Origin of the sequence: Thioalkalivibrio sp. XN279 (genome assembly GCF_011089885.1) — a bacterium.
In the GTDB taxonomy this organism is placed as follows: domain Bacteria; phylum Pseudomonadota; class Gammaproteobacteria; order Steroidobacterales; family XN24; genus XN24.
On record NZ_JAANBD010000029.1, the window covers coordinates 57,433 to 114,097 of the forward strand.

50 protein-coding genes (2 of these 50 running past the window's edge) are annotated in these 56,665 nt (G+C 69.3%); 17 read left to right on the forward strand and 33 right to left on the reverse strand.

All coding sequences use genetic code 11. The annotated features are described in order from the left end of the window. The 4 genes in view from G8346_RS13105 to gpmA are tightly spaced (at most 48 nt apart) and all read left to right on the forward strand, a layout consistent with a single transcriptional unit that may run on beyond the window. On the forward strand, positions 1-595 hold the final stretch of the coding sequence (locus tag G8346_RS13105; RefSeq protein WP_166052056.1) for a dihydrolipoamide acetyltransferase family protein. The gene continues 659 nt to the left of window position 1, outside the view; only the last 595 of its 1,254 coding nucleotides appear in the window; its start codon lies beyond the left edge, outside the window; its stop codon occupies positions 593-595. Positions 596-607: 12 nt separating this feature from the next. Then, positions 608-5,461, forward strand: a complete 4,854-nt coding sequence (locus G8346_RS13110; protein WP_166052058.1) for an NAD-glutamate dehydrogenase — start codon at positions 608-610, stop codon at positions 5,459-5,461. A 30-nt stretch (positions 5,462-5,491) separates the two neighbouring features. Continuing rightward, the gene (locus G8346_RS13115; RefSeq protein WP_166052060.1) at positions 5,492-6,247 is read left to right on the forward strand and encodes an NYN domain-containing protein; all 756 of its coding nucleotides are present in this window, start codon (positions 5,492-5,494) and stop codon (positions 6,245-6,247) included. A 48-nt stretch (positions 6,248-6,295) separates the two neighbouring features. Next, on the forward strand, positions 6,296-7,030 hold the full coding sequence (gpmA, locus tag G8346_RS13120) for a 2,3-diphosphoglycerate-dependent phosphoglycerate mutase (protein WP_240901526.1): 735 nt from the start codon (positions 6,296-6,298) through the stop codon (positions 7,028-7,030). Position 7,031: 1 nt separating this feature from the next. Here gpmA and G8346_RS13125 read toward each other — a convergent pair whose 3' ends face one another. The 8 genes from G8346_RS13125 to G8346_RS13160 are packed head-to-tail and all read right to left on the reverse strand — an operon-like array spanning position 7,032 to position 16,166. Beyond that, on the reverse strand, positions 7,032-7,961 hold the full coding sequence (locus G8346_RS13125) for a patatin-like phospholipase family protein (RefSeq protein ID WP_166052065.1): 930 nt from the start codon (positions 7,959-7,961) through the stop codon (positions 7,032-7,034). Next, positions 7,958-8,758, reverse strand: a complete 801-nt coding sequence (locus G8346_RS13130; RefSeq protein ID WP_166052067.1) for a crotonase/enoyl-CoA hydratase family protein — start codon at positions 8,756-8,758, stop codon at positions 7,958-7,960. Before G8346_RS13130 ends, G8346_RS13125 begins: the two co-directional genes overlap by 4 nt. 3 nt (positions 8,759-8,761) lie before the next feature. Further along, positions 8,762-9,919, reverse strand: a complete 1,158-nt coding sequence (locus tag G8346_RS13135) for a CaiB/BaiF CoA-transferase family protein (protein WP_166052069.1) — start codon at positions 9,917-9,919, stop codon at positions 8,762-8,764. After that, positions 9,919-10,869, reverse strand: coding sequence for a nitronate monooxygenase family protein (locus G8346_RS13140; protein ID WP_206202765.1), 951 nt, complete (start codon positions 10,867-10,869; stop codon positions 9,919-9,921). Before G8346_RS13140 ends, G8346_RS13135 begins: the two co-directional genes overlap by 1 nt. Continuing rightward, a complete protein-coding gene (locus tag G8346_RS13145) occupies positions 10,856-12,016 on the reverse strand; it encodes an acyl-CoA dehydrogenase family protein (RefSeq protein WP_166052071.1) in 1,161 nt (386 codons plus the stop codon). The genes G8346_RS13140 and G8346_RS13145 overlap by 14 nt, the downstream gene beginning before the upstream one ends. 2 nt (positions 12,017-12,018) lie before the next feature. Further along, complete coding sequence (locus tag G8346_RS13150) at positions 12,019-12,813, reverse strand: enoyl-CoA hydratase/isomerase family protein (protein WP_166052073.1); 795 nt, start codon at positions 12,811-12,813, stop codon at positions 12,019-12,021. Next, on the reverse strand, positions 12,813-14,945 hold the full coding sequence (locus G8346_RS15030; RefSeq protein ID WP_166052075.1) for a 3-hydroxyacyl-CoA dehydrogenase NAD-binding domain-containing protein: 2,133 nt from the start codon (positions 14,943-14,945) through the stop codon (positions 12,813-12,815). Before G8346_RS15030 ends, G8346_RS13150 begins: the two co-directional genes overlap by 1 nt. A gap of 12 nt (positions 14,946-14,957) precedes the next feature. Next, positions 14,958-16,166 (reverse strand): acetyl-CoA C-acetyltransferase, encoded by a 1,209-nt coding sequence (locus G8346_RS13160; RefSeq protein ID WP_166052077.1) that lies wholly within the window; start codon positions 16,164-16,166, stop codon positions 14,958-14,960. Positions 16,167-16,395: 229 nt separating this feature from the next. On the opposite strand from G8346_RS13160, the gene murI reads away from it, so the two are divergent. Next, entirely contained in the window at positions 16,396-17,193 is a 798-nt protein-coding gene (murI, locus tag G8346_RS13165; protein WP_166052079.1) for a glutamate racemase, read from the forward strand. A 9-nt stretch (positions 17,194-17,202) separates the two neighbouring features. On the opposite strand, the gene G8346_RS13170 is transcribed toward murI, so the two are convergent. The 3 genes from G8346_RS13170 to G8346_RS13180 are packed head-to-tail and all read right to left on the reverse strand — an operon-like array spanning position 17,203 to position 21,137. Then, a complete protein-coding gene (locus tag G8346_RS13170) occupies positions 17,203-18,702 on the reverse strand; it encodes a helicase HerA-like domain-containing protein (RefSeq protein ID WP_370520653.1) in 1,500 nt (499 codons plus the stop codon). 18 nt (positions 18,703-18,720) lie between these two features. After that, complete coding sequence (locus G8346_RS13175; RefSeq protein ID WP_166052082.1) at positions 18,721-20,034, reverse strand: MFS transporter; 1,314 nt, start codon at positions 20,032-20,034, stop codon at positions 18,721-18,723. After that, on the reverse strand, positions 20,031-21,137 hold the full coding sequence (locus G8346_RS13180) for a prephenate dehydrogenase/arogenate dehydrogenase family protein (RefSeq protein ID WP_166052084.1): 1,107 nt from the start codon (positions 21,135-21,137) through the stop codon (positions 20,031-20,033). The genes G8346_RS13175 and G8346_RS13180 overlap by 4 nt, the downstream gene beginning before the upstream one ends. A gap of 73 nt (positions 21,138-21,210) precedes the next feature. On the opposite strand from G8346_RS13180, the gene G8346_RS13185 reads away from it, so the two are divergent. Together G8346_RS13185 and G8346_RS13190 are read left to right on the forward strand one after the other, a co-directional pair. Beyond that, the gene (locus G8346_RS13185) at positions 21,211-22,920 is read left to right on the forward strand and encodes a CoA-transferase (RefSeq protein WP_166052086.1); all 1,710 of its coding nucleotides are present in this window, start codon (positions 21,211-21,213) and stop codon (positions 22,918-22,920) included. Between the two features lie 10 nt (positions 22,921-22,930). Then, complete coding sequence (locus tag G8346_RS13190; RefSeq protein ID WP_166052088.1) at positions 22,931-24,658, forward strand: thiamine pyrophosphate-binding protein; 1,728 nt, start codon at positions 22,931-22,933, stop codon at positions 24,656-24,658. A gap of 370 nt (positions 24,659-25,028) precedes the next feature. Here G8346_RS13190 and thrC read toward each other — a convergent pair whose 3' ends face one another. Then, the gene (gene thrC / locus G8346_RS13195; RefSeq protein ID WP_166052090.1) at positions 25,029-26,324 is read right to left on the reverse strand and encodes a threonine synthase; all 1,296 of its coding nucleotides are present in this window, start codon (positions 26,322-26,324) and stop codon (positions 25,029-25,031) included. Then, positions 26,324-28,786 carry a bifunctional aspartate kinase/homoserine dehydrogenase I gene (gene thrA / locus G8346_RS13200; protein ID WP_166052092.1) on the reverse strand — a complete coding sequence of 821 codons (2,463 nt, stop codon included), beginning with the start codon at positions 28,784-28,786 and terminating at the stop codon, positions 26,324-26,326. Before thrA ends, thrC begins: the two co-directional genes overlap by 1 nt. Before the next feature lie 87 nt (positions 28,787-28,873). Here thrA and G8346_RS13205 point away from each other — a divergent pair, with 87 nt between their 5' ends. After that, on the forward strand, positions 28,874-29,923 hold the full coding sequence (locus tag G8346_RS13205; RefSeq protein WP_206202766.1) for a phosphotransferase: 1,050 nt from the start codon (positions 28,874-28,876) through the stop codon (positions 29,921-29,923). A 105-nt stretch (positions 29,924-30,028) separates the two neighbouring features. Next, positions 30,029-30,217 (forward strand): hemin uptake protein HemP, encoded by a 189-nt coding sequence (hemP, locus tag G8346_RS13210; protein WP_206202767.1) that lies wholly within the window; start codon positions 30,029-30,031, stop codon positions 30,215-30,217. 17 nt (positions 30,218-30,234) lie between these two features. Here hemP and G8346_RS13215 read toward each other — a convergent pair whose 3' ends face one another. The 3 genes from G8346_RS13215 to G8346_RS13225 are packed head-to-tail and all read right to left on the reverse strand — an operon-like array spanning position 30,235 to position 32,876. Further along, positions 30,235-30,888 (reverse strand): bifunctional 2-polyprenyl-6-hydroxyphenol methylase/3-demethylubiquinol 3-O-methyltransferase UbiG, encoded by a 654-nt coding sequence (locus G8346_RS13215; protein WP_166052096.1) that lies wholly within the window; start codon positions 30,886-30,888, stop codon positions 30,235-30,237. 7 nt (positions 30,889-30,895) lie between these two features. After that, positions 30,896-31,759, reverse strand: coding sequence for an S-formylglutathione hydrolase (fghA, locus tag G8346_RS13220; RefSeq protein WP_166052098.1), 864 nt, complete (start codon positions 31,757-31,759; stop codon positions 30,896-30,898). A gap of 10 nt (positions 31,760-31,769) precedes the next feature. After that, positions 31,770-32,876, reverse strand: coding sequence for an S-(hydroxymethyl)glutathione dehydrogenase/class III alcohol dehydrogenase (locus G8346_RS13225; RefSeq protein ID WP_166052100.1), 1,107 nt, complete (start codon positions 32,874-32,876; stop codon positions 31,770-31,772). 137 nt (positions 32,877-33,013) lie between these two features. Here G8346_RS13225 and G8346_RS13230 point away from each other — a divergent pair, with 137 nt between their 5' ends. From G8346_RS13230 to G8346_RS13245, 4 genes are all read left to right on the forward strand, one after another. After that, positions 33,014-34,246: a trans-acting enoyl reductase family protein gene (locus G8346_RS13230; RefSeq protein WP_166052102.1), complete on the forward strand. Its 1,233-nt coding sequence runs from the start codon at positions 33,014-33,016 to the stop codon at positions 34,244-34,246. A gap of 61 nt (positions 34,247-34,307) precedes the next feature. After that, the gene (locus tag G8346_RS13235; protein ID WP_166052104.1) at positions 34,308-35,759 is read left to right on the forward strand and encodes a circularly permuted type 2 ATP-grasp protein; all 1,452 of its coding nucleotides are present in this window, start codon (positions 34,308-34,310) and stop codon (positions 35,757-35,759) included. Between the two features lies 1 nt (position 35,760). Then, the gene (locus tag G8346_RS13240) at positions 35,761-36,696 is read left to right on the forward strand and encodes an alpha-E domain-containing protein (protein WP_166052106.1); all 936 of its coding nucleotides are present in this window, start codon (positions 35,761-35,763) and stop codon (positions 36,694-36,696) included. Continuing rightward, a complete protein-coding gene (locus tag G8346_RS13245; protein WP_166052109.1) occupies positions 36,693-37,727 on the forward strand; it encodes a putative zinc-binding metallopeptidase in 1,035 nt (344 codons plus the stop codon). The genes G8346_RS13240 and G8346_RS13245 overlap by 4 nt, the downstream gene beginning before the upstream one ends. On the opposite strand, the gene G8346_RS13250 is transcribed toward G8346_RS13245, so the two are convergent. From G8346_RS13250 to G8346_RS13280, 7 genes are all read right to left on the reverse strand, one after another. Then, the gene (locus G8346_RS13250) at positions 37,666-38,421 is read right to left on the reverse strand and encodes a peptidase (RefSeq protein ID WP_166052110.1); all 756 of its coding nucleotides are present in this window, start codon (positions 38,419-38,421) and stop codon (positions 37,666-37,668) included. The two genes, G8346_RS13245 and G8346_RS13250, sit on opposite strands and share 62 nt — an antisense overlap. 10 nt (positions 38,422-38,431) lie before the next feature. Beyond that, the gene (locus tag G8346_RS13255; RefSeq protein WP_166052112.1) at positions 38,432-38,830 is read right to left on the reverse strand and encodes a hypothetical protein; all 399 of its coding nucleotides are present in this window, start codon (positions 38,828-38,830) and stop codon (positions 38,432-38,434) included. Between the two features lie 147 nt (positions 38,831-38,977). Then, positions 38,978-39,265, reverse strand: coding sequence for an RNA-binding protein (locus tag G8346_RS13260; protein ID WP_166052614.1), 288 nt, complete (start codon positions 39,263-39,265; stop codon positions 38,978-38,980). Between the two features lie 91 nt (positions 39,266-39,356). After that, complete coding sequence (locus tag G8346_RS13265; protein WP_166052114.1) at positions 39,357-40,628, reverse strand: DEAD/DEAH box helicase; 1,272 nt, start codon at positions 40,626-40,628, stop codon at positions 39,357-39,359. A gap of 238 nt (positions 40,629-40,866) precedes the next feature. Next, positions 40,867-41,313 carry a RidA family protein gene (locus G8346_RS13270; protein WP_206202768.1) on the reverse strand — a complete coding sequence of 149 codons (447 nt, stop codon included), beginning with the start codon at positions 41,311-41,313 and terminating at the stop codon, positions 40,867-40,869. Between the two features lie 23 nt (positions 41,314-41,336). Then, entirely contained in the window at positions 41,337-42,998 is a 1,662-nt protein-coding gene (locus tag G8346_RS13275; protein WP_166052116.1) for a GMC family oxidoreductase, read from the reverse strand. Next, a complete protein-coding gene (locus G8346_RS13280) occupies positions 42,991-43,629 on the reverse strand; it encodes a gluconate 2-dehydrogenase subunit 3 family protein (protein WP_166052118.1) in 639 nt (212 codons plus the stop codon). Before G8346_RS13280 ends, G8346_RS13275 begins: the two co-directional genes overlap by 8 nt. Positions 43,630-43,761: 132 nt before the next feature. Between G8346_RS13280 and G8346_RS13285 the strand changes: the two genes are divergently transcribed. The 3 genes from G8346_RS13285 to G8346_RS13295 all read left to right on the forward strand — a co-directional run bounded on the left by G8346_RS13285 (position 43,762) and on the right by G8346_RS13295 (position 46,047). Beyond that, entirely contained in the window at positions 43,762-44,781 is a 1,020-nt protein-coding gene (locus G8346_RS13285) for a serine/threonine protein kinase (RefSeq protein WP_166052120.1), read from the forward strand. 32 nt (positions 44,782-44,813) lie between these two features. Then, positions 44,814-45,218: a nitrous oxide-stimulated promoter family protein gene (locus G8346_RS13290; protein WP_166052122.1), complete on the forward strand. Its 405-nt coding sequence runs from the start codon at positions 44,814-44,816 to the stop codon at positions 45,216-45,218. Between the two features lie 85 nt (positions 45,219-45,303). Next, positions 45,304-46,047 carry a twin-arginine translocation signal domain-containing protein gene (locus G8346_RS13295; RefSeq protein ID WP_166052124.1) on the forward strand — a complete coding sequence of 248 codons (744 nt, stop codon included), beginning with the start codon at positions 45,304-45,306 and terminating at the stop codon, positions 46,045-46,047. A 48-nt stretch (positions 46,048-46,095) separates the two neighbouring features. Here the strand turns inward: G8346_RS13295 and G8346_RS13300 are convergent, their stop codons facing one another. The 10 genes from G8346_RS13300 to G8346_RS13345 form a co-directional block, all read right to left on the reverse strand. Further along, the gene (locus G8346_RS13300; protein WP_166052126.1) at positions 46,096-46,851 is read right to left on the reverse strand and encodes an ankyrin repeat domain-containing protein; all 756 of its coding nucleotides are present in this window, start codon (positions 46,849-46,851) and stop codon (positions 46,096-46,098) included. Between the two features lie 95 nt (positions 46,852-46,946). Continuing rightward, the gene (locus G8346_RS13305; RefSeq protein ID WP_240901530.1) at positions 46,947-48,044 is read right to left on the reverse strand and encodes a formate dehydrogenase subunit gamma; all 1,098 of its coding nucleotides are present in this window, start codon (positions 48,042-48,044) and stop codon (positions 46,947-46,949) included. A 34-nt stretch (positions 48,045-48,078) separates the two neighbouring features. Next, positions 48,079-48,261: a hypothetical protein gene (locus tag G8346_RS13310; RefSeq protein ID WP_166052130.1), complete on the reverse strand. Its 183-nt coding sequence runs from the start codon at positions 48,259-48,261 to the stop codon at positions 48,079-48,081. Between the two features lie 62 nt (positions 48,262-48,323). Continuing rightward, the gene (fdh3B, locus tag G8346_RS13315; protein WP_166052132.1) at positions 48,324-48,911 is read right to left on the reverse strand and encodes a formate dehydrogenase FDH3 subunit beta; all 588 of its coding nucleotides are present in this window, start codon (positions 48,909-48,911) and stop codon (positions 48,324-48,326) included. Between the two features lie 14 nt (positions 48,912-48,925). Continuing rightward, on the reverse strand, positions 48,926-51,820 hold the full coding sequence (locus tag G8346_RS13320) for a formate dehydrogenase subunit alpha (protein WP_166052134.1): 2,895 nt from the start codon (positions 51,818-51,820) through the stop codon (positions 48,926-48,928). Positions 51,821-51,872: 52 nt separating this feature from the next. Beyond that, entirely contained in the window at positions 51,873-52,082 is a 210-nt protein-coding gene (locus G8346_RS13325; protein WP_166052136.1) for a hypothetical protein, read from the reverse strand. Between the two features lie 43 nt (positions 52,083-52,125). Beyond that, a complete protein-coding gene (locus G8346_RS13330; protein ID WP_206202769.1) occupies positions 52,126-52,833 on the reverse strand; it encodes a molecular chaperone in 708 nt (235 codons plus the stop codon). 135 nt (positions 52,834-52,968) lie between these two features. Further along, positions 52,969-54,639, reverse strand: a complete 1,671-nt coding sequence (locus G8346_RS13335; protein ID WP_166052138.1) for a 4Fe-4S binding protein — start codon at positions 54,637-54,639, stop codon at positions 52,969-52,971. Beyond that, on the reverse strand, positions 54,629-55,300 hold the full coding sequence (locus G8346_RS13340; protein WP_166052140.1) for a DUF3306 domain-containing protein: 672 nt from the start codon (positions 55,298-55,300) through the stop codon (positions 54,629-54,631). The genes G8346_RS13335 and G8346_RS13340 overlap by 11 nt, the downstream gene beginning before the upstream one ends. Before the next feature lie 4 nt (positions 55,301-55,304). Beyond that, complete coding sequence (locus G8346_RS13345) at positions 55,305-55,790, reverse strand: DUF3305 domain-containing protein (RefSeq protein ID WP_166052142.1); 486 nt, start codon at positions 55,788-55,790, stop codon at positions 55,305-55,307. A 194-nt stretch (positions 55,791-55,984) separates the two neighbouring features. Between G8346_RS13345 and G8346_RS13350 the strand changes: the two genes are divergently transcribed. Next, positions 55,985-56,665, forward strand: partial view of a helix-turn-helix transcriptional regulator gene (locus tag G8346_RS13350; protein ID WP_206202770.1) — the 5' portion only. The gene runs 267 nt beyond the window's last position; the window shows 681 of its 948 coding nt (coding positions 1-681); it begins with the start codon at positions 55,985-55,987; the stop codon falls past the right edge of the window.

The window sequence follows — 56,665 nt, forward strand, 5'->3', positions numbered from 1 at the left end:
GCAGAGCATGAGCGCCTCGCGCGACCATGTCGCGCAGTGCACGCTGTTCGACGATGCCGACATCCACTACTGGGTGCCCGGCCAGGACATCACCGCCCGCCTGTTGCGAGCCATCGCGGCCGGCTGCCAGGCTGAGCCGGCGCTGAACGGCTTCTTCGACGGCGCCAGCATGAGCCGCCAGCTCGAAGAGCGCGTCGACGTGGCCATCGCCGTCGATACGCCGGAGGGCCTGATCGTGCCGGTGATCCGCGACGTCGCGCGCAAGTCGCCGCGCGAGCTGCGCGACGACCTCAACGCCATCAAGCAGGCCACGCGCGAGCGCAGCGTCAAGCCGGAGGACATGCGCGACTTCACCTTCACGCTGTCCAACTTCGGCATGATGGCCGGACGCTACGCCACGCCGGTGATCGTGCCGCCGACCATCGCCATCCTCGGGGCCGGCGGCCTGCGCCACGACGTGGTGCCGGTGCTCGGCGGCATCGAGACCCATCGACGCATTCCCCTGTCGCTCACTTTCGACCATCGCTGCACGACGGGCGGCGAGGCCTGCCGCTTCCTCGCGGCGGTCATAAAGGACCTGCAAAAGCACGACTGACGGACCTGCTGCATGCATCCACGCACTGCCGACGCACGTGAACGCTTCCTGGCCAGGGTGGCCGAGAGCGCCATGGCGTCGGCCGGCGACCGCTTCGGCATCGACCTCGAGGCCTACGTCCGCCAGTACTACCGCAACACCGCGCTCGACGACCTGAAAGACCGCACCGTCGAGGACCTCGCCGGCGCCGCGCTGTCGCACCTCGAGCTGGGACGGCGCCGCACGCCGGGCCGTCCCGGCATCCGCGTCTACAACCCCGACGCCGGCCGCGACGGCTGGCACTCGCCACACACCATCGTGCAGGTGGTGAACGACGACATGCCCTTCCTGGTCGACTCCACCAGCATGTCGCTCAACCGGCACGGGAACTACATTCACCTCACGGTGCACCCGGTGCTGCAGGTGGTACGCGACGACGCAGGCCAGGTGCTGGACGTGCCGCCGCCGGACCACGCCGGTCCCGAGGCGCGCCTCGAGTCGTTCATGCACCTGGAGATCGACCGCGTCACAGCGCCCGAGGCGCTGCAGGCACTCACCGCGGGGCTGGAACGCGCGCTGGGTGACGTGCGCGCGGCCTGCGCGGACTGGGGCACCATGCGCGCCCGGGCGCGCGAGATCTGCGCCGAGCTGGAACAAAGCCCGCCGCCGCTCGATGCCGAGGTGGTCAAGGAGAGCCGGGAGCTGCTGGAATGGATGGCGGAAGACCATTTCACTTTCCTTGGCTACCGTGAGTACGACCTGGTGCCCGGCGAGGACGAGGACGAGCTGCGCCCGGTGCCGGACACTGCACTCGGCATCCTGCGCCGCCCGCCGCCGAGCGAAGCACGTGAAAGCACGCGCCTCGCCGGCCGGGAGATCCGTCGCCAGGCCCGCTCCCGGGACCTGCTCATCATCACCAAGGCGAACTCGCGCGCCACGGTGCATCGCAACAGCTACCTCGACTACGTCGGCGTGAAGCGCTTCGACGACGCCGGGCACGTCGTCGGCGAGCGTCGCTTCCTCGGCCTGTGGACCTCCGCGGCCTACAGCCGCAACCCGCGCGAGATCCCGCTGCTGCGCGACAAGCTGCGTCGCGTGGTGGCGAATTCCGGGCTGCGCCCGGACAGCCACGGCGGCAAGGCGCTGGTGCACATCCTCGACACCTATCCGCGGGACGAGCTGTTCCAGAGCTCGCTGGAGGAGTTGATTCGCATCAGCACCGGCATCTATTCCCTGCAGGAACGCCAGCGCACCAAGCTGTTCGTGCGGCGCGACGCCTTCCGCCGTTTCTTCTCCTGCCTGGTGTTCGTGCCGCGTGACCGCTACAACACGCAGGTGCGCGAGCGCATCCAGGACATCCTGCTCGAGGCGCTCGACGGCGTCGGCATCGAGTCCTCGGTGGAAATGTCGGAGTCCAACCTCGCGCGGGTGCATTTCATCGTGCGCACGCCGCAGGGCACCGCCCCGCGCGTGCAGGTGGGTGCAATCGAGCGGCGCATCGCGGACTCGGTACGCACCTGGGCGGACCTGTTGCGCGCCGAGCTCGTCGATCGTTTCGGCGAGGAGGAAGGACTCGCCCTGCTGCAGGAGTACACCGACGCCTTTCCCGCCGCCTACCTCGAGGACGTCAGCCCGCGCGAGGCGACTTTCGACATCGAGCGACTGGAAGCGATCAAGGCCGAGCCGCGCCGGCTGCGCATGAGCCTCTACCGGCCGGAAGGCTTCGACGCGGACCAGGTGCGCTTCAAGCTGTTCCGCGCCGATGAGCCGCTGCCGCTCTCCGAAGTGCTGCCGATGCTCGAGAACATGGGGCTCAAGGTCATAAGCGAACGGCCCTACCGGGTCCGTGGGGCGACCGAAGCGGGAGACTCCGGCAGCCATTGGGTATGGGTGCAGGATTTCGAGATGCGCACCGCGGACGGCCAGGCCATCAGCCCCGGCAAGGTCAGCGAGCTGTTCCAGCAGGCCTTTGAGCAGGTCTGGCTGCAGCGGGTCGAGAACGACGGCTTCAACCGTCTCATCCTCAAGGCCGGCCTGAACTGGCGCCAGGCCATGCTTCTGCGGGCCCTGTGTCGCTACCTGTTGCAGACGGGCCTGCCCTACTCCCAGGCCTACATGGAACAGGTGCTGTCGGACCACGCGCTGGTGGCACAGATGCTGGTGGAATTCTTCGAGGGCCGCTTCAACCCCGAACTGCCCGAGAAGCGTCGGGAACGCATCGAGCTGACGGTCAACCAGGCCATCTCGCACGCACTGGACGAGGTCTCCAGCCTGGACGCGGACCGCATGCTGAACGCCTTCCGCGCGCTCATCGCCGCCACGCTGCGCAGCAACTACTTCCAGCCTGACGATCACGGGCGCCCGAAGCCTTACCTGTCGCTGAAGTTCGACCCGCGGCGGATTCCCGACCTGCCGCTGCCGCGACCCATGTTCGAGATCTTCGTCTACTCGCCGCGGGTCGAAGGCGTGCACCTGCGCGGCGGCCTGGTCGCGCGCGGCGGGCTGCGCTGGTCGGACCGGCGCGAGGACTTCCGCACCGAGATCCTCGGCCTGATGAAGGCGCAGGCGGTGAAGAACGTGCTCATCGTGCCCGTCGGCGCCAAGGGCGGCTTCGTGCCGAAGAAGCTCCCTGCCGGCGACCGCGACGCCGTCATGAAGGAAGTCGTGTACTGCTACCGTACCTTCATCAACGGACTGCTCGACCTGACGGACAACCTCCACGACGGCGTGCTGCTTCCGCCGCGCGACGTGGTGCGGCACGACGGCGACGACAGTTACCTCGTGGTCGCCGCCGACAAGGGCACGGCCACCTTCTCCGATATCGCCAATGCCGTCGCTGCCGAGCACGACTTCTGGTTGGGGGACGCCTTCGCCTCGGGCGGCTCGATGGGCTACGACCACAAGAAAATGGGCATCACCGCGCGCGGCGGCTGGGAGGCGGTGAAGCGCCACTTCCGCGAAATGGGCATCGACACCCAGGCCGACCCCTTCACCGCCGCCGGCATCGGCGACATGAGCGGCGACGTGTTCGGCAACGGCATGCTGCTGTCGCGCTCCATGCGGCTGGTCGCCGCCTTCAACCACCAGCACATCTTTCTCGACCCCGAGCCGGACGCCGGCAAGGCTTACGCCGAGCGCCAGCGCCTGTTCGAGCTGCCGCGTTCGAGCTGGAGCGACTACGACCCGGCGCTGATCTCCGCCGGGGGCGGCGTCTGGTCCCGCAGCGAGAAGCTGATCAACTTGTCGCCACAGGCCCGCGCGCTCCTCGGGCTCGAGCGCGAGGGCGTCACGCCCGACGAGCTGATCCAGGCCATCCTGCGCATGCGCGTGGACCTGCTCTGGAACGGCGGTATCGGCACCTATGTCAAGGCGAGCTCGGAAACGCATGCCGACGTCGGCGACCGCGCCAACGACGCGGTACGGATCAACGGCGCCGAGCTGCGCTGCCGCGTGGTCGGCGAGGGCGGCAACCTCGGCTGCACGCAGCTCGGCCGGGTCGAGTACGCGCTCAACGGCGGTCGCATCAACACCGACTTCATCGACAACTCCGGCGGCGTGGACTGCTCCGACCACGAGGTCAACATCAAGATCCTCATCAACGTCGCCAACCGGCACCGCGCGCTCACCCCCGCACGGCGTGAGAAGCTGCTGGTCGGCATGACCGAAGAGGTGGCCGCGCTGGTGCTGCGCAACAATTACCTGCAGACCCAGGCCATCAGCATCGCCGAATCCTCTGCCGCGGAGCGCATCAACGAGCACGCCTGGTTCATCCGCCAGCTGGAGAAACGCGCCGGGCTCAACCGCGCCCTGGAATTCCTGCCCGACGAGGAAGGCATCGAGGCGCGCCGCAAGGCCGGACGCGGCCTGACCCGCCCCGAGCTCGCCGTGGTGATGAGCTACGCCAAGATGGCGCTGTACGCGGAAATGGTGGAATCGAACGTCCCGGAGGACGAATACCTTTCCAAGGAGCTGGGACGCTATTTCCCGGCGCCGCTGCAGAAACGCTACACCAGCTACCTGCGCGAGCACCCGCTGGCACGCGCCATCATCGCCACCATGATCACCAACAGCCTGGTGAACCGCATGGGCTCGGTGTTCGCCTTCCGCATGCAGGACGAGACCGGCGCCGACGTCGCTGCAGTGGCGCGCGCCTTCACCATTGCGCGCGAGGTGTTCGAAATCCGCGCCACCTGGGAGGCCATCGAGGCGCTCGACAACCAGGTCGCAGCCTCCGTCCAGCACGCCATGCTGCGTTCGACCCAGGCGCTGCTGAAACAGGCCACGCGCTGGCTGCTGGACCGCCGCGACGAGCTGCCGGACATCGCCGCCGCCGTGGCGCGCCTCAACCCCGGCATTCGCGAGCTCGCCGAGTGCCTGCCGGAGGTGCTCCAGGGCAGTCGCCTGGAGCGCTACGAGGGCGCCATGCAGCTGTACGCCGAGACCGGCCTGCCGGCGGCCCTGGCGCGGCGGATCGCAGCGCTGGCGCCGCTGCACACGGCGCTCGACATCATCGCCCTGGCCGAGAACTGCAAGGTCGGGGTGCGCCACGCCGCGGCGGTCTATTTCCGCGTCGGCGACGCGCTGCACCTGGACTGGATCGCCGACCAGGTCGATAACCTGCACGTCGAGGGCATGTGGCAGGCCAAGGCACGCGGCAGCCTGCGCGACAACCTGTTCGGGCTGCACCGCGCGCTGTGCGCGAACATCATCCGCTGCGGCGAGTCCGGGACGGACGCAGGCGCCGCCGTGGCGGCATGGATGCGGTCCGCCGAGGAGCGCACGGCGCACTTCAGCCAGACGCTGGAAGAAATGCGTGACGCGGCGCAGCTGGATTTTGCTACCCTGTCTGTTGCACTGCAGGAAATACGTCGCCTGGCGCAGGACTGAGCCTGTGCCCGCGGCCGGAGGAACGCACCCATGGCCACCGAACCGCTGATCGCGGTATTCATCGATTTCGAGAACCTCGCGCTCGGCGTACGCGACATGAAGGGCGACAGCAAGTTTCGCGTCGAGCTCGTCATCAAGCGCCTGCTGGAAAAAGGCCGCCTGGTGTTCAAGCGCGCCTACTGCGACTGGAGTGGCTACCGCGATTACACGCGCGAGTTCCACGCCCACGGCATCGAGATGATCGACATCCCGCAAAGCCGCCACAGTGGCAAGAACAGCGCCGACATCCACATGGTCGTGGACGCGCTCGACCTGTGCTACGCCAAGCAGCACATCGACGTCTTCGCCCTGCTTTCGGGCGACAGCGACTTCTCGCCGCTGGTCTCCAAGCTGAAGGAGAACGACAAGCGGGTCATCGGCTGCGGCGTGAAAAGCTCCACCTCGGACCTGCTGATCCACGGCTGCGACGAGTTCATCTACTACGACGACCTGGCGCGCACCGCGGCCAAGCCGAAGCGCACGCGCAGCAAGGCCGAGAAGCCGGACAAAAAGACCGAGGCCATGGACAAGCTGGTGGAAATCGTCGATTCGCTGGACACCGACTACGACCAGCTGTGGGGCTCGATGGTGAAGCAGACCATCAAGCGCGTGCACCCGGGCTTCAGCGAGAGCTACTACGGCTACAAGAGCTTCTCGGACCTGCTCAAGGACGCGGAGTCACGCGGCCTGATCCGGCTCGAGTTCGACGAAAACCGCGGCAATTACCTGGTGAGCGCGGCCGGCTGAGCCGTCGCCAGGGCCCTTCCATCCGGAGCCTGAGACATGGGACATACGCTGATCCTCCTGCGCCACGGCCAGAGCGAGTGGAACCTGAAGAACCTGTTCACCGGCTGGGTGGACGTGGACCTGACCGACCAGGGCCTGGCCGAGGCCAGGGAAGCCGCCCGACTGATCAAGGCCGAGGGCCTCGACTTCGATCTCGCCTTCACCTCCACCCTGAAGCGCGCCATTCGCACGCTGTGGATCGTCATGGACGAGATGGACCGCATGTGGGTGCCGGTGACTCGCGCCTGGGAGCTGAACGAGCGCCACTACGGCGCCCTGCAGGGCCTCGATAAGGCGGAGACGGTAAGGCGCCACGGCGAGGAACAGGTGCTGACCTGGCGCCGCAGCTACGACGTGCCGCCGCCCCCCATGCCCGCAGACGACCCGGGGCACCCGAGCCATGATCCCCGCTACGCCGGCGTCGACCCGGCCCGGCTGCCGGTGGCGGAATCGCTCAAGGACACCCTCGCGCGCGTTCAGCCCTACTGGGAACAGCATATCGCCCCGGCCATCCGGGCCGGCCGGCAGGTCGTCATCGCCGCGCACGGCAACAGCCTGCGCGCGCTGGTGAAAATGCTCGACGGCCTCAGCGAGGAGGAGATCCTCAAGCTCAACATCCCCACCGGCATCCCGCTGGTGTATGAGCTGGACGACGACCTGCGCGCCACCTCCAGGCGCTACCTGGGCGATCCCGAGGCCGCCAAGCGGGCCGCGGAGGCGGTGGCCAACCAGGCCAAGGGCTGAGTCAGTCCTGCTGCCGGCTGAGCGTTTCCTGCGCGCGCTCCCGCCCGAGGGCGATCATTTCCTCGGCGCGATAGAACTCGTAGAACAGGCAGGCGTCGCGCGGCACGTCGATCACCAGGTCGGGCGTGTACGACGCCAGCTTCATGCGCGCGATGGAGTTCTGCATCAGGTCGAGAGACACCGTGACCACATCGAGGATGCCGGGCACCTTGGGGCCGCCTTGCTCCTCCTCCCCCGCGGCATCCGCGGCCGTGGCGCCGCCGTCGCCCGGCGCTGGCTCGCCGTCCTGGTGCATCAGCTCCGTGACCCGCTCGCGCGAGCGCTTCGAGTGGGCGTTGAGGTTGACGGCAATGATCATGTCGGCGTTCTGGTTGAGCGCGGGGGCGATGGGGATCGGGTTGAGCAGCCCGCCGTCCACCAGCACGCGACCCAGGTAGGGGTGCGGCGTAAACACCGTGGGGATGGCGATGGACGCGCGGATGGCGTCGAACAGCGGGCCCTTGTTGAGCCAGATCTCGCGCTGCTCCAGCAGGTCGGTGGCGACGGCCGTGAACCCGATCGGCAGGTCCTCGATGACGTGCTCGCCGACCAGTTCTTTCAGCACGCCCATGAGGCGATCGCCCTTGAACAGGCCCTTCCAGCCGAAGGCCAGGTCCAGCAGGCTGAACATGTCGCGCTTCTCCAGCTTGCGCGCCCACTCCGCGTAGGCCTCGAGCTGGCCGGCGGCATAGATGCCCCCCACCAGCGCGCCCATGGAGCAGCCGGAGATGTAGACGATCTCGTGCCCCAGTTCCTCCAGGTGCTGGATCACGCCGATGTGCGCCAGTCCGCGGGCGCCGCCGCTGCCCAGCACCAGGGCGATGCGCTTGCCCTTGCCGTCCCGCCGCCGCGTGCCCGCATGCCCGGTGGTCGGCGCCTGTTCCACGCTCATGTCCGCGCCGGCCCGAAGCGCGGCGTTTCGCCCGCCATGCCGGCGCGCACCGCCTCCACCTGGTTCGGCCGCCCGATGATCTGCAGCTGCAACTGCTCCTCCAGCCGCAGCGCCTCCGCGGCACTGCAGGCCCAGGCCTCGTTGAACAGTCGTTTCACGCCGCGCACCGCGTCGGGCGAGTGGCCGGCGATGGTCTCCGCGAGGGCCAGCGCCGCGGCCAGTGGATCGTCCGCCAGGCGGGTCACCAGGCCCAGCGCGGCCGCCTCCTCGCCCGGCACGATGCGCCCGGTCCAGGCGAGTTCGAGCGCGACGTCGCGCCGCACCAGGTTGCGCAGCGTCTGGCTCCCCGCCATGTCGGGGATCAGGCCCCAGCGTACCTCCATCACGGAGAGCTTCGCGTCGGGACGGGCGATGCGGATGTCGGCGCCCAGCGCCACCTGCAGCCCGCCGCCGAACACCTCGCCGTGCAGCGCGGCGATCACCGGCACCGGGCAGCGGCGCCAGGCCCAGCCGACCCGCTGCGCCAGGTTGGCCTCCTCGCCCTCGGGCCGGTCGAGCAGCTTGCGCATCTCAGCGGCGCCGCTGGCGAAAGACACCAGGTCCAGCCCGGCACAGAAGCTCTTGCCCTCGCCGGCCAGCACCACGGCGCGCAGCTCGGGATCCGTCGAGAGGGTGCGGGCGGCCTCGTCCAGCGCCTGGAACATGGCGCTGTCCAGGGCGTTGCGCTTCTCCGGCCGCGCCAGGGTGACCACGGCCACGTGGTCGCGGCGCTCGATGTTGACGCGTGTCTCGCTCATTTCTCAGTCCTCTTGCGGCGGGATCACGCCCGCCTCTGCCAGGGCCGCCAGCGCGGCCGCGTCTAAACCTGCCTCCGCGAGCACCGTCCGGGTGTCCGCGCCCGGCCGCCGCGGCGGCGAGGGCCGCTCCGGCGTGCTGCGGCTGAAACGCGGCGCCGGCGCGTTCTGCATCACCCCGCCGACCTCGACGAAGTTGCGCCGCGCAGCGTTGTGCGGGTGCTGCGGCGCTTCCGACAAGCCCAGCACCGGCGTCACGCAGGCGTCGCAATCGGCGAACAGCGCACACCACTCGTCGCGCGTGCGCGTGCGGAACACCTCGGCCAGCTCGCGCTTCAGCGTATCCCAATGCGAACTGTCTATGCGCCCCAAGCGGAAGCCGTGCGGCAGGAAACGTTCCCGGTCCACGCCCATGCGCTCGAGAAACTCGGCGTAGAACTCCGGCTCGATCGGCGCCACGGCGAGAAAGCGCCCGTCGGCGGTCTCGTAGGTGTCATAGAAGTGCGCTGCGCCGCCGAGCAGGTTGGAACCGGTGGCGTCGTCGAACAGGCCCATGGCGCGGAAGCCGCAGAACATGGCCATCATCGAGATGGCGCCGTCGAGCATGGCCGCGTCGACCACCTGGCCGCGGCCGGAACGCGCGCGCTCCAGCAGCGCGCACACCATGCCGAAGGCCAGCAACAGCCCGCCGCCGCCGAAGTCGCCGACGAGGTTCAGCGGCGGCACCGGCTTGCCGCCCTTGACGCCGATGCTGTGCAGGGCGCCGGACAGCGCGATGTAATTCAGGTCGTGGCCGGCGCGCGGCGCCAGCGGCCCGTCCTGGCCCCAGCCCGTCATGCGGCCGTAGACCAGGCGCGGGTTACGTTCCAGGCAGGCCTCCGGCCCGAAGCCAAGCCGCTCCGCCACGCCGGGGCGGAAACCTTCGAACAGCGCGTCAGCCCCGTCCACCAGCTGCAACAGCGCCTCGAGGCCTGCCGGCTGCTTCAGGTCCAGGGCGACGGAGCGCCGGCTGCGCGCCAGCGGGTCCGGGATGGCGGGCGGCGCCGGCATGCGCTCGATGCGGATGACGTCCGCGCCCATGTCCGCCAGCATCATGCCGCAGTAGGGCCCGGCGCCGAGCCCCGCGACCTCGATGATCTTCAGGCCCGCCAGCGGTCCCGCCATCAGCCGCGCTCCGGCCAGGGCACCCCGGCGGCGCAGGCCGCGTCGAACTCGCTCTTCAGGCGCGCGCACAGCTCGGCGGCGCTGGGCACGTCCTGCACGCCGCCCACCCCCTGCCCGGCCGACCAGATGGTCTTCCACGCCTTGGCCTCGTCGCCAAGGTCCTTGAGCTTGCCGCTGCCCAGGCCGCGCTTCAGCAGTTCCACGACGTCGAAGTCGTTGGCCTCGAGGCTCTCGCGCAGGAAATTCGCCGGCACGCCGGAGACCGCGTCCGTGTAGACGATGTCCTTGGCGGCGGCGCGCAGCATCATCTGCTTGTAGGCCTCCGGCGCCAGGCTCTCGCGCGTGGCGATGAAGCGGCTGCCCATCCAGGCCAGGTCCGCGCCCATCACCAGCGCTGCCGCGACCTGGTGGCCTTCATTGATGGCGCCGGCCAGCAGCAGGGTGCCGTCGAAGAACTGGCGGATCTCGCTGGTGAGCGCGAAGGGGCTGGTGGCGCCGGAGTGACCGCCGGCGCCCGCGCACACCGCGATCAATCCGTCCACGCCGGCCTCCGCCGCCTTGTGGGCGTGGCGGATGCTGATCACGTCGTGGAACACCACGCCGCCGTAGCCGTGCACCGCCTTGACGAGGTCCGGCACCGCACCGAGCGAAGTGACGATGAACGGCACCTTGTGCTCCACGCAGGCGGCGAGGTCAGCCTCGAGGCGCGGGTTGGAGCGATGCACGATCAGGTTCACGCCCCACGGCGCGTGGGTCTCGTCCAGCGCGCCGCCGACCTCGTCGAGCCACTCGACGAATTCCGCCGTGCTGCGCCGGTTGAGCGCCGGGAAGGCCGCCGGGATGCCGCCCTTGCAGGTCTCGATGATCAACTCGGGCCCGGAGACCAGGAACATCGGCGCCGCCACCGCCGGCACCGCGATGCGGCTGCGGAAGGACTCAGGCAGAGCCACGGCGCGGATCCAGGCCCATGGAGCGGGCGACGATTTCTTTCATGATCTCGCTGCTGCCGGCATAGATGCGCGACACGCGGGCATTGGCGTACAGTCGGGAGATGGGGTACTCGTCCATGTAGCCGGCGCCGCCGTGCAGCTGCAGGCACTCGTCCGTGACCCAGCCCTCCAGCTCGCTGGTGAACAGCTTGGCCTCGGCCGCCACCTCGGCGCTGAGCTTGCCCTCGTTGTGGTCCATGACGCAGCGATCGACGAAGGCCTGCGCGGCGTCGATCTTCGTGCGCATCTCGGCCAGCTTGAAGCGGGTGTTCTGGAACTCCGCGATCGCCTTGCCGAAGGCGCGGCGCTCCTTGACGTAGTCGATGGTGATACGCAGCGCCGCCTCGGCCGCGGCAACGCAGCCGCAGGCCACGATGAGGCGCTCCTCGGCAAGGAACTGCATCAGGTAATAGAAGCCCTTGCGTGGATCGCCCAGCACGTTGGCCTTCGGCACCTTGACCTGGTCGAAGAACAGCTCCGCCGTGTCCTGCGCCTTGAGGCCCAGCTTCTTCAGGTTGCGGCCGCGGGTGAAACCCTCCATGCCGCGCTCGACCAGGAACAGGCCGATGCCGTGCGGATGGTCGGGCACGGTGCGCGCGGCGACGATGAACAAATCGCCGTTGATGCCGTTGGAGATGTAGATCTTCGAGCCGTTCAGCACCCAGTGATCGTCCTGCTCCACGGCCATGGTGCGGATGCCGGCGACGTCGCTGCCGGCGCCCGGCTCCGTCATGGCGATGCCGAGGATGGTCTCGCCGCTGATGCAGCCCGGCAGGAAACGCTGCTTCTGCTCCTCGCTGCCGAGCTGGCCGATATAGGGCGCGCACAGGCGGCTGTGCAGCGACAGGCCGAAGCCCGCGTCGCCATGGAAGGCGTTTTCCTCGATCAGGATCTGCTCGAAGCGAAAGTCGTGCACGCCCATGCCGCCGTAGGCCTCGTCGGCCCACATCAGGCAATAACCCTGGTCGCCCGCCTTCCGGAACAGCTCGCGGTCGATGATGCCGGCCTCCAGCCAGCGGTCGAGGTGCGGCTGCACCTCGGCCTGCAGGAACTTCGTCACGGAGTCCCGAAAGATCTCGTGGTCTTCCTCGAAAATATTGCGGTGCATAGTCACTTCCCCTTGAACTCCGCCTTGCGCTTGCCGAGGAAGGCGGCCACGCCCTCCTTCGCGTCCTCGCTCTCCACGCACACGTTCTGCAGCTGCGCCTCGTAAGCCACGGCCTCGCTGAAGCTCAGCGTCATGGCAGCGCGCATGGCGAGCTTGGTGCGCGCCAGGGCGAGCGGCGCCCGCTCCGCCAGGCTTTCCGCCCAGGCCAGGCTCTCGGCGTCCAGCTCGCCCGACGGCACCACGCGGTTGGCCAGCCCCAGCTCCAGGCAGCGCGCCGCGGGCACGCGCTCGCTTTCCACGCACAGCTGGTAGGCACGGTGATAACCGAGCGTCCGCGCCAGCAGCCAGGTGGCGCCACCGTCGGGAATGAGCCCGATGGCGGCGAACGGCGAAAGGAAATAAGCGTCCTCCGCCATCATCACCAGGTCGCAGGCGAGCGCGAACGACAGGCCGATGCCGGCCGCCGGGCCGGCGACCGCGGCGATCACCGGCTTCTCCATGCCCGCGATCATGTCCAGCACGGGGCGGAAGTCCGTGTTGAGGAGGTCCTCGACGCGGCGGTCGGTCGGGAAGCCCTGCTTCAGGTCCGCTCCGGCGCTGAACTTGCCCTCTGCCCCGCGCAGCACCACGGCCCGCACCGAGCGGTCCGCGGCCGCGCGCATCAGGGCATCGCGCAGGTCGTGCGCCAGCTGCCGGTTGAAGGCGTTGAGCACTTCCGGGCGGTTCAGCGTGACCAGCGCGACGCGACCGCGCTGTTCGTACCGCACGGTCCCGCCGTCTTCCTCTGCGGCCGACATCAGCGCATCCGCTCGCGGCCGCGCAGCCACTCCGAAGGCCGGTAGTGCTCGCCGAAGTCGTCCGCCATGGCGTCGCAGGCGGCGAGGAAATCAGCCATGCCCACGGTGTCGATGTAACTGGCGGTGCCGCCGGTCCACGGCGGGAAGCCCCAGCCGAAGATGGAGCCGACGTCGGCGTCGGCCGGGTCGGTGACCACGCCTTCCTCCAGGCAGCGCGCCGTCTCCAGCGACTGGATGTACAGCAGGCGCCGCTTCACGGCCTCTACGTCGGGCTGCTCGGCAGCCGGGGGGTAGACCTCGGCGAGGCCGGGCCAGAGATGCTTCTTGCCGCCCTCCGGGTAATCGTAGAAGCCGGCGCCGTAGCGCTTGCCGAGCCGCTTCAGCTCGTCGTGGAACTTCACGATCACGGCGTCCGCCGGATGCTCGCGGTAATCGCCGCCGAGGTCCTTGCGCGTCTGCTTCATGATCTTGTACTGCAGGTCGAGCGTGACCTCGTCCGACACCGCCAGCGGGCCGACCGGCATGCCGGCCATCTTCGCCGCGTTCTCGATCAGCGCCGGCTTCACGCCTTCCGCCAGCATCGCCAGCCCTTCCTTGACGTAAGTGCTGAACACGCGGCTGGTGTAGAAGCCGCGGCTGTCGTTGACCACGATCGGCGTCTTGCGGATCTGCTGCACGTAGTCGAGCGCGCGCGCCACGGCCACGTCGCCGGTCTTGGCGCCGACGATGATCTCGACCAGGGGCATCTTGTCCACCGGCGAGAAGAAGTGGATGCCGATGAATTGGTCGGGCCGCTTCGAGGCCTCGGCCAGGCCCGTGATGGGCAGCGTCGAGGTGTTGGAGGCGAAGATCGAGCCCGCGGGAATGACCGCCTCGGTGGCCTCGGTCACCTTGCGCTTGATGTCGCGGTCCTCGAACACGGCCTCGATGATCAGGTCGCAGCCCTCGAGGTCGGCATAGTCGGTGGTCGGCTTGATGCGCGCCAGCACGGCTTCGGCCTTGTCCGCCGCCATCTTGCCGCGCGACACACGCTTCTCCAGCAGGGCCTTGGAGTAGCCCTTGCCCTTCTCCGCACTCGCCAGCTCCATGTCCAGCAGCACCACGTCCATGCCGGCGAAGGCGGAGACGTAGGCAATGCCCGCACCCATCATGCCCGCGCCGAGGATGCCCAGCTTCTGCACCGGGACCTTGTCGATACCCTTGGGCCGGCGCGCCAGCTTGTCGGCCGCGCCCTTGTCGAGGAACAACGTGCGGATCATGTTGCGCGCCACCGGCCCGGTGAGCAGCTCGGTGAAATACTGCGACTCGATCTCGAGGCCCTTGTCGATGGGGACGATGCTGCCCTCGTAGACGCAGGACAGGATGGCGATCGGCGCCGGGTAATTGCGCTGCGTCTTCTGCGCCACCAGCGCGGTGCCGACCATGAAGGTCTGCGCCGTGCCCGGGCGGCTGGCGCCGGGGCCGCCGGGGAACTTGAAGCCCTTCTTGTCCCAGGGCTGCACCGGGTCGCCTTGCTCCAGGATCCAGGCCCGCGCCTTGGCGATCATGTCCTCCGGCGAGTCCGCCAGCTCCTCGATGAAGCCGGTCTCGTGCGCCTTCACCGGGTCGAGATGCGTGCCCTCGACCATCAGCATGAGCGCCTTCTCGCTGCCGATCATGCGCGGCAGGCGCTGGGTGCCGCCGGCGCCGGGCAGCAGGCCCACCTGCACTTCCGGCAGGCCGATCTTCGCCTTCGGGTTCTTCAGCGCGACGCGGTGGTGGCAGGCCAGGCACAGCTCGAGACCGCCACCCAGCGCGGTGCCGTTGATGGCGGCGACGAGCGGCTTGCCGCAGGTCTCCAGCTTGCGAAACAGCAGGCTGAAGCTGCGCGCGAAACCGTAGATCTCGGCCGGGTCCTGCATGCGCCCGAACACGCCGACCAGGTCCTTGAGGTCGGCGCCGGCGATGAAGCTGTCCTTGCCGGAGGTGATCACCGCGCCCTTGACCTTGTCGTCGGCCACGAGGCCGCCGACCGTCTGCTCCAGTTCCTGCATGAACTCCGGCGTGAGCACGTTCATCGGCCGGCCGGGGATGTCGATGACCAGCAGCGCGACGCCGTCCTGGTCCACGGAATACTTGATGGTCTCAGTCATGATCGACTCCCCTCACTCGCGCTCGAGAATGGTGGCGGTGCCCATGCCGGCGCCGACGCACAGGTTGACCAGCCCGGTGGACAGGTCGCGCCGCTCCATTTCGTCCAGCAGGGTGCCCAGGACCATCGCTCCGGTGGCGCCCAGCGGGTGCCCGAGGGCGATGGCGCCGCCGTTGACGTTGATCTGCTCGTGCGGCACGTCCAGCTGCTGCATGAAGCGCAGCACCACCGAGGCGAAAGCCTCGTTGAGCTCGAACAGGTCGATGTCGCTGCGCTTCATCTTCGCCCGTTCCAGCGCCTTGTGCGCCGAGGGCGCCGGGCCGGTGAGCATGATGGTCGGCTCGCTGCCGACCGAGGCGAAGGCGCGGATGCGCGCACGCGTCGCCAGCCCGAGGTGCTCCGCCATGCGCTTGCTGGCCACCAGCACCGCGGCAGCCCCGTCCACGATGCCGCTGGAGTTGCCGCCGGTGTGGACGTGGTGGATGCGCTCCACGTCGGGATAGCGCTGGATGGCGACGGCGTCGAAGCCGGCCTGCTGGCCCGGGATCTCGAAGGCCGCCTTGAGCCCGGCCAGGCCCTCGAGCGTCGTGTCGGGGCGCATGTGCTCGTCGTGGTCCAGCACCACCTGCCCGAGGCGATCGCGCACCGGCATGATCGACTGGGCGAAGCGGCCTGCCTGCCACGCCTCTGCGGCGCGCCGCTGGCTTTCCAGCGCGTAGGCGTCGCAGTCTTCGCGGCTGATGCCATAGCGCGTGGCGATGAGGTCCGCGCTGATGCCCTGCGGCACGAAGTAGGTGTTCCAGGCCACCTGCGGGTCGGTGGCCATGGCGCCGCCGTCGGAGCCCATCGGAATGCGCGACATCGATTCCACGCCGCCGGCCACCACCAGGTCGGCCTGGCCGGACATCACCAGTGCGGCGGCGGTGTTCACGGCTTCCAGCCCCGAGGCGCAGAAGCGGTTGATCTGTTTGCCCGGCACGCCCTCGTCGAAACCCGCGTTCAGCGCCGCCACGCGGGCGATGTCTGCGCCCTGCTCGCCGACCGGGGCCACGCAGCCGATGATGACGTCCTCGATGAGCGCCGTGTCCAGCTGGTTGCGGTCGCGCAGCGACTGCAGCACCTGGGTGAGCAGCTGCATGGGCGTGATGCCATGGAGGGCGCCGTTGGGCTTGCCGCGGCCGCGCGGCGTGCGCACGTGGTCGAGAATGTATGCGTCTGTCATGACTCGCTGTCCCGTGTGTGGTGAGCGCCGGCGCACGCGACCTGGGGATCGCGCCGCAGGCGACTGGGGCGATGGGCTGAACCGCAGACCCTTGCGAGTCATACGGCCGTTTGACTCGCCCATTATAGACATGCGCGGAGCGCAGCAGCAGGCCCCCGGCGCGTGTTACAAGGATGTTGCGGCGGCCTGCGGGCGCAGGTACCTTTGACGGGTTTAGCAGGAGAATCCATTGCGCATCGGCGTGTTCGACTCAGGGCTTGGCGGCGTGTCCGTGTTGCGGGAGATTCGGCGTGAAATGCCGGATGCCTCCCTGCACTACGTGTCGGATTCGGCCTGGGTGCCCTACGGTCCGCGCGGCGACGATTTCATCCAGGTCCGCTCGCGCGCCCTGGCGCGCTTCCTGGTCGAGCACGGCGCCGACGTCGTGGTGGTGGCCTGCAACACCGCCACCGCGGCGGCCGTGCCGCTGCTGCGCGAGACGCTGGGCTTGCCCATCGTCGGCATGGAGCCTGCGGTCAAGCCGGCCACCGCTGCCACGCGCAACGGCAAGGTTGGCGTGCTCGCCACCGTGGGCACGCTGCAGAGCGCTCGTTTCGCCGCCCTGCTGGACCAGTTCGGCAGCGACATCGAGGTGCTGACGCGGGCCTGCCCGGGGCTGGTGGAGCAGGTCGAAGCGGGCGACCTCGACGGCGCGCGCACACGGGCGCTGGTCGAGCAATACACCGCACCGCTGCTGCGCGCAGGCGTGGACACGCTGGTGCTGGGGTGCACCCACTTCGTCTTCCTGCGCCCGGTCATCGAGGAGATCGCCGGCAGCGGCATCGAGATCATCGACACCGGCGCCGCCGTCGCCCGGCGCGTGCGCCAGGTGGCGGAGTCCCTGGGCTCGACCTTCGCCCGCGCCAGCGGCGTGGAGTTCTGGACCAGCGGTGATCCGGCCGTGCTGTCGGCACCGCTCAACAAGCTGTGGGGCGAACGGGTGGTGCTCAGCGCCCTGCCCGGCGAGTATGCCGGGCGCAGCGCCTGAGGCGTAGCCTCAGCGCTTCCTGGTGAGCGAGCCCAGGATCCCGCGCAACAGCGACTGGCCGATGCTGCGGCCAAGCTGGCTGCTCATGCTGCGCACCGCGCTCTTCGTCGCCGCCTCGACATACCCCTGCCGGTTGCTGGCGCGCGGGCGGCGCGCTTTCTCTGCTCGCGCCGCCTCCTCCGCCGCGGCGCGCTCGGCCGCGGCCCGCGCCTCCTCTGCGGCCGCCTGCGCGGCGCGCGCCGACAGGATCTCGTACGCCGACTCGCGGTTCACAGCCTGGTCGTAGGTGCCGCCGACCGGGCTGCGGCCGCGCACCGTGGCGCGCTCCTCATCGCTGATCGGGCCGATGCGCGAACAGGGCGGCCGCATCAGGCAGCGCTGCACCACGCCGGGCACGCCCTTGGCTTCCAGCGTCGAGACCAGCGCCTCGCCCACGCCGAGCTCGGTGATCGCGGTCTCCGTGTCCAGCTCGGGGTTCTGGCGAAACGTCGTCGCCGCGGCGCGCACCGCTTTCTGGTCGCGCGGCGTGAAGGCGCGCAGGGCATGCTGGACCCGGTTGCCGAGCTGGCCCAGCACCGGGTCGGGCAGGTCCAGCGGGCTCTGCGTCACGAACCAGACGCCCACGCCCTTGGAGCGCACCAGCCGCACCACCTGCTCGACCTTGCTCACCAGCGCCGGGGGGGCGTTGTCGAACAGCAGATGCGCCTCGTCGAAGAAGAACACCAGCTTCGGCACCGGCGGATCACCGACCTCGGGCAGCTGCTCGAACAACTCGGCCAGCAGCCACAACAGGCAGGTGGCGTACACGCGCGGAGAATGGAACAGCGCGCGCGCATCCAGCACATTGATGATGCCGCGCCCCGACAGGTCGGTGCGCATCAGGTCGGCCAGCTTGAGCGCCGGCTCGCCGAAGAAGCTGTCGCCGCCCTGTGACTCCAGCGCCAGCAGGCGCCGCTGGATGGCGCCGATGGACGCGCGCGTGATGCGGCCATAGCGCGTCGAAATCTCGCGCTCATTGTCGGCGGCATACTGCAGCAGCGCGCGCAGGTCGGGGATGTCGAGCAAGAGCAGGCCGTCCTCGTCCGCGAGGCGGAACACCACGTGCAGCACGCCCTCCTGGGTCTCGTTGAGCTCGAGCAGCCGCGCCAGCAGCATCGGCCCCATCTCCGACACGGTGGTGCGCAGCTGGTGCCCGCCCTGGCCGAACACGTCCCAGAACACGACCGGCGACGGCGCCAGCACCGGGGGCGGCATGCCGATGGTGGCGACGCGCTCGTCGATCTTGGGATGCGGCTTGCCCGCCTGGGACAGCCCGGCCAGGTCGCCCTTCACGTCCGCCAGGAACACCGGCGCGCCGCGCGCCGAAAAGGCCTCGGCGAGGACCTGGAGAGAGACCGTCTTGCCGGTGCCCGTGGCGCCCGCGATCAGGCCGTGGCGGTTGGCGTATTTCGGGTCCAGCGTCACATGCCCGGCCGGGCCGCCGCCAAGGAGAATCATGTCGTCAGTCACCTTGCTGCCTCCATCCGATCAGTCAGTCACTTCGTCCAGGCGCGCGGCCCCGAGGGCGCCCGCCAGGCAGACCAGGCCGAGCACGCCGATGGTTGCGGCCGTGCCCACGACCTCGGCCACCAGGCCGAACACGCCGCCCGCCAGCAGCACCACGCCGATGGCGGTGTTGCTGACCGCCACGTAGGTGGCGCGCGTCTCGGCCGTGGCCATGTCGACCAGGTAGGTCTTGCGCCCGATACGCACCCCGGCGTGGGCGATGCCGATGAGAAAAAACGCCGCCACCAGCACGAATTCGCCCGCTAATAACGGTGCGCCGGCCAGCTGCCAGGCCGCAACCCCGAGGCTGAGGAGCCCCGCGCCCGTGGCCGCGAGCCGCAATACCTCGCGACTGGAACGGTCCGACATGCGCCCCCAGAAACCCGAGCTGACGGTGGAGGCCACGCCGGCCGCCACCAGCAGCGCGCCCAGCCCGCCGATGCCGGCATCGGACACCTCGCGCGCCAGGGCGGCATAGAACGGCACCAGCAGCGCAGTGGAGACCAGCAGGGCCCGGGTGATGACGAAACGCCGGAACGGACGGTCGCTGACCAGGATCGACAGGCTGGCTACGGCTTCGCGCCCCGCATTGCCGCCGCCGGAGGTCGCGCCCGGCTGCTCCCTCAGGCCGGAGTACAGCCCCGCGCCGAGCAGCCACAGCCCGCCGGCCAGCAGCAACAGCCCGACCAGGCCCGTGGCATCGTCCGGCGCGCCGCCGCGCCACTGCAGCCACGCGCCGGCGGCAATGGTCGCCAGTCCGGACAGCGCGGTGGCGTAGCCGGTGAGCGTGCCCCGCCGGGTCTTGGAAACGGTCTTGCCCATCACGTCCTTGGCGGCCACCGAGCTGACGCCGCGCGCCAGGCTGAAGACCACCAGCAGCCCCAGCACCGCCCACCCCGCCGCGGCCCCCTCGAGCCATACCGCCACCAGCGCCATGAGCATCACGCACGCCGCCTGGACGATGCTGCCGCCGATCCAGAACCACTTGCGCACCGCACGGGCACGAATCGCCGCGGCAACGAACAGCTGCGGCAACAGCGACAGCGACTCGCGCACCGGCACCAGCAGGCCGATGAAAAACGCCGGCGCACCCGCCGCAGCGAGGAGCCAGGGCAGCACCAGCTTGGCACTCGCCAGCTCGTCGCCGATCTTGGTGCACACATTGGCGCCGAGCTGCAGGAAGAAATTTGCCGGCTGGTCGTTGCAGGCGGCGTCCGGGATGTCCTTGCAGACACGCGCATCCTCGTCGCCGGTGACGAGATCGTAGAGCGAGCCGACCATGTCGGCTCGCCTCATGCGTCCGCCTCGCGCAGGTAACGCGCCCCGGCGCGCATGAGCTCGGTGAAGCCGGCGGCGTCGCCCGCAGCGACGGCCCGCTCGACCTGCGCGGCGGCGGCCGCCAGCGCGGCCACCGGCTCGGTGCCGTGCGGGTTGAGCGACTGGATCTCGAAGTACAGCTCCGGGTTCTCGGCCGCCACCCGCGCAGCCACCGCGAGCTGGGCGCCGAAGGTGGTGCTGGCGAACCCGGCCAGCTCGTGGATCGGCCGGCCGCTGCGCGCCAGCGCAGTGAAGAAAGCGATGTTGGCTGCATGCGACAGACCCAGCACCCAGGCGACAAGGCGGTCGTGCTGCTCCAGCGACATCTCCGCCAGCCCCGCGGAGGTCTGCTCGAACAGGGCGCGCGCCTGGGCCAGGGCCTGCGGCGCACCGATATCGACCAGGATGACGTGCCTGCCGGCCAGCAGGCGCACGTCGGGACCGAACATGGGGTGAATGGAAGCGACGGCGACACCCGCTTCCCGCAGCGCCTCCAGCGAGGCGGCCACCGGGGCCTTGATGGACCCGATCTCCACCACCAGCCCGGCGGGCTGCAGGGTCACCAGCTCGTCGAGGATCGCCGCGGTCGCGGCCAGCGGCGCCGCCACGATCACCAGCTCGGCGCGGCGGGCCGGCTCGCGCCAGTCGGCGTGCCATGGCAGCCCGGGCACGGCGCCGGCCGGGTCCGCCACGCTCACGTCCCAGCCCTGGGTGGCGAGGAAGCCGGTGAACCAGCGGCCCATGCGCCCGGCGCCGCCGATCACCAGTGCGCTGCGACCCGCACCCGTGCCCAGGGCCTCGAGACGGTCGCGCTCCTGGCTGGTGAGCGACGCCTCGATCATGGCGCCGACCAGGCGCTCGCCGAGGTCAGGGTCGAGACCGCGGCTCGCGGCGCGCGCCCGCGCCTGCTGGCGCACTTCGTGCTCGCGCGTGAAGTCGCGCGTCGGCTGGCGGTGCTGGCGCTTGAGCCGTCCGATCTCGGCGACGATCTGCTGCCGGCGTGCCGCCATGTCCACCAGCTCGCCGTCGATGGCGTCCAGTTCCGCCCTCAGGCGGGCCAGCGTGGCCTGCGGTTCCTCCAATGCCAGTGCCCTCCGGATATCGTGGTTGGCCAGCATAGCCCAGCACACCCGCATCGGGCATTATCTGGCCGTTATGCATTTGCTCGACCGCATCGGCATGGCTGCACGCATCGTGCGCTGGCGCCTCACCTGGGAGAGGCGGGACCTGGACTATCGTCCGCCGGGTGCGCTGGATGCACGCTTCATGACGGCGCGCGAAGCTGCGGCCTTGATCCCGGACGGCGCCTGCTGCCTGTCCACGGGCATGGCGGGCAATGCGCGCTGCTCCACCTTGCTGTGGGCGATCCGCGAACGCTTCGAGCAGGAAGGCCATCCGCGCGAGCTCACCTGGATGGCCGTGGGCGGCCAGGGCGGCCGCGGGCGCGCCCCCGGCACGGTCGAGGAACTGGGGCAGCCGGGCCTGGTGACGCGTTTCATTTCCGGCCACGTCGAAACGACCAAGTCGATGCTGGCGCTGGCCGACGCCGGCCAGCTCGAGATGCATGTCCTTCCGCAAGGGGAGATGTGCTTCGCTCTCGAAGCCCAGGGCGAGGGCGGCGACGCGGTGCTGAGCCGCACCGGCGTGGGCACCGTGCTGGACCCGCGCTGCGGTCGCGGCTCACCCGTGACGCCCGACGCGGGGCTGCAGCTCATCGAGGCCGCGGGCGAGATGCTGCGCTACCGGCTGCCGCGGCTCGATGTCGCGGTGATTGCCGCACCCTGGGCGGACGCCCGGGGCAACCTCTATTTCCGCGACGCCGCGACCATCACGGAAATCCGCGAGGCGGCACGCGCGGCCCGCGCCAATGGCGGGCGCGTGCTGGCCTCCGTGGCAGGGGTGATTCCGGCCGACCCGGAGCGCATCAGCCTGCCCGCCGCGCTGGTGGACGCCATTGCCGTCAACCCGCTGCAGGAACAGACCATCCTCTCGCCACAACGCGACTGCTGGCGGCTGTTCACGCCGGGCGGCGACGGCGACGACGCGGCCGCGATCGAGAAACTGCGCTTCATCAACCGCTTTCTCCGGCTGACCCCGGTGCGCGGCCCGGTCGAGTGCGCCCTCGCCCGGCTCGGCGCCCACGTGTTCGCCCGCACGGCCGCGCCGCCGGCCACGGTCAACATAGGAGTCGGCTTCGGCGAAGAAGTCTGCCGCGAGCTGTACCAGAGCCCGCTGCGTCCGGACCTGACCTTTACCACCGAGACCGGCGTCTACGGCGGCCTCCCCGCCCCGGGCATCTACTTCGGCGCTGCGGTGCACCCGGAACGCATGGAGAGCTCGGCCTGGATGTTCCGGCACTACCAGGAGCACCTCGACGTCACCGTGCTGGGCTTCCTCGAGGTCGACGCCACGGGCAACGTCAATGTCTCACGGCGCGGGCCGCGCTTTGCCGACTACGTCGGCCCGGGCGGGCTGCCGAGCATCACGGCCAGCGCACGCACCTGCATTTTCGTCGGCACCTTCATGCAGGGCGCAAAATGGCGCATCGAGAACGAGCGCATGGTGCTGGAGGCGCCCGGCAAGGCGAAGCTGGTCGACACGGTCTCCGAAGTGACGTTCAACGGCCGCGAAGCGCTGCAGGCGGGCAAGCAGGTCTGGTATGTCACCACGGTCGGCGCCTTCCGCCTCACGGACGGCGGGCTGGTACTGGAGATGGTGATGCCCGGACTCGATATCGAGCGGGACATCCGGCCCCACTGCGGGCTGCGTTTCGCCCTGCCGGACGGAGGTCCCGCGACCGCGCCGGCCGCCGTGCTGCGGGATGCTGGCTACGTCCTCGCCTGGGGCGAGGGAATTCGAGCTTGAGGGGGTCTGCATGAACGGCGGGGCGAGAATTGCCAGGGTGCTGCACGAGCGCGGCGTGAGCGAGATCTTCACGCTCTGCGGCGGACACATTTCTCCCATCCTCGTGGAAGCCAAGCGCATCGGCATCCGCATCACCGACGTGCGCGACGAGGCCACGGCGGTGTTCGCGGCGGACGCACATGCGCGGCTCACCGGGATTCCCGGCGTGGCCGCCGTCACCGCCGGACCCGGGCTGACCAACACCATCACGCCGCTGAAGAACGCCCAGCTGGCGCAATCGCCGGTGCTGGTGCTCGGCGGCGCCACCGCCACGGCGTTGAAGAAGCGCGGCGCCCTGCAGGACATCGACCAGATGCCGCTGATGGCGCCGCACGTGAAGTACGCGCGTGCCGTGCGACGCGTGCGCGATCTCGCACCGGCCGTGGTCGAGGCACTGGAAGCGGCGGCCGCGGGCGTGCCCGGCCCGACCTTCGTCGAGTGCCCGGTCGATCTCCTCTACGACGAGGAGATCATTCGCGGCTGGTACGCCGACAGCATGCCGCGCGGCAACGGCCTCGCCGACAAGGCGATCCGCGCCTACCTCGGCTGGCATACGGATCGCCTGTTCTCCGGCGGCGACAAGATGCCGCGCCCGGCCGAGTTGCCGGAACCCGTGATGCCCCGGCCGGAAAGCATGCGCGACATAGCGGCGCGCGTGGCCAGGGCGGAGCGGCCCGTGATGGTGTGCGGCAGCCAGGCCATGAACCGCCCGCAGGAGGCGGAACAGGTGCGTGCCGCCATCGAGCAGCTCGGCATCCCGGTGTACCTCTCCGGCATGGCACGCGGCCTGCTGGGCAAGGAACACCCGCTGCTGTTCCGGCATCGCCGCCGCGACGCCATCAAGGGCGCCGACCTGGTGATCCTGGCCGGCGTGCCATGCGACTTCAGGCTGGACTACGGCAAGCAGATCCGCCGCAGCGCGCGGCTGGTCTCGTTCAACCTCAGCCGGCGCGACCTGCGCCTGAATCGCAAGCCTGACGACGGCCTGCTGGCCGACCCCGGCATCTGCCTGCGCCAACTGGCGGAAGCGATGGACGGGCCCGCGCCGCCGCGCGCGGCCTGGCTGGCCGAGCTGGGCGAGCGTGACGCCGCACGCGAGGCCGATATCGACGCCAAGGCCGCGGTCTCGGGCGCGGGCGTGAACCCCCTGCGGCTGTGCCGCGAGATCGATGCCGTGCTGCCCGACGACAGCGTGCTGGTGGCCGACGGCGGCGACTTCGTCGGCACCGCCTCCTACACCGTGCGCCCGCGCGGCCCGCTGCGCTGGCTGGACCCGGGCGCCTTCGGCACGCTCGGCGTCGGTGGCGGCTTCGCCATCGGCGCGGCGCGCGCGCGTCCCGGCAGCGAGATCTGGATCCTCTATGGCGACGGCTCGCTGGGCTACAGCCTGATCGAGTTCGACAGCTATGTGCGTCACGGCATGGCGCCCATCGCCATCATCGGCAACGATGCCTGCTGGGCGCAGATCGCGCGCGAACAGGTGAAGATGCTCCAGGACGACGTGGGCGTGCGCCTCGCGCGCACCGACTACCACCGCGCCGCTGAGGGGCTGGGCGGCGCGGGCCTGGTGATCACCCGCGACGAGGACGTGGCGCCGACGCTGGCGCGGGCGCGCGAGCTCGCGGCTGCAGGGACGCCGGTGCTGGTGAACGTGCACCTCGCCGAGACGGACTTCCGCGAAGGCTCCCTGTCGATCTAGTGGACCGCGGCGGCGGCCCGTCATGGGCTCCCCTCGCTTAGAAGTCTTTATGCGCTCGGTGAGCCCATGACGACCCGCCCCGCTGCTACGTCGGTGATGGTGGCGCCCGATGAGTCCATGACGGCCCGCTGCCGCGTAGATGCCGTTGGCGCCCGATCAGCCCGTGATTGACCGCCTCCGTTGCCGCGTCGGTGACAGCGACGACCTGCGGCGTATGAACCTGCTGGGAGGCAGCGGCCGGAACATGCCAGGGTCACACGAGCGCATAAAGATTTCTAAGCGAGTGGGACCCTGGCATGGTCCGGCCGCGGACTCAGCGCGGCGGAACCCCGTCATGGTCCGGCCGCGGACCCAGCGCGACGGAAAGCTGTCAGGGGATCCCGGGCAGGTCGCTCAGCAACTCGCGGAACGCCGCGAACTCGGGTCCGATCTCGACGAAGTGCCGCGGCCGCGCCATCAGCTCGGCCAGCGCGGGGGGCATCGGCACCTCGGCGCCGACCAGCGGTTCCACCACGTCCTCGAACTTCGCCGGGTGCGCGGTCGCCACCACGACCCACGGTCGCTGTGCGGCCTCCGCCGGGAGCAATTCCCAGGCCCGGACCGCTGTCGCCGTGTGCGGGCACCAGGTGCGCCCGTAGCGGCCGGGACCGGTGCGGATCGCGGCGCGGATCTCTGCGTCGCTCACGCGCACCGCGCTGGCCTCGCCCCGCGCCGCCTCGGGCGAGCCGGCCATGTGCAGCAGCCGTTCCATGTTGCTGGGGTTACCCACGTCCATGGCGGTCGCCAGCGTCTGCACGGTGGCGCGGGGCGCCCACTCGCCGCCGGCGAAAAAATCGCCCACGGTCTCGTTGGCGTTGGTGGCGAGCACGACCGGGCCGATCGGCAGGCCGCAACGCCGCGCCCACAGGCAGGCGAGCGAGTTGCCCAGGTTGCCGCTCGGGATGATGAAACCGGGCGCCGTGCCCGTCTCGCGCCACACCGTGAGTCCCGCCCAGGCGTAATAGGCCGCCTGCGGCAGCAGGCGGCCGATGCTGATGCTGTTGGCCGAGGTCAGCCCCGCACGCGCCCGCAGGGCTGTATCGCCGAAAGCCTCTTTCACCATGCGCTGGCAATCGTCGAAGTCCCCGTCCACGCGCAGGCTGAGCACGTTCTCACCCCAGCAGGTGAGCTGCGCCTCCTGGCGGTCGGAGACGCGGCCGCGAGGATAGAGTAGGACCACGCGGAATCCGGGTCTGCCGCTGAAGGCGGCGGCCACGGCGCCGCCGGTGTCCCCCGAGGTGGCCACCAGCACGGTGCGCGGCCGGTCCCCGGCGAGACGGGCCAGGCAGGCGGCGAGGAAACGCGCGCCGACGTCCTTGAAGGCTGCGGTGGGGCCGTGAAACAGCTCCAGCACGCGGAAACCGCCCGCCTCGGTCAGCGGCACCGGGAAATCCAGGGCCTCGGCGCACACCGCATCCAGCTCTGTCGCCAGGGCGTCGCCGGCCACGAACGGCGCCAGCAGGCGGGGCGCCGTGTCGGCGAGATGAGCACCGGGCGGGAAACGATCGGGCGGCAGCAAGGGGAACTGCTCCGGCACGTACAGGCCGCCGTCCGGCGCCAGCCCGGCGAGCATGGCGGCGCCGGCCCCCACGGGCGGCGCCACGCCGCGCGTGCTGAGGTATTGCATCAGACGTCGGCGCCCAGGTAAGCCGACAGGCGCAACAGGTCGGCGAACACGCCGGCGGCCGTGACTGCCGGCCCGGCGCCCGGGCCCTGCACCACCAGCGGGTTGTCGCGGTAACGGCGCGTGACGAACTGGATGATGTTGTCGGTCAGCCTGGCATGCGCAAAGGCATGGTCGGCGGGGAATTCCTCCAGCCCGACCGAGGCGCGACCGCTCGCCCCGTCTAGCCGCGCCACGTGGCGCAGCACGTGGCCACGCTCGCGCGCAGCCTCAAGGCGCGCCAGCATTTCACCGTCCCAGCCTGCGTAGCGATCGAGGAACTCGTCGATGCTGGCGCCCTCCAGCTCCGTGGGCACCAGGCTCTCGACCGCGACCTGCTGCAGCTCGATTTCCAGGCCCATCTCGCGCGCCAGGATGACCAGCTTGCGGGCCACGTCCTTGCCGGACAGGTCATCACGCGGATCGGGCTCGGTGAAGCCCAGCTCGCGCGCTTCGCGCACGATGGCGGAGAACGGGCGACTGCCGTCGTAACCGTTGAACAGGAAAGCCAGCGTGCCCGAGAGGATGCCCTCGATGGCGATGATCTCGTCGCCCGTCTGGCGCAGGTCGCGCAGGGTCTGGATGATCGGCAGGCCGGCGCCCACCGTGGTTTCGCCGAGGTAGCGCACCCCGGCGGCGCGGCGTGTTTCCTGCAGGCGGCGCCAGTCGTCCAGCGGGCCCGACGCAGCCAGCTTGCTCGGCGTGATGACATGGATGCCCTGCGCCAGCCAGTCGGCGTAGCGCGCAGCGACCGCGGGATGGCCGCTGCAGTCGATGATCACCGCGTGCGGCAGGTGCTCGGCCTGGACGTGGCGCGTGAAGGCGTCGAGATCGGTGTCGACGCCGGCGGCCAGGGCATCGCGCCATGCCCCGAGGGCCACGGCGCGCGGCGCCAGCACCATGCGGGTGGAGCCGGCGATGGCGCGCACGCGCAAGTCGAGACGGGACTCGGACGCAAGCCGCGGAATCTCTCCCGCCAGCTGGTCGAGCAGGTGGGTGCCGACCCCGCCCGGCCCGACCACGCCGATGGAAACCGCCTGCGGCGAAAGATAGAAGGCGGCGTGGACCGCGCGCAGCGCGCGATCGGCGTCCTCGCTCGGGATCACCGCCGAGATGTTGCGCTCGGAAGCCCCCTGGGCGATGGCGCGCACGTTGACGCCGCTGCGTCCCAGCGCGCCGAACAGCTTGGCCGCTACGCCGGGCAGGCCCCGCATGCCCTCGCCCACCACGGCCAGGATGCTGCATTCGTGCACCAGTTCGACGCCCTCGACCTGGCCGGCGCGCATTTCGGCGGCGAAGGCCTGGGCCACGGCGGCGCGCGCGCGCAATGCATCGGCGCGCGGCACCGCGCAGCAGATCGAGTGTTCGGAACTGCCCTGGGAGATCAGCACCACAGAGATGCCGGCGTTGCGCAGTGCCTCGAACAGCCGGCTGGCGGTGCCGGGCACTCCGATCAGCCCGGCGCCCTCCAGGTTCAGCAGCGCCATGCCCTCGATGGTGGTCACGCCCTTGACGCCGCCGCCCTCGCCGACCTCGCCGATGCGCGTCCCCACGGCCTCGGGCCGGGCCGTGTTACGGATCCACACCGGGATGGCGCGCGCGACCAGCGGCGCCATGGTGCGGGGATGCAGCACCTTGGCGCCGAAATACGCCAGCTCCATGGCCTCGTGCCAGGACAGCTCGGGGATCACGGCGACATCGGGAATGCGGCGCGGGTCGCCGCTCATCACGCCGTCGACGTCGGTCCAGATGATCACCTCGTCGGCGTCCAGCAGGGCCGCAAATATCGACGCCGTGAAGTCGCTGCCGTTGCGTCCCAGCGTGGTCGGCGCACCGTGGGGGTCGCGCGCGATGTAACCGGTGATCACGCGCACCGCGGGCGGATCCGTCCAGCTGGCGGCAAAACGCTCCCGCGTCGGCTCCCAGGACACCGTCGGTCCCAGCTCGCTGTCCACCACGACCAGGGCATCGCGCGCGTCGAACCAGTCTGCATCGACGCCGCGCCGCCGCAGCTCCGCCGCCAGCAGTCGTGCCGACCACAGCTCGCCATGGCCCGCCACCAGCGCGTAGACCTCCGCGGGCGCCCGGCCGATGAGTGCCGTGGCCTTGAGCACGTCGTGCAGGTCGGACTGCTCGCGCGCCAGCGCCTGCAGCCATTCGGCCCGCGCCGCGCCCTCGAGCAGGCCCGTGGCGAGCTCGCGGCAGCGTGCGGCGACGGCCTCGAGCCCGGCAGGCCAGTCGCCGCCTTGTTCCGCCGTGTGCACCAGTGCGTGCAGGGCATCGGTGACGCCGGCAGGCGCGGAGACGACGGCCGCCAAGGGCCCGCCTTGCGCCCCGGCCAGGATGCCCGCCACACGGCGGAACTCGTCGACGCCGGCGAGGCTGGTGCCGCCGAACTTGTGAACCGTGCTGACCTTCTCGTTCATGATGGCGTCGAGCCTACGACAGGCGGTGTTGCGCCGCAACGCGGGCGGGGGTTGCCAGCCCGGTGCCGAGCGCGGACGATGGCCGCCGTGCAACCCGCAACCGACATCGACGTCGCCATCCTGCATGCCTGGGACCTCGTCCCCGGCTCACTGCGGCCGCTCGGGACCGGGCTGATCAACCGGACCTTCTGCGCGCAGCGGCAGGACGGCAGCCGCTGGGTGCTGCAGCAATTGAACCCGATGTTCCCGCCCGAGGTGCACGAAGACATCGAGGCCGTCACCGCCCACCTGGCCGCGCGCGGCATGCCCACGCCGCGACTGCTGCGCACGCGCGACGGGCGGCTCTGCATCCCGGCCGCCGGGGGCGCCTGGCGGGTCATGAATTTCATGCCGGGCCGGGTGGTGGACGCAATCGAGTCGCCGGCTCAAGCCGGCGCGGCCGGCCGGCTCCTGGCACGCTTTCATCGTGCCCTCGACGACCTGGCCTACGAGTTCCGCCACCAGCGGCCGCCGGTGCACGAGCCGGCACGGCACTTTGCGGCGCTCGAGTCCGCGCTGGCGACGCACCCGGCACACCGCCTGCGGCCTGCGGCCGGCAAGTTGGCCGCGCAGATCTTCGCGGCTGCGGCGGCGTTGCCGCGGCTGTCCGACACGCCGCCGCGCATCGTCCACGGCGACCCCAAGATCAGCAACCTCGTGTTCAGCGCCGGCGACGGGGAAGGCCTGTGCCTGGTCGACCTGGACACGCTCGGGCGCATGGCCCTGCCCTTCGAGCTGGGGGACGCCATGCGCTCATGGTGCAGCGTGAGCTCCGAAGACGACCCGGGCGGCCGCTTCTGCGCCCGGCGTTTCGGCGCCGCGGTTGCCGGCTACGCCGCGGAGGCCCGCGGCTGGTGGACAGCCGAGGAGCAGGGCAGCGTGCTGGCGGCCACCGCCATCATCCAGCTGGAACTGGCGGCGCGCTTTTGCGCGGACGCCCTGAACGAATCCTATTTCGGCTGGAACGCCTTGTTGTTCGCCTCCCGTGGCGACCACAACCTGGCGCGCGCGCAGGGCCAGCTGGCGCTGCACGGCTCGCTCCTCGCCCAGCGCGACGTGCTGGCGGAGGCGCTGGAGCGGGTGAAAAACCCCGCGTAGCCTGCCGCAGCACCGCCGGCAGAGTTGCGGCAACTCCCGATTGCCGGATCGGGTGGCCCTCCCCAAAGTAGAGTTCCAAGCCAGGGGCGTCGGAGGTGCCGTCCAGTGATCAAGCAACCGCCAGAGCCCGGTATCGCGGACACGAACAGCGTCATCAACCGTCTCGCCGCGCGTCCCGCGCGCATCCCGAGCAAGGTGGTGCTCGGCGGGGACAGCGAAGTCGTCATCGTCCACGGCAAGGACGAGTACCTGCTGCGTATCACCAGCGATAACAAGCTCGCCCTGAGTCGCTGACCGTCATTCCTTGACCGTCATGCGCTGAACGGCAGTCGCCCGGCCGGCTCGCGTTGGGCCAGCAGCTGGGCCAGCGCCCGCCCGTCGATGTTGCCTTCGCGCCAGAACTGCAGGCGCATGCCCGCGGCGAATTCCAACGCCTCGTTCGAGCGTGCCCGGTGGGGGCTGTCCCCCGGTGGCGGACTGTCCCCGGCAGCGGGCTCGTCGGCGCCGAAGCGCTGTGCCTTGCACCGCGCCTCCGCTCCGGTGCGCTCCAGCACCACCTGCACCAGCAGCATGCCGCCGGGCGCCAGCAGGTGGCGCGCCTGGGCCATGACCGCCGGGGAATAGAAGTCGATGCAGGTGACGAGGTCGAAACCGGGCTCGAGCGCCGGCAGCCCATGATCGAGATCGGCTTCGATGCCGTGGACGCGCACGCCGACGCCCGCCGCCTCCGCCTGCGCGCGCAGCTTGGCGAGCCCGCTGGGGGAAATGTCCACTGCCGTCACATCGAGGCCGCGCTGCGCCAGCCACACGGCCAGCTGGCCCTCGCCGCAGGCGATGTCCAGCGCGCGGCCGCTCCAGGGCAGGACCGGCTCGAGCTCGCGCACGAGCGGCTTCACGCGCTCCCCCATCACCAGGCCCTCGCGGCCGTAGCGCGCCTCCCAGCGCTCGCGATCGCTCGTGCTCATGCCGCGCTCATGCCGTCGCGCCCAGGATCGCGGCATGGTGCCGCAGGTGATCTTCGATGAAGGAGGCGATGAAGAAATAGCCGTGGTCGTAGCCGGCGTGACGGCGCAGCTCCAGCGCCTGCCCGGCCTTGTGGCAGGCCGCCTCCAGGGCTTCGGGGTACAGCTGCTCGGCGAGGAACTGGTCCTCCAGGCCCTGGTCGACCAGGATCGACGCCCTGCCCTCGCGTCCGCCGCCGTTCGCGAGCAGCTGCGTCGCATCCCATGCCGCCCAGGCCTCCGGATCGGGCCCGAGGTAGGCGGTGAAGGCCTTCTGGCCCCAGGGGCAGCGGCTCGGCGCGGAGATCGGCGCGAAGGCCGAGATCGAGGCGTAGGTGTCCGGGTGGCGCAGCCCGAGCACCAGCGCACCGTGCCCGCCCATGGAGTGGCCGCAGATGCCCTGCCGCGCCATGTCGGCAGGGAAATGCTCGGCGATGACCCGCGGCAGCTCGGTGATGACGTACTCGTGCATGCGGTAGTGCGATGCCCAGGGCGCCACGGTGGCGTCGAGGTAGAAGCCGGCGCCGAGCCCGAGGTCCCAGGCACCGTCCTCCGCGTCCGGCACGCCCGCGCCGCGCGGGCTGGTGTCCGGCGCCACCAGCATCAGCCCGAGCTCAGCCGCCACGCGCTGCGCGCCGGCCTTGATCATGAAGGTCTCTTCCGTGCAGGTGAGCCCGGACAGCCAGGTGAGCACCGGCACCGGGCCGTGCGCGGCGGCGGGCGGCGTGTACACCGCAAAGCGCATGTCGCAGCGATTGGCCGTGGAGGCGTGGCGGTAATAACCCACGGTGCCGCCGAAACAGCGGTGCTCGGAGAGCAGCTCGGGCGCGTCCATGCCGGCCATCTCAGTACAGCACCACGGAGCGGATGCTCTTGCCCTCGTGCATGAGGTCGAAGGCGCTGTTAATCTCGTCCAGCGGCATGGTGTGGGTGATCAAGTCGTCGATGTTGATCTTGCCCTCCATGTACCAGTCGACGATCTTCGGCACGTCGGTGCGCCCGCGCGCGCCGCCGAACGCGCTGCCGCGCCAATTGCGCCCAGTGACCAGCTGGAAGGGCCGCGTGGCGATCTCCTGGCCGGCGCCGGCGACCCCGATGATGACGCTGGTGCCCCAGCCCTTGTGGCAGCACTCCAGCGCCTGGCGCATGACCTTCACGTTGCCGATGCACTCGAAGCTGTAATCCACGCCGCCCCCGGTCAGGGACACGATCTCGCCCACCACGTCGTCGACCTCGGCCGCGTTGACGAAATCGGTCATGCCGAACCTGCGCGCCAGGTCGGCCTTGGCCGGGTTCAGGTCCACGCCGATGATGCGGTCCGCGCCCACCATGCGCGCGCCCTGCACCACGTTCAGCCCGATGCCGCCGAGACCGAACACCGCCACCGTCGAGCCGGGCTCGACCTTCGCCGTGAACACCACGGCGCCGATTCCGGTCGTGACGCCGCAACCGATGTAACAGACCTTGTCGAAGGGGGCGTCGGCGCGGATCTTCGCCACCGCGATCTCGGGCATGACGGTGTAGTTGGAGAAGGTCGAGCAGCCCATGTAGTGCAGCAGCGGCTTGCCGTCGAGCGAGAAGCGGCTGGTGCCGTCCGGCATCACGCCGCGGCCCTGCGTGGCGCGGATGGACTGGCACAGGTTGGTCTTGGGGTTGAGGCAGAAGTCGCATTCGCGGCACTCGGGCGTGTACAGCGGGATAACGTGGTCACCCTTCTTGACCGATTTCACGCCCGGCCCCACGTCCACCACCACCCCGGCGCCCTCGTGGCCGAGGATGGCGGGGAATGCGCCCTCCGGATCCTCGCCGGAAAGCGTGAAAGCGTCCGTGTGGCAGATGCCGGTGGCGCGAATCTCGACCAGCACCTCGCCCTCGCGCGGGCCGTCCAGGTCGACGGTCTCGATGGACAGGGGTTGGCCGGCGGCAAAGGCCACCGCTGCACGCGTCTTCATGTGATTCCTCCCGCTCGGGCTGGCTGAACGCCGATTATCGACCCCTGCGCGCGCGCCCGCCACCCGGCCGCGGCGGCGCGCCATTCCTGCTATCTTTAAGCACCTGCCCGCACTCGGCGGGACACACCGGACTCCCCATGAAAACGCGTGAATTCGACCTCATCCTCTGGGGCGCCAGCGGCTTCACCGGCCGCCTGGTCGCCGAGCACCTGGCCCGACGCTGCCGCGAGGGGCTGGATTTGCGCTGGGCCGTTGGCGGGCGCAACGCCGGCAAGCTCGCCGAGATGCTGGCGCAGATCGGTGCGCAGCGCACGCCGATCGTGCTCGGGGACAGCCACGACACGCGCGCCCTTGCCGCGCTGGCGCGCCGTACTCGCGCCGTGTGCAGCACCGTCGGCCCCTACGCCCTGTACGGCTCCGAGCTGGTCGCGGCCTGCGCCGACCAGGGCACGCATTACTGCGACCTGAGCGGGGAGGTGCACTGGATGCGCCAGATGATCGACGCGCAGCAGGCGCGTGCCGCCGAGACCGGCGCCCGCATCGTCCACGCCTGCGGCTTCGACTCCGTGCCTTCCGACCTCGGCTGCTATTTCCTGCAGCAGCAGGCCATCGCGCGCTATGGCCGGCCCTGCAGCTCGGTGAAGCTGTTCGTGCGCCGGATGCAGGGCGCCTTCAGCGGCGGCACCGTGGCCAGCATCCTCAACGCGCTGGAGACGGCCCAGTCCGACCCGGCGCAGCGCAAGGTCATGGGGCACCCCTACGCGCTCAACCCGCCGGGCGAGCGGAAGGGGCCGGACGGCCGCGACCAGTCGACGCCGCTGAAGGATTCCGATGCGGAGTGCTGGACCGCACCCTTCGTCATGGCCTCCGTGAACACGCGCATCGTGCGCCGCAGCCACGCACTGCTCGGCTGGCCCTGGGGCCACCGCTTCCGCTACTCCGAGGCGGTGAGCACCGGCACCGGCCTGGCGGGACTGGCACGCGCCGCGGCCATCACCGCGGCGCTGGGCGGATTTCTCGCCGCCGGCTCGCTGCGGCCGGCGCGCAAGGCCATGAACCGCCTGTTCCTGCCGCAGCCCGGCGAGGGCCCGGATGCCGCGGCGCGCGAGGCGGGCGGCTTCGACCTGCGCCTCATCGGCAGGCATCCGGCCGCACCGGGACGCCGCCTGGTCGCCCGCGTCACCGGGCGGCGCGACCCGGGCTACGGGGCCACGGCGCGCATGCTCGGCGAGGCCGCGATCTGTCTCGCCCAGGACAGCACCGCCCTGCCGGTGGCCGGCGGCTGCTGGACGCCTGCCACGGCATTCGGCGAGCTGTTGATCGAGCGCTTGCAGGAGCACGCGGACATCGGCTTCGTCCTGGAGGACTGATCCGGCCGGCGCACACACCCTGCTATGCTTGTGACCGGATGCCTTCGCCGGACACGACAGGATGAAAATCAGCTGGAGCCAGTACGATCCGGGCGCTGCCTGGGACGAGTTGCTGGCCGGCCCGGGCCGGCCGCGGCCGCATGCGCAGCAGCTGACCCGCTACCTGGCCTCGCTCACGCCCAAGCAGCTGGGCCGCCGGCAGGAGGCTGCCGAGCGCGCCATCGTGGAGATGGGCATCACCTTCACGGTGTACAGCGAAGGCCAGAACATCGACCGTGCCTGGCCCTTCGACATCATCCCGCGCGTGATCGCCGCCAGCGAGTGGCGCGGCATCGAGGCCGGGCTGAAGCAGCGCCTCACTGCGCTGAACCTGTTCATCGACGACATCTACAACGAGCAGCGCATCCTGGCCGACGGCCGCTTCCCGCGCGAACTGATCGAGACCTCCGGCAACTTCCTGCCCGAGTGCCGGGGCGTCCGGCCGGCGCACGGGGCCTGGGCGCACATCTGCGGCAGCGACCTGGTGCGCGACGCGGACGGCACGGTGTACGTGCTGGAGGACAACCTGCGCGTGCCCTCCGGGGTCTCCTACATGCTGGAGAACCGGATCGTCACCAAGCAGGTGTTCCCCGAGCTGTTCGCCCACCAGCGCATTCTCCCGGTCGACGACTATCCCTCGCTGCTGTTCGACACTCTCGCCTCCCTCTCGCCGCGCCCGCTGGACTATCCGGAGGTGGTGGTGTTGACGCCGGGTATCTACAACTCGGCCTACTTCGAGCACGCCTACCTGGCCCAGTCCATGGGCGCCGAGCTGGTCGAGGGCGGCGACCTGGTGGTGGCGGACGACGACTGCGTCTACATGCGCACCATCGCCGGGCTGGAACGCGTCGACGTCATTTACCGCCGCGTCAACGACACCTTTCTCGACCCGGAGGTGTTCCGCCCCGACTCGCTGCTGGGCGTGCCCGGGCTGATGCGCGCCTGGCGCGCAGGCAACGTCGCCATCGCCAACGCGCCCGGGGCCGGCGTCGCCGACGACAAGCTGGTCTACGCCTACGTGCCCGACATCATCCGTTACTACCTGGACCAGGAACCGATCCTGCCCAACGTGCCGACCTACGCCTGCGTGCGGCCGGATGAATGCGCCTACGTGCTGGAGCACATGGACGAGCTGGTGGTGAAACCGGTGAACGAGTCCGGCGGCTACGGGATGCTCATCGGCCCGGCCGCGAGCCGCGATGAAATCGAGAAGTTCCGCCGCCTCGTAAAGCAGCAACCGCGCAACTACGTGGCCCAGCCGGTGTTGCACCTGTCGACGGCGCCGACCCTGGTGAAAGGACACCTCGAGCCGCGCCACCTCGACCTGAGGCCGTTCAGCCTGCAGGGAGAGCGCAGCGCCGTCACGGCGGGTGGTCTGACCCGCGTGGCCCTGGTCAAGGGGTCGCTGGTCGTCAACAGCAGCCAGGGCGGGGGCAGCAAGGACACCTGGGTCATCCAGGACGGGGAGTACTGACGTGCTGTCGCGAGTCGCGGAACGCATGTACTGGGGCGCCCGCTACCTCGAGCGGGCGGAAAACACCGCGCGCCTGGTGCGGGTCTACGATGCCGCCCTGATGGATCTGCCGCCGGAGACCGGCATAGGCTGGCCCTTGCTGGTCGACATCTGCGGCGCCCAGGCGCTGTTCGCCGAGCGCTTCCCGCGCGGCGGCGACACGGAGACACTGAAATTCCTCACGGTGGACAACGGCAACCCCGGCTCCATCCTTGCCTCGCTGGAATCGGCGCGGGAAAACTTCCGCACCACCCGTGACCTGTGTCCTACCGAGGCCTGGCGCAGCGTCAACGAGCTGTGCCTGTTCGGCCGCAAGGAGCTGCCCAAGATGGCCTCCCCGCGCCGGCGCCACGAGGTGCTGTCCAGCATCGTACGCCAGGCGCAGCAGCTGACCGGGCTGCTGTCGGGCACCATGAGCCACGGCGACGCCTACCACTTCATCCGCCTCGGCCGAAACCTGGAGCGGGCGGACATGACGACCCGCATCATCGACGTCGCGGCAGCGACCCTGATGGGGGCGCATGCCGCCGAGGCGCGCCCGGACAACACGCTGTGGATGGCCGTGCTGAAGTCGCTCTCGGGCTACCAGATGTACCGCCAGTACGTGCGCCGGCGCATCCGCGACGAGGACGTCGTGCGCTTCCTGCTGCAGGACCCGCTGTTCCCGCGCGCGGTGGCGCATTGCCTGTTGGAACTGGAGGCCAGCGCCGTCCTGCTGCCCAACCACGAAGAGCCGCTGCGCGCCGTCCTGCGGCTGCAGCGCATCGTCTCGGAGCAACTGCCCGAGGATGTCAGCGAGGCCCTGTTGCACCAGCTGATGGACGACCTGCAGCTCGAGTTCGCCGCGGTGCACACGCGGGTCGCGGCGACCTGGTTCCTGCCCGGCGAGGTCGCGTGAAGCGTTTTCTCTGCAGCTGCGGCCTCACCGTGTTCTTCGACGACTACGCCTGCACGGGCTGCGGCGCGCAGCTGGGCTATGCGCCGGAGATGTCGGCCTTCCTGGCGCGGCCCTCGCCGCAGCAGCCCTTCCTGGCCCCGGACGGCAACGCATGGAAGCCCTGCCGCAACCGCATCGACCACCGCGCCTGCAACTGGCTGCTGCGCGCCGACGACCCGCTCGATTTTTGCCTGGCGTGCCGCCTCAACCGGGTCATCCCGAACCTCGGCACGGAGCACAACCTGCGGCTGTGGCGCCGCACCGAGCAGGCCAAGCGCCGGCTCGTGTACAGCCTGATCAACCTCGGCCTGCCGCGCGCGGCCGGCGACGGGCGGCCGCCGCTGCGCTTCGAGTTCCTCGAGGACCAGCGCAGCAACCCGGACGTGGCCGAGTCTCTGGTCATGACGGGCCATCGCGCCGGGATCATCACCATCAACCTGCTGGAAGCGGACGACGTGGCGCGCCACGCGGTGCGCGAGCAGATGGCCGAGCGCTACCGCACGCTGCTGGGGCATTTCCGCCACGAGAGCGGGCACTACTACGAGCACGTGCTGGTGCCGCCGGGACTCGCGCGCGACACTTACCGAGAGCTGTTCGGCGACGAGCGCATCGACTACGACGCGGCGCTCGCGCACTACCATGCCGAGGGTCCGGACCCGACCTGGAACGGCCGCTGCATCAGTCCCTATGCTTCGGCACACCCCATGGAGGACTGGGCCGAGACGTGGGCGCACTACCTGCACATCAGCGACGCGCTGGAGACGGCGCGCGCCACGGGCCTGATCCGCGAGGCGCCCACGGACGACTGGGAAGCTGAGCTGGCGCTGTGGATTCCGGGCGCGGTGAGCCTCAACGAGATGGCGCGCTCACTCGGCCTGGACGATCCCTATCCTTTCGTCATCACGCCACCGGTGCGCGCCAAGCTTGGCTTCATTCATCAACGACTCGCAGCAGCTCGGCAGGACGCGGCGGTAGCGGCGGCAGGACGCTGAAGGCCTTTTCCACGTAGCCCTGCCAGGCGCGGCCGAGCTCGCGCAGGTAATCGTCGTCCGGCCCGAAAATCATGTGGCGCACCAGCTGCGGTCGCTGCGGGTCGTAGATCAGCACCTCGATCGGCGGCCCCACGGTGACGTTGCTGCGCATGGTCGCGTCCATCGACAGCAACATCACGCGCGCTGCGTCGTCCAGCTCCAGCCCGGGCTTCACCAGCCGGTCGAGGATGGGCTTGCCGTACTTCAGCTCGCCGATCTGCAGGAATGGCGTCTGGTTCGAGGCGCGGATGTAGTTCCCCTCGGGATAGACCAGGAAGATCCCCGGGGCGCGCCCGCGGATCTGGCCGCCGAGGATGAAGGTGGCCGTCATCGCGGCATCCGACTCGCCGCCCTCGGAATGCTTGCGCCGCTGCTCGGCGTTGATGCCGCCGAGGTACTCGGCCGCCTCCGCCATGCTCTGCACGGTGCGCAGGTTGGGGCGGCGGTCGAACTCGAGGTCGTGGCGGATGCGCGTCCGGACCGCCTGGGTGGTGCCCAGGTTGCCGGCCGAAAGCAAAACGAAAAAGCGGTCCGGGGCCTCCAGCAGGACGTGCATCTTGCCGAAGACGCTGACCTGGTCCGGTCCCGCATTGGTGCGCGAGTCCGAGGCGAACACCAGGCCTCGATCCACGGACAGGGCGACGCAATAGGTCATGCTGCTCCGCTCAGGGGATGCGGATCTTGCCGCCGCCGGGCGCGCCCGGCATGCCCGGCGGCACCGCGGCGCCACCGGCTTCCGGCAGGATGATGGAGCCCGCGGCCTCGCGGCGCATTTCCTGCAGCCGCTGCATGGTTTCCTGCACGGCCTTCTCCGCCGCCGGCCCGAAGCCTTCCACCGCCTCGGCCAGCGACCCCGCCGGGATCTCGAAGGACAGGGGCAGCGCCCCGGCCGGCGTCATGACCTGGGCCTGGCCGACATAGAGCACCGGGCGACCGTCGTCGCGCGCGCCCGCAGCCGTCACGGGGGTGAGCCGCTGGATGGTTCCGACGCGGCGATCCGTGAACATTTCTTCGCTGTAGAGGTCGGCGGCGTTCATGCCGGCACCGTTGTCCTGCTCTGCCATGTGTAGGTTCCCATTGAAGCGGATTTGGGTGCGAACCTTAGCAAGTTCGGCCCACGGGTGGAACGGACCAGGCCGCTCCAAAGGAAAAGGGCCCCTTGCGGGGCCCCTTGCCTGCGCGGGGCCGTGGCCCCTTGCGTGGTCGATGCCTTACCAGCGACCGCCGCCGCCGCCACCGCTACGGGCGGGGCGCTCTTCGCGCGGCTTGGCCTGGTTGACCTTGATGTTACGGCCGTTCAGGGGCTTGTCGTTCAGCCCGCGAATCGCAGCCTCAGCCTCGGAGTTGTCCGACATCTCGACAAAGCCGAAGCCCTTGGACTGGCCCGAGAACTTGTCGGTGATGACAGTGGCGCGAGTGACGCTGCCGAACTCCGAAAATGCATTCCGCAGGTCGTCTTCGGTCACGCTGTAGGCCAGATTTCCAACATAGATATTCATAACGTTTGTGCTCATTCCATACATAAGTGCGTCGTAGTGATGATGCAGCCGCGGGTACCCGACGCACGAAGCGCCCGCCGCTGAGTTGCCCTCAGGGGCAAATTCTCTGTTTCCTCTCCGGTGCACCGCGCGAGCGACGCCCGTGGCGTTCCATGCCGCCGCGTGCGCGCGGCTTGGCCGCTCCGCCGCCGCGACGACCGTGCTCGATCGGCTCGGGACGGATACTCGGGTCCGGCTCGAAGCCGGCGACCGCGTGGCGCGGGATGTTGCGCCCCAGCAGCCGCTCGATGTCGGCCAGCAGCCGGTGCTCGTCCACGCATACCAGCGAGACGGCCTCGCCTTCGCTGCCGGCGCGACCGGTGCGACCGATACGGTGCACGTAGTCTTCCGGCACATGCGGCAGCTCGAAGTTGACGACGTGCGGCAGCTGGTCGATATCGAGCCCGCGGGCCGCGACCTCGGTCGCCACCAGGGCACGCACGGCGCCGGCCTTGAAATCCGCCAGCGCCTTGGTCCGGGCCCCCTGGCTCTTGTTGCCGTGGATCGCGGCGGCGCTGATGCCGTCGCGCTCCAGCTGCTGGGCGAGGCGGTTGGCGCCGTGCTTGGTGCGCGTGAACACCAGCACCTGGCGCCAGTCGCCCCGGTGCATCAGGCTGGAAAGCAGCTCGCGCTTGCGGCCGCGGTCCACCGGGTGCACCACCTGGGTCACCAGCTCGGCGGGCGTGTTGCGCCGCGCCACCTCGATCTGCACCGGGTCGGAGAGGAGACCGGCCGCGAGGGCGCGGATCTCGTCCGAGAACGTCGCCGAGAACAGCAGGTTCTGGCGCTGGCGAGGCAGCAGGGCGATCACCTTGCGGATGTCGCGGATGAAGCCCATGTCGAGCATGCGGTCGGCCTCGTCGAGGACGAGGGTCTCCACTGCCGACAGGTCGACCGTACGCTGTTGTGCGTGGTCCAGCAGGCGCCCGGGGGTCGCCACCAGGATGTCCACGCCGCGGCGCAGGGTCGCGATCTGGGGGTTGATGCTGACGCCGCCGAAAATCACTGCGGCCTTCAGCCGCGGCAGGTGGCGGCCGTAAGTCTCGATGTCACTGGCCACCTGGGCCGCCAGTTCACGTGTCGGCACCAGCACCAGGGCACGGATGCGACGGCGGCCCTCGACGGGTTCGCGTGCCAGGCGCTGCAGCATGGGCAGGGTGAAGGCGGCGGTCTTGCCGGTGCCCGTCTGGGCGCCGGCGAGCACATCGCGGCCTTCCAGCACGACCGGGATCGCCTGGGACTGGATGGGAGTCGGTGTGGAATAACCTTCTTCGCCGACTGCGCGAAGAAGCTCAGCCTGGAGGCCGAGAGAGTCGAATGACATAAGTACGCGTGATCTCCTGATCAGGTATTTCGCCCAGCGGAAGCTTCGCTCCGGCCGGTCCAGGCTCGATGTTCAAGTTGCTCGAGGCTGACCAGTTGGGGTGCTGCCGCAAGGGCCGGATGCAGACCGGTGTGCATCAGGAGTGGGCGCACTATAGCACAGGGCCACAAAAAACAATGATTTATTTTCGCTCCGGGTCGCGGGGCGGCCCCGGTGCCCGCAACCGTGCTGCCCGGCGTCAGTCTCCCAGCGCCACGATGCACTCGATCTCGACGCGGGCGCCGAGCGCCAGGCCGTTGACCCCGAGCGCACTGCGCGCCGGCCTGTTTTCGGGGAAGAACTCCCGGTAGACCTCGTTCATCGCCGCCCACTCGCCCATGTCGGCGAGGAACACGGTGCACTTCACCACTCGGTCCATGGAACCGCCGTGGCGCAGCACCGCCGCGCGAATGTTCTCCAGCGTCTGGCGCGTCTCCGGCTGGATGCCGCCAGGCGCCAGCTCAGCAGTGCCGGGCTTGTTGCCGAGCATCCCGGAGAGGAACAGCAGGTCGCCGGCGCGGACGGCCTCGGAGAACGGCCACTTGCCCTCGGTGTCGCCCGGCGGCGGGTAGAACTCGACCTCGGTCGCGAGGGCGGTGCAGGCCAGCAGCATCGCCGCCAGGAAAGTGATGGTGCGTGTACTCATGCCTGTGATCCCCTCAGTTGCCCTCAGATCTCGCCGCGACGGGCGAACTCGCCGATGTGATGAGCGGCCCGGAAGGCCAGCGCCATGATGGTCATGGTGGGCTGCCCGCGACCCGACGTCACCATGCTCGAGCCGTCGCAGATGAACAGGTTGGGCACGTCATGGCTGCGATGGTAGCGGTCCACCACGGCGCGCTGCGGATCGTCGCCCATGCGGCAGGTGCCGAGCAGGTGCGCCCCGACGGTTTCCGGCTCCACCGGCTTGCGCCAGGTCTTCTCCGCGCCCGCCGCGTCCAGGATGCGCTCCGCCCAGTCCTGCAGGAAGGTCGCCATGGCCAGGTCGTGCGGGTGGTCGTTGTACGTGACGCGCATGGCCGGCCGGCCGAAGCGGTCCTTCAGCTCGGGGTCCAGCGTGATGTTGTTCCGGTCCATGGCCAGCGAGGTGGTGCTGGCGGCCAGCATCATGCTGCGCGTGAAGCCGTAGGCCAGGTCCCGCTTGAAACCCGCGCCCCAGCGCGGCGTGTCGGGCGGCATGCCGGTGAGCGCGTAGAGCATGGGCGAAGCGCTGAGGAAGGGGCGCGCGTCGATGGCGCCGCCACCGTAGAAGCCGCGCTTCGGGTCGGAGTCGTAGAAGTCATGCACGATGCGGCTGCACTGCACGCTCTTGTAGTCATGCAGCGGCTGGTCGAACCAGGCGTAGGTCGCGGAGTGGGCGTTGAACATCAGGTTGCGGCCGACCAGGCCGCTGCCGTTGGCGAGGCCGTCCGGGAAACGCTCCGAGGCCGACATCAGTAACAGGCGTGGCGTCTCGGCGCCGTTGGCGGCGACGATGACGACCCTGGCGCGCTGCCCCTGCTCCTGTCCCGCGGCGTCATAATAAAGCACCTCGCTGGCGCGGCCGCGCGCATCGGTCTCGATCCGGTGCACCGTGCACTGCGAGCGTATCTCGCAGCGGCCGGTCGCCTCGGCCTGGGGAATCATGGTCACCAGCGTCGAGGACTTGGCGCCGGTCTCGCAGCCGAAGCCCATGCAGAAGCCGCAGTGGATGCAGGGCGCGCGGCCGTTGAAGGGCTGGGAGAGAATCGCCACCGGCGCGACCTGGGGATGCAGGCCGAGTTCGCGCGCACCTTTCTCCAGCAGCACGCCGGACGACTTCACCGACATCGGCGGCAGCGGATAGGGCCGCGAGCGCGGCGGATCGAATGGCCCGGGCGCGCCGGAGACGCCGATCTCCCAGTCGACGCGGGTGTAATAGGGCTCCAGCTCGTCGTAGTCGAGCGGCCAGTCCGCGAGGTCCGCGTTGTCGATCGCTCCGAGCAGGCTGCGCTCCTTGAAATCCACCGGGCGCAGGCGCCAGAAGTTGGCCGAGAAATGCACGCTGCTGCCGCCGACCATGCGTGCGTAGTAGGCCGGCGGGAAGTCCGGGACCTCGGCCTTTTCGCTCGCGTCGTGGCGGAAGGTCTGCGGGTCCCCGCCAAGCGGGCCGCCCACGTACTCGTGATTGAACATCACCGAGAGCTCGTCGTGGGTGAACTCGTGAGTGCGGCGGTAGCGGCCCTGCTCGAGCACCACGACCTTGAAACCCTGCACCGAGAGTTCGCGTGCCAGGATGCCGCCGGCCGAGCCGGAACCGATGATGACGAAGTCCACCGCTTCGCGCTGCGGGAAGCGCGGCTGCTCAATCATGATCGTGGCCCCCGCCCGTCATGGCCTGGTGGCCCAGGGTACTGGCGCCGACGGCAGCGTCGTAATGGCCGAAGGGCGGCGCCCAGCCATGGCGATGGTCGAAACCGATCAGCTTCCAGCCCGCGTAACCGCGATTGCCGCCGTAAATGGGCAGGGCGAACATCCCGGCCACCGTCAGGTAGTGCACCAGGCCGAAGAACGGCGTCTCCTCGATCTGGCGCAGCAGGGCGTCCTGGCGCTCGGCGTCGAGCGCGGCAAAAGGCTGCCCGTGCGCCTCGACCGCGCGGGCGTCGAGGCCGGCACGCCCCTCGGTCAACAGCCCGGCCGAGTCGGACATGAAGCTGCCCACGGCCTGGTCGATGAAATGGATCACGCCCGCCTCGTGCGCACCCGGCGTGTCGTCACTCGGGACGACCCGGGCCGCCACGGCCGCGAGCGCGGCGGCTTCCGCGGCGTCGAGATGGAGAAAGGCGGCACCGGCCTCGTGCGCCTTGGCGGCAGCCCCGGCGGCGGCGAGCAGGGCGGGCGCATGCGCGGCCATCAGGCTGGTACCGATGACACCACCCGAGGCGGCAAGGAAATCGCGCCGGGTCATCCCGGATGGACGGCAGGGGCCCCGGTCTGGCTTCATCGCTGTTGTTCCTGGTCGAGGCGAACGCGCCGTGGCGCCGAGGATAATCGTCGCTGCCGGCGAAAGCGATTCGCGCACTGCAGCACGAGGCGCAGGCGCGTTATAGTCGGCAATTAGCCACGGAGCGCCGCGATGAGTGGTCGCCAGGACAACGCCCTCGCCTACCAGGACCTGCAGCCGGACGACATCCTCGATTCCGTGGAGAGCCTCGGGCTGGTTTGCGACGGCCGCCTGCTGCCCTTGAACAGCTACGAGAACCGGGTCTACCAGGTAGGCCTCGAGGACGGCGGCCCGGTGATCGCGAAGTTCTATCGCCCCGGCCGCTGGAGCGATGCCGCCATCCAGGAAGAGCACGATTTCGCTGCCGAGCTGGCGGCGCACGAGGTGCCCGTGGTGGCGCCGCTGCGGCGCGACGGGCAAAGCCTGCACCGCCACGCGGCTTTTCGCTTCAGCGTGTCGCCGCGGGTGGCGGGCCGGGAGCCCGAGCTCGACGATTTCAACCTGCTCAGGCAGGTCGGGCGGCTGGTGGGCCGGCTGCACCTGTGCGGCGAGACTCGCCGCTTCGAGCACCGCCCGCAACTGACGCCGGCGCGCATGGGCGCAGAGTCCGTGGATTACCTGCTGCGCCAGGACTTCCTCCCCGAGGCGCTGCGTCCCGCTTACCAGAGCCTGTGCCGGGACCTGCTGCAAGCCGTCGACCAGGCGTGGGCGCGCGTGCAGCCTCGTACGCTGCGCCTGCACGGCGACTTCCATCCCGGCAACGTGCTGGTGCACGAAAGCCAGGCGCGGATCGTCGACCTGGACGACTGCTGCACCGGTCCCGCCGTGCAGGACCTGTGGATGTTCCTGTCCGGTGAGCGCGCAGAGCAGGAACCGCAGCTGGCGGAACTGCTGGCGGGTTACACGGAGTTCCGCCGCTTCGAGCTCGCAGAGCTGCAGCTGGTGGAGCCGCTGCGCAGCCTGCGTATCATGCATTACGCGGCCTGGCTGGCACGACGCTGGAACGACCCGGCCTTCCGCATTGCCTTTCCCTGGTTCGGCACGCCGCGCTACTGGGACGAGCACGTGCTGTCCTTGCGCGAGCAGCTGGCGCTGGTGCAGGAACCGGCGCTGGAATGGCAGCCGCCGCAGGCTGCGGAGAACGCTTATTGATCGGGCCCGGATAATAGATGAGTATTAGGCACATGAATACTCAAGCCGCCCCAAGCGCCCCCCCTGCGCCCCTGCCAGGCCGCCTGAACCGGGAATTCCTCACCATGCAGCGCATGGTGGAGATCTGGTGTCGCGACAAGCACGGCGGGGACGTCCGCCACCATGGCCCCTGCGCCGACTGCAGCGACTTCCTTGAGTACGCCCATCGCCGCCTCGAGAAGTGCCCCTACGGCGAGGACAAGCCCACCTGCGCCAAGTGCCCCATCCATTGCTACAAGCGCGCGCAGCGCGAGCTGGCGCGGGACATCATGCGCTATGCCGGTCCGCGCATGACCTTGCGCCATCCCTGGCTGTCGCTCATGCACCTGGTCGACAAGGTGCGCAAGGTCGAGCATCCGATGGCGCTGCGGCGGCGAAATGCCGGCAGGGACGACTAGGCCGGGAGTCGGACCACGACGCGGTGTTGCTCGTACCGAAACGGGTGTTAGCATTTCCCGGTCTCGACTCTGCAGGTGTTGATCGATGTCCGGAGACCCCGTTTCCCGCCGCGGCTTCCTCAAGCTCTGCGCCAGTACCGGCGCCTTGGTCGCCGGCAGCCCCGCGCTGCTGGCCAGGACGCCGCCTGAACGCAGCCATTCCACCCCGGCCCGCCTGGTGCACAGCAGCGGACGGCCGCTGCGCCTGGACGACCTGGAGGTGGGTGAGAACTATGTTTTTCACTACCCCTACGTGACCACGCCCTGCTTCATCCTCAACCTGGGCAAGCCGGCCTTGCCCCGGGACGGGCTGGAGATGGACGACGGGCGCAAGTACAGCTGGCGAGGAGGAGTCGGGCCGCAACGGTCGGTGGTGGCGTTCTCGGCGATCTGCGCCCATCGCATGAGCTACCCGACGCCGACGGTCAGCTTCATCAACTACCGCCACGAGCCCACGGCTTACACGACCCGGGAGCTCAAGATGGCCCGGCGCGAGCAGGTGATTTACTGCTGCTCCGAAGGCAGCGTCTACGACCCCGCGGAAGGATGTCGCGTGCTCGGCGGACCGGCGCCCCAGCCCCTGGCCGCGGTGGATCTCGGCCTGGACGAGGACACGGGCGAGCTGCGCGCCCTGGGCATGTACGGGGGCGACATGTTCGAGCGTTTCTTCGAGAAGTTCGGCTTCCAGCTCGCCCTGCAGAGCGAGATCTCCGACATCCGCGCCCCGGTCGGCGAAGCCACCCAGGTAGTCCGCCTCAGCGACTACAGCTCGAACAGCAACGTCTGCTGAGCGCGGCCGGCCGGCTCGCGCAGCGGGTTACGCGCGGCACGCCGCGTCTCAGCCCGGGCGGCGCCGCAGCAGGGCCTCCGCCTCGGCATGCCCCTGCAGCCGCGCCACGTCGGCCGGCGTGCGCCCTTCCCCGTCGGCAGCGCCGGGCTCGGCCCCGGACTCGAGCAGCCGCCGCACGATCGGTGCGTAGCCGCGTCCTGCGGCGATGTGGAGCGCCGTGGCGCCGGATTCTTCCCGTGCCTGGAGATCGGCCCGCCCGGAGGCGAGGATGGCGTCGACCGCCCGGATGTACCCGCCGGAGACGGCGCGCATCAGGGGGGTCCAACCGTAGGCATCAGTCTCGGCCGGGTTTGCGCCGGCCTCGAGGAGGATGGGAATGAGGGCGTGGCGTCCCTTCGCGGCAGCCACCAGCATGGGCGTCCACCCGATCCGCGCACGCGCATTGGGGTCCGCGCCGGCGCCCAGGAGGAGCCGCGCCATGGCGGTGTCGCCCGCCGAGACGGCGTACATCAGCGCGGTGCCGCCATTGGCATTACGCTCGTCCACTTCGGCGCCCGCCTCGAGCAGGGCCTGCGCCCGCGCCATGTCACCGTCCCCCGCCGCCTGCATCAACTCGGTCTTGCCGAGCGACGACGGCGCGGCATAGTCGTGCATGGTCTCGAGCCTGCCGTCCCAGGCGCGTGGATCCACTGCCTCTTCGGCCGCGACGGCGAGGGCCGGGGCAAGCGCGAGGACGGCCGCAAGCGGCCGCAGGACGCTTGCGACAGTCTTCTTCGCCGGCCCTGACGGGGTAGTCGAACTCATGCCCATAACATGCCCTGATTCGGAGTGCTTGACCAGCCCCTGAAATGAACGGGGGCGCCGAAGCGCCCCCGTCCTCCTGGGTCAGATACCGCGCCTCAGGTAGCGAGCGGCTGGCGTGCCCCCGCGCCACTGCTGGCATCCTTGGGATTGCCGTGCTTCATGACTTCCTCGTACCACAGGTTGTGGTGCGCCTTGGCCCAGAGCTCGTCGACCTGCCCGCTGACCATGCCCTCGAGCGTGCCCTGGTTCCCCAGGGTACCGAGATACATGTGGCCCAGCGAGAACGCGATCAGGGCGATGCCGCTGATGGCGTGCGCGATGTGGGCCAGCTGCATGGTGCTGCGCTCCCAGCCGAAGTTGGGGAACAGCAGGTAGAAGCCCGACACGACCAGCACGATGCCGCCGAAGAACAGCAGCCAGTACCAGATCTTCTCGCCCGCGTTGACGAAGCCGGCCGGCGGATGTTTGCTGCGATCGAAGTAGCCGCCGCCCATCTTGAGCCAGGTCAGATCGTAGGCCTTCGGCAAGCTTTCCTTGATCCACGGCAGCATCATCAGCACCAGGCCGATGACGAAGGGCACTGCGAGCCAGTCATGGATCGGCTTGGCCAACCCGGCCCACGCGGCGAATGCTTCCTTGCCCATCCAGGGCGACAGCACGGTGCGCCCGAACAGCAGGCTCAGGCCAGTGATGCCGAGGATGATGAAAAGAATCGCCGTGTACCAGTGGATCACCCGCTCGAACAGGGTCCAGCGGGTGATGGTGCGGCCGGAGCGCTGCTCCAGCTTCACCGTGCCTGCGATGAGGTGGAACAGGATAATGGCTGCGAATACCGCGATCAGGCCGATGCCGCCGTAGCGCAGGATCGGTCCTTCGCGCACCGCGCGCCAGACGTCGCCACCGCTCTGGATCAGGACACCCGTCTCCGGGCCGACGACTGCGGAGTATCCCGAAGTGCCCCCGCGGGCCTCGCGCCAGAAATCACGGCGCTGCTGCTCAGCCTTGGACAAGGCAGCGGCGTCGTCCTGCGACTGCTGCTGGGCCACGGCCTGGCCTGTCGTGTCACCGGTCAACAACATCCCGGTGAGCGGCAGGATCATGGATAAACCGAGCACGAGGGCCACCGTCCACAGCGCGCGGCGAACCTTGCGCTGCTTCCGTCCCTCGGTACCCGATTGAGTTCTTTCGACCATCACGTGGAGTCCTCCCGTCGTGTGGGCTAGATAACTAGCGGTCGCGCTGCTTGGCTGCCCGTTCGTCGAGCTGGGTCCTCAGTTCTTCCGACCTGAGGTCCTCGACGAGCGGGTCGCTGGCACCCTTGTAGACACCGGGCTCGTAGACGGTCACATCCGAACAGCCGGCCAGCGCAAAGAGTGCGATAGCCGAAAGAGCCAGGGTGAAAGTTTTCATTGTTCGTCTCCAGCTTCGGTGCGGGGCGGCCGGAGCCGCCCCGCCCGATATTTGCAGCGTGATCAGGCCTGCTTGTACGCTGTCTCCCAACCCCAGGTCTGGGGCCGGCTGCCACGCTTGAGGACACGCTCGCGGTAGATGTCGGCGACCATGTCGCCGTCACCCGCCAGCAGGGCCTTGGTGGCGCACATCTCGGCACACAGCGGCAGCTTGCCTTCGGCGATGCGGTTGCGCCCGTACTTGACGTACTCCGTCTCGGAGTTGTCGGAGTCGGGGCCGCCCGCGCAGAAGGTGCACTTGTCCATCTTGCCGCGGATGCCGAAGGCCTCCTTCTGCGGGAACTGCGGCGCGCCGAAGGGGCACGCGTAGAAGCAGTAGCCGCAACCGATGCAGAGGTCCTTGTCGTGCAGGACGATGCCGTCGTCGGTGGTGTAGAAGCAGTCCACCGGGCAGACGGCAGCGCAGGGCGCATCCGTGCAGTGCATGCAGGCCACAGAGATCGAGCTCTCGCCCGGGAGGCCGTCGTCGAGCGTAACCACGCGCCGACGATTCACGCCCCAGGGCACCTCGTGCTCGTTCTTGCAGGCCGTCACACAGCCGTTGCACTCGATGCAGCGTTCGGAATCACAAAGAAACTTCATTCTCGCCATGGTGAATTAACTCCTTACGCCGGGCGAATCTGGCAGAGAGAGGCCTTGGTCTCCTGCATATTGGTGACCGAGTCGTAGCCGTAGGTGAAGGCGTCGTTACACGCCGAGCCACGGACGTACGGGTGCGTGCCTTCCGGGTACTTGGAGAGCAGGTCCTTGCCTTCGAACCAGCCACCGAAGTGGAACGGCGTGAACACCACGCCGCGCCCGACACGCTCGGTAACCATGGCCTTGACCTTGATCCGGCCGCCTTCGGGGCCGTCCAGCCAGACCCACTGGCCATCCTTGATGCCGCGGTCATTCGCATCGCCGGGATGGATCTCGACGAACATGTCCTGCTGCAGCTCGGCCAGCCACGGGTTGGACCGGGTCTCCTCGCCGCCGCCCTCGTACTCCACCAGGCGACCGCTGGTATGAATCAGCGGGAAGTCCTTGGAGAAGTCCTGTGCCTGGATGGACGCGTAGCGTGCAGGCAGGCGCCAGAAGGCCTTGCGGTCAGGATAGGTCGGGTACTGCTCGACCAGGTCGCGGCGGTTCGCGTACAGCGGCTCGCGGTGGACCGGGATCGGATCCGGGAAGTTCCAGACCTTGCAGCGGGCCTTGGCGTTGCCGAACGGGGCACAGCCATGCTCGATGGCGACGCGCTGGATACCGCCGGAGAGGTCGGTCTTCCAGTTCTTGCCCTCGGCGGCGACCTTCTCTTCCTCGGTCAGGTCATCCCACCAGCCGAGCTGCTTCAGCATGTCGGCGGTGAACTCGGGATACCCGTCCTGGATCTCGGCGCCCTTGCTGTAGGAGTCCTCGGCGAGCAGGTTGACACCCTCGTGCTCCACGCCGAAACGGGCGCGGAAGTTGAGGCCGCCTTCCTTGACGTGCTTGCTGGTGTCGTACAGCACATGGGTACCGGGATGCTTGAACTCCGGGGTGCCCCAGCACGGCCACGGCAGGCCGTAGGTGTCGCCGTCGCAGGGACCGCCCTCGGCCTTCAGCGTCGTCACGTTGAAGGTGTGCTTGTTCTCGAGGTGCAGCTTGAGGCGCTCCGGGCTCTGGCCGGTGTAACCGATCGTCCACATGCCGCGGTTGAACTCGCGCGTGATGTCCTCGATCAGCGGCTCCTCGCCATTGACCTTGATGTTCTTGAACATCTGCTGGTCGAAACCGAGCTTCTTGGCCAACATGTACATGATGGCGTGGTCGGGCTTGGACTCGAACAGCGGGTCGATGATCTTCTCGCCCCACTGCAGCGAGCGGTTGGAAGCCGTGCGCGAGCCGTAGGTCTCGAACTGCGTGCAGGCCGGCAGGAGGTACATACCCTCCTTGGTGCGGTCGGGCAGCACGGCGGTGTGGGTCGGGTACGGATCGACCACCACCACCAGGTCCAGGTTCTCCAGCGCCTTCTTCTGCTCGGCACCGCGCACCTGGCTGTTCGGGGCGTGACCCCACATCATCAGCGCCTTCAGCGCGGTCTTCTGCGAGACGTTCTCGTCGCTCTCGTTGGCGCCGTCGAACCAACGCGACACGGTGATGCCCTTGAGGTTCATCGCCGGCGTCATCTTGTTGCCGTCCGCGTAGCTGGCCTGGTCGAAGCGGGACTTGATCCATTCGAAGTCGATGTCCCACACACGCGCCCAGTGCTTCCAGGAACCCTCGGCGAGGCCGTAATAGCCCGGCAGGGTGTCGGCCAGGATGCCGAAGTCGGTCGCGCCCTGCACGTTGTCGTGGCCGCGGAAAATGTTGGCGCCGCCGCCGGACTTGCCGACGTTACCGAGCGCCAGCTGCAGCACGCTGTAGATACGCGTGTTGTTGTTGCCGACGGTATGCTGCGTGCCGCCCATGCACCACACGATGGTGCCGGGCCGGTGCTCGGCCATGGTCTTGGCAGCCGCCTTCACCTCGTCGCCGGGAATGCCGGTGACGTTCTCGACCACATCCGGCGTCCACTTGGCCGCCTCGGCACGGATCTCGTCCATGAAGGCGACGCGCTGGCTGATGTATTCCTTGTCCTCCCAGCCGTTCTCGAAGATGTGCCAGAGCAGGCCGTAGATCAGCGGCACGTCGGTGCCGGGGCGCAGGCGCAGGAACTGGTCGGCATGGGCGGCGGTGCGCGTGAAGCGCGGGTCGGCCACGATGACCTTGGCGCCGTTCTCCTTGCCGCGCAGCACGTGCTGCATCGATACCGGATGGGCCTCGGCGGCGTTACTGCCGATGAAGAAGATGCACTTGGAGTTGTGCATGTCGTTGTAGGAGTTCGTCATCGCGCCGTAGCCCCAGGTGTTGGCCACACCGGCGACGGTCGTCGAGTGACAGATGCGGGCCTGGTGGTCGACGTTGTTCGTCCCCCACATGGCCGCCATCTTGCGATACAGGTAGGCACCCTCGTTGCTGAACTTGGCCGAACCGACCCACATCACGGCGTCGGGGCCGTGCTGCTCGCGAATGCCCATGAGCCGGTCACCGATCTCGTCGATGGCCTGGTCCCAGGACAGCCTCTGCCACTTGCCGTTGACCAGCTTCATGGGGTACTTCAGGCGGCGCTCGCCATGGCCGTGCTCACGCACCGACGCGCCCTTGGCGCAGTGCGAGCCCAGGTTCAGCGGCGAGTCGAAGTCCGGCTCCTGGCCGGTCCAGACGCCGTTCTGGACTTCGGCGATCACGCCGCAGCCCACTGAGCAGTGGGTGCAGACGGAACGCTTGATTTCCACCGGGCCCTTGACGAACTTGCGCTCGGCGGCGGTCGCCTGGGAGCGCTTCATCATGGCCGGCGGCAGGGTGGTCGCGATCGCGCCGGCGCCGAGCGCCAGGCCGGTACGACGCAGGAAAGTGCGTCGATCGATCGCGCTACCGAGCACGCCGCTCAGCGCACCGGTGGATTCTGTAGAAGGATGGTTTAATTTCTTGGTCAGCTTCATCGCCGATTCTCCGCGTTTTGACCGATGGGGGTACGCATCCGATCCGGGGGGATCAGATACGAGCCCTCTGGTAGTAGGTTCGGATGTGCGGCGTCTCGTGGTAGCCCTTCGCCGTATCGGGCTTGGACACCGGGGCGTCCATCTGCGGGGCCGCGACCGCCGTACCGGTCGCCATGGCGACCGCGGTGGCGCCGCTGGCCATTGCCAATCCTTTCAGGAACCGGCGTCTGCCGTTCGTTTCCACTTTTGCTTTCAGGCTCATTGTGCTCTCCACTTGAGTCCGCTCCAATCGAACTTGCTCCAACTCAGCTCACGCTCGGCTTTGCGGTCGGCGTTGCGCGAAATTCGCTGAGATACCTTTTCTCAACCTCGATGAACTGCTCTCCGAGCTGGCCGGCCGCACGGTAGAACCGTGCCGAGGGCGCCTGCTGCAGATCCCGGAAAAAGCGGCCCATCCAGGGCGAAATATGACGGTCGAAGAAACCTGCCTGGGACTCCAGGGTCGCGGGCTCTTCGCCGGTAATGATCATGGCCATCACGTCGCACAACGCGGCGGCGTGATCCTCTGGCTCCGTGACGCCTTCCTGGCGCTCGAACCCGAGGAACCTGAGCTCCTCGCGCAAGCGCGCCAGGGGCTTTTCCATCAGGAATCCGGTCAGGTACCAGGAGCCGTACGGCACGAGCTCGCCGCGGCCGACGCCGATGAACAGGTCCTGGTATTCGTCCGCCAGTTCGGCGGGGGAGCTGCGGCCGGCGGCCTGCGCGAGCATGCGCCAGGCGGCGCCGATGAGGTCGTCGCTGTCGCCCTGGCCGGCCTCGATCGCCGCGAGGACACTGAGGAGGCGTTCGTCCGGGGCGTTACCCAGCAACTGGGCCAGCAGGCTCCAGGTGTTGGCGCGCAGCAGGTCTTCCGCCGCTACGGCGTGCGCTGCGTTGCGCTGCGTCGACTCCATCCCGACTTCCGCGGTGGCCTCGGTCATCGTGTGCTCGTCTTTCTCATTATGGTCTTTCATTTTGCAACTATCAGGCCAGCGTTTTATGGAAGAAAAGACTCAAAGAAGACCCATATTCCACATTCCGGGGTCAGACCCCGTTGACATTGAGACATTCTGTCCGAACGATTGCGGCTAAATGTCTCGATTTCGGCCTTACAAACCGGCCGGTCCGCCCTGGCGGCCCGACTTGAACATGTCCTTCACGCGGCAGTGGTCGCACATCTGCAGGCGTCGGCGGGAGTCCTCGTCCTGGAACATCCAGTGGCCCTCCAGCTTCTTCAACATGTTGTCGAGCATGGAGCGGGTTCCGAAGGGCTTGCCGCAGGAAATACAGCAGAACGGCTGTTCCTCGTTGAGCACCCGCGGTTGCTGGCGCGCCTCGGCGTCGAACAGGAAGCGCGGCTTGAGGGTGATGGCGTCCTCCGGGCAGGCCTTCTCGCACAGCCCGCATTGCACGCAGTTCCACTCCGTGAACTTGAGCTGCGGCAGGTCGCCGCCGGCATTCAGCGCGGCCGTCGGGCACACGCTGACGCATCCCATGCACAGCGTGCAGGTGTCCTTGTTCACGCGGACCTCGCCGAAAGACGCGCCGGCCGGCAGCTCGGCGACTTTGTGCGGCGACGGGGCATGCCGGTAGAGATGCTCGATGGCAAGGCGCAGGATGCCGCGCTTGTCGTCCGGGCAGACGAACTTGGCCGGCTTGCAGCACGCCTCCGCGGGCAAAGGCTGCCACCAGCCCTCCGCGTCCCGGGCCGCCTCGGCGACGTTGAGCACCAGCAGCGACTCGCGCGCATACCCCATGCCTTCGAGCAGGGGGCGGCCGAATTCCACCTGGGCCCGCAGCTCGTCGACCATGCGGCGCGGCGCACTCGCCGTCACCGTGATGACCACGGCGCGAGCGCCGTAGGCCAGCGCCGCGAGCCAGGTGTCGAGGCCGAGCGAGCCCACCTCCTCGACCTCGAAAGGCAGGACGTCCTCCGGCATCGCCGGACCCAGGGTGTCCTGGATGGTCTTGCTCGACCAGGCATCGTGGATCATCAGCACGGGGCCCTGCCCGCCCGCCGCGGTGAAGTCGCCCAGCAGCGTCCTCAGGTGCGCCAGCAGGTCGTTCACTGCAGGGAAGGCGTAACTCATGGCACCGCTGGGGCATGCAGCGACGCAGCTGCCCGCGCCCTGGCACAGGTAGGGGTCCACACTCACCTTCTCGCCGATGGAGGTGATGGCGATGGTCGGGCAGGCGTCGATGCAGCGCGTGCACCCGGTTAGCCCGCTGCCACCGTGGGCGCAGATCGAGGGATCGTAGTTGAAGTACTTCGGCTTCTCGAACTCCCCCTGCATCTCCGGGATCTCGGCCAGCGCCCGCTCGAGGGCCGATGGGCTGCGTCCGCCCGCGTAGTAGCCGACCGGCGGCACCTCGTGCGGCAGCAGCGGCGGATCACAGAGGTCCAGCACGAGATCGAAATGCGGCGTCGCGGCGCCGGAAGCCTCGGCGAGGGAGAACGTGTCCTCGCCGCTGGCCAGGTTGATGGTGAAGCGGCCCAGGCGGCCATGCACCTCGGGCCGGCCGCCGCGCACCACCACGAAGTCGCCGACCTTGGACGGCTCGGGGGCGGCCTCGCCGGGCACCATGATCGTGCTCGGGACCCCCGCGCCCAGCTGCCGGGCAGCATCGAGCGCGGCTGCTTCCTCGCCTATGATGGCGAGGCGGCCGCTGGACTGGTAGGTCACGATCGAGGTCGGCTCCCCCTCGATCGTCGCGGTCTTGGCCAGGACCTGGGCGCGCGCGCGGCCCGCGTCGGTGGTGGCGGGAAGCTCAAGCGTCACGTTGCTTATCCTCGCTGGGGTCGGTGGCTGCATCCGGTGCCTCACCGGAAGCATCATCTGGCTGTTCGTCCGCGTCCGCGCCGGCCGAGGCCACGGCCTCGTTCCCGGCGGAATCCGCTGCGTCCTCGGCACCCGGCCGGGCCTCCGGATCGGCGGCAGCGGACGCCGCGGCGGCATCCGCCTCCTCCGCCTCAAGCTGCTGCTTCAGCAGGCGCTCCGCAGCGTGCTTCATGTCGGCGGTCACGATGTCGCCGAGCGCCGGAAAGCTGGTGAAGTCGTCGATGTAGTCGTCCAGCTCGCAGATGTAATTGAACTTCTGGCTGCGGAACAGCTTGCGCAATGCCTGCTTGCGCAGCGCCCCGCTGACGCGGGGCGACATGAAGCCACTGTAATCCGAATGCTCGTCCAGCGCTTCCAGCGGCGGCAGGTCCTCGTCCGCGGGCGGCAACTGCGCCTCGGATCCCTCAGCGGCCTCGTCCCGGGCCGCACCCGTGTCCGCAACCTCTTCCGCAGCCGGCGGCGCAGGTGGCTGCGGCGAGGGTTCGCCGTCGCGCGCCGCAGGGTCGCTCTTCAGGCGCGCCCAGCGGCGCAGGAAAGGCTCGGGCTCGGGCGCCTTGTCCGGCTCGGGCGCAGGAGGGGTCCAGAATTCTTTCTCGCTCATGGTGCTACTGTCGTTCCTCGCCGCCCCAGTCTTCGCGGCGGCGCTTCTTGCGTTCCTTGGGCTTGAAGTGAGTCATGACGAACTCTTCCAGCTGGCCGATGATCTCGGCGGGCACCGGCACCGCGAACACCTTGTAGTCCGCCTCGACGGCACTGGTGGATTCGTCATGGTCGGCCGTCACGGCGACCGGCTGCAGCTCACCGTCTTCCTCACTGCAGATGATGAACAGCGACGGCCGGGTGCCGGTGAGATTGAACCAGTAAGTCTCTGCCGCATCGCGGTACAGGTCCAGGCGCAGGCCGTCCCAGAGATACTGGGTGGCACCTTCAATTTCTCGCAGCGGCACGCACCGTGACTCGCCCGCGGCGAAGCGCTCGCCGGCCAGGACGGCCACGCCTTCCCAGTTCGCCAGGCTCCAGCCGGCACGCTGGATGACCTTGCGCGCCAGCACGGCGCCAACGGGGATGCTGAGCTGAGGCTTGGGACGCATAGGGTTCCGTCGAGTGTTGCTGGACATCGCAGCAGGGAGGCCGGCTAGAGTACCAGCTTGCCCCGCCGCCCGCTCATGCGCGCCGCGCGGCGCCGAACTGCCGAAGGATACGGAATGCTTCTTGCATGACTCAAGCCCCGAGGAGCCGCGCGGGCCCGGGGCCGCGCGCCGCACAAAGTGAGGAGCCCATCGCAATGCACGGCGACACATTCATCGACGACGAGGGGGCCCGCGGCAGCCGCGCGCCGGAAGCGGAGACGCTGCCGCGCTTCATGAGCGTGAAACAGGTGGCGCGCTACCTGCAGGTGAACGAGAAAAAGGTTTACGCACTCGCCGCCGACGGCATCATTCCCGCCAGCAAGGTCACCGGCAAGTGGCTGTTTCCGCGCGACCTCGTCGATCTTTGGTTGCTCGAATCCAGCCATGGCGGCTTGCTGTCCGACCGCATGCTGCTGGCCGGCAGCGACGATCCCCTCATCTATCGCGTCATCATGCAGATCGCCAACGAGGTGCAGGCCAAGGCGCTGATCAGCTATACCGCCACCGGCACGCAGCTCGGCCTCTCGCTGCTGGCGCGGCGCCGCGCCGACCTGTGCGGCATCCACTGGGGCCCGGCGGAGGAGAGCCGCCAGCGGCATCCCGCGCTGCTGCGCCAGTATCCCCAGCATCACGACTGGGTCCTGGTGCGCGGCTTCCTGCGCGAGCAGGGCCTGATCATTGCCGCCGGCCTGGCAGGCAGCGACCCGGAGGAACTGTTCTCGCGCGACAAGCAATGGGTGATGCGGCAGGAAGGCGCCGGCTCACGCCGTTTCCTCCAGGAACTGGTGACCCGCCACGGCCTGGATCCCGCCGCGCGGCGGGCCTCGGTGCGCGCC

Excerpts from the sequence above, each read along its gene's own strand:
- G8346_RS13135 (WP_166052069.1), bottom strand. The coding sequence starts at position 9,919 with ATGGCGGGACCGCTGGCGGGCCTGAAGATCATCGAGGTCGCGGGGCTC.
- G8346_RS13235 (WP_166052104.1), top strand. The coding sequence starts at position 34,308 with ATGAAAATCAGCTGGAGCCAGTACGATCCGGGCGCTGCCTGGGACGAG.
- G8346_RS13265 (WP_166052114.1), bottom strand. The coding sequence starts at position 40,628 with ATGTCATTCGACTCTCTCGGCCTCCAGGCTGAGCTTCTTCGCGCAGTC.
- G8346_RS13280 (WP_166052118.1), bottom strand. The coding sequence starts at position 43,629 with ATGAAGCCAGACCGGGGCCCCTGCCGTCCATCCGGGATGACCCGGCGC.
- G8346_RS13145 (WP_166052071.1), bottom strand. The coding sequence starts at position 12,016 with ATGCACCGCAATATTTTCGAGGAAGACCACGAGATCTTTCGGGACTCC.
- G8346_RS13250 (WP_166052110.1), bottom strand. The coding sequence starts at position 38,421 with ATGACCTATTGCGTCGCCCTGTCCGTGGATCGAGGCCTGGTGTTCGCC.
- G8346_RS13275 (WP_166052116.1), bottom strand. The coding sequence starts at position 42,998 with ATGATTGAGCAGCCGCGCTTCCCGCAGCGCGAAGCGGTGGACTTCGTC.
- G8346_RS13270 (WP_206202768.1), bottom strand. The coding sequence starts at position 41,313 with ATGAGTACACGCACCATCACTTTCCTGGCGGCGATGCTGCTGGCCTGC.
- G8346_RS13320 (WP_166052134.1), bottom strand. The coding sequence starts at position 51,820 with ATGAAGCTGACCAAGAAATTAAACCATCCTTCTACAGAATCCACCGGT.
- G8346_RS13305 (WP_240901530.1), bottom strand. The coding sequence starts at position 48,044 with ATGGTCGAAAGAACTCAATCGGGTACCGAGGGACGGAAGCAGCGCAAG.
- G8346_RS13160 (WP_166052077.1), bottom strand. The coding sequence starts at position 16,166 with ATGACAGACGCATACATTCTCGACCACGTGCGCACGCCGCGCGGCCGC.
- fghA (WP_166052098.1), bottom strand. The coding sequence starts at position 31,759 with ATGGACGCGCCCGAGCTGCTCTCCGAGCACCGCTGTTTCGGCGGCACC.
- G8346_RS13175 (WP_166052082.1), bottom strand. The coding sequence starts at position 20,034 with ATGAGGCGAGCCGACATGGTCGGCTCGCTCTACGATCTCGTCACCGGC.
- G8346_RS13125 (WP_166052065.1), bottom strand. The coding sequence starts at position 7,961 with ATGAGCGTGGAACAGGCGCCGACCACCGGGCATGCGGGCACGCGGCGG.
- G8346_RS15030 (WP_166052075.1), bottom strand. The coding sequence starts at position 14,945 with ATGACTGAGACCATCAAGTATTCCGTGGACCAGGACGGCGTCGCGCTG.
- G8346_RS13260 (WP_166052614.1), bottom strand. The coding sequence starts at position 39,265 with ATGAATATCTATGTTGGAAATCTGGCCTACAGCGTGACCGAAGACGAC.
- G8346_RS13340 (WP_166052140.1), bottom strand. The coding sequence starts at position 55,300 with ATGAGCGAGAAAGAATTCTGGACCCCTCCTGCGCCCGAGCCGGACAAG.
- G8346_RS13130 (WP_166052067.1), bottom strand. The coding sequence starts at position 8,758 with ATGAGCGAGACACGCGTCAACATCGAGCGCCGCGACCACGTGGCCGTG.
- G8346_RS13330 (WP_206202769.1), bottom strand. The coding sequence starts at position 52,833 with ATGAAAGACCATAATGAGAAAGACGAGCACACGATGACCGAGGCCACC.
- G8346_RS13285 (WP_166052120.1), top strand. The coding sequence starts at position 43,762 with ATGAGTGGTCGCCAGGACAACGCCCTCGCCTACCAGGACCTGCAGCCG.
- G8346_RS13190 (WP_166052088.1), top strand. The coding sequence starts at position 22,931 with ATGAACGGCGGGGCGAGAATTGCCAGGGTGCTGCACGAGCGCGGCGTG.
- G8346_RS13225 (WP_166052100.1), bottom strand. The coding sequence starts at position 32,876 with ATGAAGACGCGTGCAGCGGTGGCCTTTGCCGCCGGCCAACCCCTGTCC.
- G8346_RS13345 (WP_166052142.1), bottom strand. The coding sequence starts at position 55,790 with ATGCGTCCCAAGCCTCAGCTCAGCATCCCCGTTGGCGCCGTGCTGGCG.
- G8346_RS13325 (WP_166052136.1), bottom strand. The coding sequence starts at position 52,082 with ATGAGCCTGAAAGCAAAAGTGGAAACGAACGGCAGACGCCGGTTCCTG.
- G8346_RS13230 (WP_166052102.1), top strand. The coding sequence starts at position 33,014 with ATGAAAACGCGTGAATTCGACCTCATCCTCTGGGGCGCCAGCGGCTTC.
- G8346_RS13110 (WP_166052058.1), top strand. The coding sequence starts at position 608 with ATGCATCCACGCACTGCCGACGCACGTGAACGCTTCCTGGCCAGGGTG.
- G8346_RS13300 (WP_166052126.1), bottom strand. The coding sequence starts at position 46,851 with ATGAGTTCGACTACCCCGTCAGGGCCGGCGAAGAAGACTGTCGCAAGC.
- G8346_RS13310 (WP_166052130.1), bottom strand. The coding sequence starts at position 48,261 with ATGAAAACTTTCACCCTGGCTCTTTCGGCTATCGCACTCTTTGCGCTG.
- G8346_RS13150 (WP_166052073.1), bottom strand. The coding sequence starts at position 12,813 with ATGTCGGCCGCAGAGGAAGACGGCGGGACCGTGCGGTACGAACAGCGC.
- thrC (WP_166052090.1), bottom strand. The coding sequence starts at position 26,324 with ATGCAATACCTCAGCACGCGCGGCGTGGCGCCGCCCGTGGGGGCCGGC.
- G8346_RS13115 (WP_166052060.1), top strand. The coding sequence starts at position 5,492 with ATGGCCACCGAACCGCTGATCGCGGTATTCATCGATTTCGAGAACCTC.
- G8346_RS13295 (WP_166052124.1), top strand. The coding sequence starts at position 45,304 with ATGTCCGGAGACCCCGTTTCCCGCCGCGGCTTCCTCAAGCTCTGCGCC.
- G8346_RS13255 (WP_166052112.1), bottom strand. The coding sequence starts at position 38,830 with ATGGCAGAGCAGGACAACGGTGCCGGCATGAACGCCGCCGACCTCTAC.
- thrA (WP_166052092.1), bottom strand. The coding sequence starts at position 28,786 with ATGAACGAGAAGGTCAGCACGGTTCACAAGTTCGGCGGCACCAGCCTC.
- G8346_RS13215 (WP_166052096.1), bottom strand. The coding sequence starts at position 30,888 with ATGAGCACGAGCGATCGCGAGCGCTGGGAGGCGCGCTACGGCCGCGAG.
- fdh3B (WP_166052132.1), bottom strand. The coding sequence starts at position 48,911 with ATGGCGAGAATGAAGTTTCTTTGTGATTCCGAACGCTGCATCGAGTGC.
- G8346_RS13290 (WP_166052122.1), top strand. The coding sequence starts at position 44,814 with ATGAATACTCAAGCCGCCCCAAGCGCCCCCCCTGCGCCCCTGCCAGGC.
- G8346_RS13185 (WP_166052086.1), top strand. The coding sequence starts at position 21,211 with ATGCATTTGCTCGACCGCATCGGCATGGCTGCACGCATCGTGCGCTGG.